We start from the raw sequence: 56,458 nt of genomic DNA, 5'->3' as shown, positions 1-56,458 counted from the left end.
GCTTCGGCAAACTGGCCCAGCTCCCTGATGTCGCCCAGGGCGGCCAGATGGCGTCTGGCGGGCATGAGGGCGAGCGTGTCCAGGGCTGCACGGACACTGGGGCCGGAGGCATTGTAGCTCTCATCCAGCAGGGTGATGCCGCCGGGCAACAGGCGCTGCTGGCCCCGTCCGGCTTCCGGCTGGAAATGGCGCAGGGCCTCGGCTCCGGCTTTCGGGTCCAGCCCCAGCGCAGCGATGGCCCCAAGAGCCAATGCGGCATTGCGGGCCAGATGGGGGCCGGGGGCCGCCAGCCTCACGTCGGTGTCGCCCCGTGGTGTGGTCAGATGGAACTGGCTGCCGTCTGCCGTGCAGGTGAGGTCTGTTATCCGGATGGTGGCGCTGGTTGTCACGCCTGCCTGCCAGAGCGAAACACCTGTCGGCAGGGCCTGTTTCAGGCGGGCAAGTCCCTGTGAGGCCTCCGGGCAGAGGGCCGTGCCGGATGACGGAAGGGCGGCAAAGAGGGCCGCCTTTTCGTCCGCAATGGCGTCGATGCTGCCCATATGCCCCAGATGGGCGCTGCCAATGGTGGTTATGAGGCCAATATCCGGGCGTATCTGGGCGGCGAGCGGGGCGATCTCGCCGGGGTGGTTCATGCCCACCTCGCTGATGCAGAAGGCGGCTTCTTCTGGCAGGCGGGCGAGTGTCAGAGGCACGCCCCAGTGGTTGTTGAAGGACGCCACGGAAGCATGGACCTGCCCGTAAGGTGCAAGAGCCGTGGCCAGCATGTTCTTGGTGGTTGTTTTTCCCACGCTGCCTGTAACGGCGATGACCCTGCCGCTGAACTGTGCCCGCCTGTAGCGGCCCAGAGCCTCCAGCCCTTGCATGGTGTCATCGACCTTCAACAGGCGGGGATCATCCGTCAGACCGGCCGTGCTGATGGCGGCCTCGTCATGGGCCATCACGCAGCTGGCTCCAGCCTCCAGGGCCTGCCTCAGATAGCGGTGTCCGTCTGAATTATGACCGATCAGGGCGATGAAGAGGTCACCGTGTTTCAGGGTGCGGGTATCGATGCAGACGCCGTGGACCTTCACGTCACCGGCAAGCTGTCCTCCCGTGGCGGCCTGAAGGTCCTTGCGGGTCCAGAGGATGGTTGTATCGGGCATCAGGCAAGCTCCCTGGCGAGTGCGGCCGTGATGGTACGGTCATCGAACGGATGTATTTCCCCCTTGATGATCTGGCCTGTTTCATGCCCTTTCCCGGCGATGAGCAGGACATCGCCTTTCTTCAGACCTTCCAGAGCGGTACGGATGGCCTGCCGACGGTCGCCAATTTCTTGTGCCTGCGGGGCTGTGGCGAGAATTTCGGCCCGGATGGTGGCCGGGTCCTCGCTGCGGGGGTTGTCATCCGTGATGATGACTTCATCGGCCAGATGGGCGGCGATCTGTCCCATGAGAGGGCGCTTGCCCCTGTCACGGTCCCCGCCCGCACCGAAGACCACGACCAGCCGCCCGCTGGTGTGGGGACGCAGGCTGAGCAGGACGTGCTCCAGCGCATCCGGCGTGTGAGCATAATCCACGTAGGCGCAGGCTCCATTTGGCAGGTGGGCGACCGGCTCACAACGGCCGGGCACGCCCTTCAGGTGCGGCAGGAGGGCAATGATGGATTCAGCTTCTTCATCCCGTTCCCAGCAGAGGGCGGCAGCCAGCAGGGCATTTTCTGCCTGAAAACGTCCCGGGAGTGGAAAGTGGAGTGCGGGCAGGGTACGGCCATGCAGCTGGAGTGTCAGGTCCATGCCCTGCGGGGTGGGTGTGGCCTCAAGAATTCGGATGGTCTCGCCTGTTGTGCCAATCGTGCGGAGGTCCAGTTTCCGGCGGGTGGCAATGTCACGGAGGGCCTCTCTGCTTTCGGCATCCATGTCGCTGTTGATGACGGCCCGGCCCCCTTCGGGCAGCAGCGTTTCAAAGAGATGCAGCTTGGCCTGCCGGTAGGCTTCCAGCGTGTGGTGATAGTCCAGATGGTCTCGGGTCAGGTTGGAAAAAGCGGCGGCCGTGATGGCAACGCCGTCCAGCCGGTGCTGCTGGAGGCCATGGGATGAGGCCTCCAGCGCTACATGGGTGATGCCATGCACCTGCAGGGCTGCCAGAGTGTTGGCAAGGGTGACGGCATCCGGTGTGGTCAGGGGGGGGAGTGATGGCAATGCCACGTCACTGATGAGCCCCAGAGTACCGAGGCTTGCAGCCTTCTGGTGACGCAGCTGGCAGAGTTGGCGGAAGAAATCTGCCGTGCTGCTTTTGCCGTTTGTTCCCGTGATGGCGGCAATATGGTCAGGCTGGGCCCCTGCCAGCAGTGCAGCAGACCGGGCCAGGAAACGGGCCGGGTCGGGCAGGGTGATGATGAGGGCCGTGTGGCCGTTTTCCGTCTGCTCTGGCAGATGATGCTGGCCTGGGGAAGCGGCGAGGACGATTGCGGCTGCCCCTTCTGCGATGGCCAGAGGAATGAAGGTCCGTCCGTCCTGTTTCGTGCCCTTCAGCGCCACGAAGAGGCAGCCGGGGCGAGCTTCCCGGCTATCGGCGGTGATGCTGGAAATGTCCGGGTCTCTGGTGAGGTCTCTGGCAAGACCATGATGGCGGAGCAGGGAGGACAGTTTCATGACGGAGACCTTTGAGAAGGGGCGGTGAGGGTTCAGTGGCTGTGATGGGCCCCGTGTTTGGTGGCCAGTCGGTTGACGGTGACAGCCCCGGGGTCATTGCCCGGGCCGAGTGGATGGCGGACACCGGGGGGGACGGGCGGAGAGAGAGACAGGGCGAGCTGGTCGTCAACCTGCTGGGCTTTGGTTGGCTCCAGCGGGAAGAGGCCCAGCATGGGGGCGGTGCGTGTCACGATTCTGGAAAATGTCGGAGCAGCAATCCAGCCAGCAGTCGTCCAGCCATGTGTTTCTGCCGTCCCTTGTGGGGCATCCAGCATGACATAAAGGGCATATTTGGGATCATTCATAGGGAACATGCCTGTAAAGGCCGTGATGTTGACATGTTTCAGATACCCCCCGTGGGCGCCGATCTTTTCTGCCGTCCCGGTCTTTCCACCAACGATGTAGCCGGGGCTTTCCGCTTTTTTCCCGATGCCCTTGGTAACGACGAGGCGCAGGATTCGGCGGAGCAGCTCTGAATTCTTGGTGGAGATCAGATGCGGCCCCTTCTGCTCTTCCGCCATGACGACATCATCATTGAGATGCTCACGGGCCAGCAGGGTGGGTGTGACAAGATACCCCCCGTTGCCGGTACAGGCGGTCCCGCGGACAATGGCCAGCGGCGATTCTGCCACGCCATGGCCAAAGCCGACCGTCATGACCGTGGTTTCGCCCCAATTCTTGAGGGACGGGACCAGCGGGCGTCCTGCCTCGGGCAGCTCAACGGGAACACGGTCCAGAAATCCCATGTTTTTCAGCCATTCATGCTGGCGATCCCGCCCGACATCCAGGGCGATATGGGCTGAGGCCGGGTTGGAGGAATAGGCCATGACAGAGGGCAGCGCCAGCCACGGGGCGAAGTGGTCCGTCTTGAGGTCGGAAATCTTGAAGCGGCCGACATGGATGGGAATGGTGGAGAACTGGTCCCAGGGGTGGGCCACGCCAAGCTCCAACGCCATGGCGGCTGTCTGAAGTTTGAAGGTGGACCCTGGTTCATACATGCCGGTAACGGCCCGGTTGAATCGGGCATCGTCTGCCGCATGGGCAAAATCGTTGGCGTCATAATCGGGGAGACTGACCATGGCCAGGATTTCCCCGGTATGGACGTCCATCAGGATGGCGGAAGCCCCTATGGCCCGGAAACGCAGCTTGGCGTCATTCAGCTCGTCCCGCACGGCAGCCTGCACGCGGGCATCGATGGAAAGACGGAGCGGTGCATGGTCTCCCAGAAGGCGCTGGTTGAAGAATTTCTCCACCCCGGCAATGCCATGATTGTCAATGTCAACGCTACCAAGGATCTGCGCTGCCACGTTCCCCAGAGGATAATGGCGCTGCTCGCCATTTTCGAAATAGATGCCGGGGATGCCAAGATTGTTGATGGCCAGCTCGTCTGTCGGGGCGATGTTGCGGGCGAGGTAGACGAACTGTTTTTTCTGTTTCAGGCGGCGGATGGTCTCTGCCATGTTGAGGTTGGGCAGGATCGTATGGAGGCTTCGGGCAACATCTTCAGGCTCGATGATTTCCATGGGATTGGCATAGACCTGCACGACAGGCAGCGACAGTGCCAGAGGCTGCCCATTCCGGTCCACGATGCTGGCCCGTCTGATGTTGGGTAGGACGAAACCATTGCCTGCCATGGCTTTGGGGTCCGGATGGGGGATGTCCGGTATGGTGCTGCCGACCTGGTTGGGCAGAGGGGCCATGGGGGCCAGAATGGTTGCAAACAGTGCCTTTATGGCCACGCCACCATAAAGGAACAGGAAACCCATGCCGAGATAGACCAGCCTGTTGCGGCTTTTTTCCAGCCAGCTCATGGGGTTTCGTCTGCGTTCGTCCCACCGGGCCCACAGACGTCTCAACAGGGACGGCTTTCCGGGTGGCCCGTCCTTATGGTCTGATCCAGGCTGGTTGGTCTTGCGGGACGGTCTGGAGGCCATGGGGCACGGGCTCGGCATAGGAAAGGAAGGAACACAGGCGGAAGCCGCCAAAGGGTCAGTCTGTCAGAGGAACAGGGGGCGGAAGAGGGGCAGGCTCGTCTGCCGGGGCCGAGACTGTGTGGATTCCGCTCATGTGGCCGTGCTTGGCAGACTGGTGGACAGGGTGCCAGGCCACATCCTCCGTGGGTTCGCTGCGGGAATGGTCGGGCACGGCATGGGCCTTCCTGCGGGTCTGGCCCGTCGCACTATCCGTCGGGGCATGGAGACGATGCCGGGGCATGGCGTCTCCATCCGACCCGCTCAGGAGTGCCAGGCTTCGCTCAAGCTGGCGGTCTGCTTCACCCGTGTCATCCTTGTGGATGCGAGGATGGGAGGGTCTGCGTTCTGCGTGGTCGGTACTGGCCACGACATCACGTACTGGCCGGGGCGTTGTGGCAGGCGCCGCCATGGCCTGATGTGCCGGGGCCGTGAGGGATGCCAGCTCTCTCTGGGCCTGTCCCCGCCCCGGGGCCATGGGGATGATGCGATGATCAATGGCGGGAAGACGCTTCCGCAGGTCTGCCAGCTGCACGAACTGCGTGGGGTCGACCTGGCTCATCTCCGGCAGAACCCGCTGCGCCAGGGCGCTGAGCCGGTCCGGCTGGTTCAGCAGAGCCCACTGGGTGCGCAGAATGGCTGTCTGCTGCTGGATGCGGCGGGTATCTTCAATGGTTTTCCTGATATCCTGGTTTAGTACGAGGGTTTCATGCTTCTTCGTGTAGAGGAAGAGGCCGGAACCAGCCGCCATGACGGCACAGAGCAGGGTGACAAAACGGATCATGCGGAAGCTCCATGAGCGGGAAGGCGTCGCAGGGCACGCAGGCGTGCGCTGCGGGAGCGGGGGTTGAGATTCAGTTCCTGATCGGACGGTGTACGGGGCCGTGTATGCAGGAGTTCAAAAGACGGGGCTTCTGTCTGCTGCATGGCAAGAGGGGTATGACGGGATGGACCAGCCATGCGGCCAGCCAGCCGGGCGAGGGCCCGTTTCGTCATGCGGTCCTCCAGCGAATGGAAGGTCACGATGCAGAAGATGCCGCCCGGTGCGAGGAGGCCCGGTGCGGTTTCCAGCGTACGTTCCAGTTCGCCCAGCTCATCATTCACGGCAATGCGGATCGCCTGGAAACTGCGGGTAGCAGGGTCGAAATTGGGACGTTCTTTCGGGACGGCTTTGCGGATGATGTCGGCCAGCTGCCCCGTCGTCTGGATCGGGCCGCTCTGGCGGGCCTCGATGATGGCCCGGGCGACACGGCGGGAGCGGCGTTCTTCTCCATAATGGTAGAGGATGTCGGCGAGAGCCTGCTCTTTCTCACCATTGACGATATCCGCCGCACTCAGGCCATCGGTGCTCATGCGCATGTCCAGCGGGCCATCATGACGGAAGGAAAATCCCCGCTCTTCCTGATCCAGCTGGAAGGAGGACACGCCGAGATCCAGCACGATCCCATTGAAGGGACCATGATGACCGGCCAGCTCTTTCATGGCGCTGAAGGTTCCCTGGTGGAGATGCAGCCGCCCCTCCGAGGCTGCCACGAGAGGCTGCCCGCGTTTTATGGCATCGGGGTCACGGTCAATCGCATGGACAGTGCAGGAGGCCGAGCGGAGCAGGGCCCGGCTGTAGCCACCCCCGCCGAAGGTGCCATCCAGATACACGCCTCCATCCTGCGGGGCCAGTGTGTCCAGCACTTCTGGCAGCATGACAGGGAAGTGTCCCTCCCGCTGCATGTCCTCAGCAATCTGATGGGCGTGGGTCACGGTGCGGTCTTCTCCCTGTTTTCGGAGCGTTTACGCTGGCCGAGTTCCCGTGTGCGGCTGCGAGCCTGCCTGCGGCGTTCTTCGGCAAGGCTGGGATTCCATATCTGGAACACACGCCCCAGCCCCATGAAGCTGACATCATCTTCCAGTCCGGCATGGTCTTTCAGGGAGCGGGGGAGGCTGACACGGCCTTCCCTGTCGCAGTCCAGCGGGTAGGCATCGGCATAGAGGCTGGTCGCCAGGTCATCATGGTCGGCCGAGAAGGGGTCATACTCATCAAGAGCGCCGGAAAAAGCGAAAAAGGCAGAGGCGGACCAGCATTCCAGGCAGTCATGAAGGTGGGATGGCCTGATGATCATCAGGGCCTCTCCGGGGCGGGCCTGTTCCCGCAGGGCATTCCGGAATGGTGAGGGAATGGAAATGCGTCCTTTGGCATCAACACGGCTGGCATGGGTACCGAGAAACATGGTCATGGTCTGCAATGTCCCTCCTTCCCTGCCTGCCATGGTGGACACATGTCCGCACCTTCATAGTGGGATTTCATGGGGTATCATGGGATTTTATGGGACGTCAAAGTTTTATTATAAAAAATGGCACAGGGATGCGGTTTTATTGTGTAGATATGGGCAGGGGTGTCTTTTTGTTAATAAAGTAAATAATTGGTATATTCTTCATTGCCATCATGGAAGCGGGGCAGGTGGGCAGAATGGCTGGAAGAGGATGGCAGTGAAGAGGCTTGGCCCTGTACGTCAGCCTTGTGTGTCGGAGCGTCATGAAGGCTCTGGTTGCAGTATCCAGATGCCGTTTTCTGGGGGGGCTTGCAGTAATGAAGGGGCCAGATGGTCTGTAAGCCGGGTTCTGTCCTGCCTCATACATGGTGAGGCGGGGCGATCATTCCTCTGGGATGTGTTTTGCAACACACCTCACGCAACCAACCCGAATGACAGGGCAGGACCCCTCAGCCACGGATGTGGCCCGTCATTCCTATTCGGTCTTGCTCCCGGTGGGGTTTACCATGACCGCCGCTGTTGCCAGCCGCGCGGTGCGCTCTTACCGCACCGTTTCACCCTTGTCCGCATTTTCCCACCATGACGGGGAGAAAACCGGCGGACGGTACTGTTTCTGTGGCACTGTCCCTGGGGTCACCCCCGCCGGCCGTTAGCCGGCACCGTCTTCCTGTGGAGCCCGGACTTTCCTCCATGTCCCGCAGGGGACACAGCGATCGCCCGACCATCTGGCTGGGGGCGTTATGCCGCTTGCCGTGTGGCGGGTCAAGCGGCGGTGGCAGGGAGGGCCGTTCAGGGGGTGAGGGGATGATACATGTCAGGTGAACCTGCGTCGGTCATGATGCTCTGGCCAGCACGGTCTACCCGGACATGGAAGAGAAGCTCTGCTGATGGCGTGTCGCCGGGGCAGCCATTCCCATGCCGTCCCAGGACGTCGATCGTGGGGGTGTTCACACTGCCATCACCATTGACGACCATGACAAGGCAGCGCCGGGGCAGAGGGGTCAGCCCCTTGCGGGTGATGATGGTCCGCAGATGTTCGACAAGGGCGGTATTATCGAACCAGCTCAGCTTGCTGAAGGTGAACTGGTCATAGAGGTTGTCCAGCACACCAGTCCTGACGAACAGGAACATGAGCAGGAAGGTCGGGACCAGCACGACAAGCCGTCGGATGATGTGCTGCTTCAGGGAGCGGGGTGGCCTCGGGCGGCGGCGGCCGAGACGGGGAGGGGTTGTTGGTTCGGTCATGATGGGTCTGCCCCGTGGTCATGGTGGAGACTGCGATGCCTGAACAGGCAAAACCGCCCTGCCGGCAGGGGCAGGGCGGTCTGTGAAGCCGTATGCGGATAGGCCGGTCCTGATCCGGGGAGGATCAGTCTGCCATGTCCTCGTGCCAGGCATCGCCCGTCGTGGCGATGAAGCGGCGTGCTTCTTCCGGCCCGTAGGACCCGGCGGCGTAATGGGCCATCGGAACCTTGTTGGCGGCCCATGTTTTCAGTGTCGGTTCGACCCATGCCCATGCGGCTTCCACTTCATCACGACGGATGAAGAGGGCCGGATAGCCACGGACGGCATCCAGCATGAGGCGCTCGTAGGAATCCGGAATGAGGGAGCCGTCGGCCGGAGCGAATTTGCCGGACATGGTGCCGTGCTGAAGCTCAAACCCGGCGGCAGAAGGGTTCTTGATGTTCAGGGCCAGCCCGAAACCTTCATCCGGCTGGAGGCGGATGACCAGGCGGTTGGTGGCGGCAGAGGTGCCAAACAGGGCGGAAGCAGACTTCCGGAACGTCACCACGACTTCGCTCACCTTTTTGGTCGAACGCTTGGCTGTGCGGATGTAGAAAGGAACATCTTTCCAGCGTGGTGTATCGACATAGGCCCGCATGACGGCGTAGGTCTCGGTGTGGCTGTCTTCGCCCAGCTCTTCCAGATAGCCCGGAACGGGTTTGCCGTTCATGTCCCCTTTGACGTACTGGGCACGGACCGTCTCGCTGGCCACCTTGTCCTCCGGGATGGGACGCAGGGCCTTCAGAACGTTCACCTTGGCATCACGGACAGTATCTGCCTCAAGGTCAGCCGGGGCTTCCATGGCGCAGAGGCTGAGGACCTGGAGCAGATGGTTCTGGATCATGTCCCGCAGGGCCCCGGATGTGTCGTAATAGGCAGCACGGCCTTCCACGCCCACGGTCTCGGCGGCGGTGATCTGGATGCTCTGGATGTGCTCGGCAGACCAGACGGCGCTGAAGAGCGGGTTGGCAAAGCGCAGGGCGATGATGTCCTGCACGGTTTCCTTGCCCAGATAATGGTCGATGCGGAAAATCTGCCCTTCTTCGAAGAAGCGGCTCACACCGTCATTGATGGCTCTGGCGGAGGCACTGTCTGTACCGATTGGTTTTTCCAGCACGACACGGGAGTGCGGGGTGATGAAACCGAAACGGTGGAGGTTTTCGCTGATGGCCTCGAAGAGCTGCGGGGCTGTGGAATAATAGAAGACACGGATGCGGTCGGCCGGTGACTGGTCCAGAACAGCCTTCAGCTCATCCCAGTTATGGTCGCTCTTCGTGCCGTCCAGCGTGACGTAATGAATTTTCTTGAGGAAACGCTCGATCAGCGCCTCATCCCTGTGCTGGGCGGGGAGGAAGGTTTCCAGAGCCTCACGGGCACGGGTGATGTAGTCCTCGCGGGACAGTGAGGAGCGGGCAGTCCCGATGATGCGGGCTTCTTCTGGAACATGTCCGATGCGGAGCTGGTTGTAGAGAGCTGGAAGCAGTTTGCGCATCGTCAGATCGCCCGTGGCGCCGAAGATGACGTAGTCAAACGGTGCGGTCTGCTGAGAGTGGGCCATGGTGAGGCGTACCTTTTCTGTCTGGAAACTCGGGTGAGGCATCAGTCTGCCTCCGGTCTTGTTTCTGACCTCCTTTTAGAGCCTGTCCGATGTCCCGTTCAAGCCATAACAGGATGGATGGAAGAGCGGCCGGGAGCGGGGGCGTGCTTCAGGTCATGCAGGCAGGGCGGCAGGTGGCAGGATGCTGCGGAAGGACGTGACGGCAGAGGATTGGGCCTTATGTAATGGCATGTTCACATTTGCGTTTTTCCGTCTTTGTGGCTTTTCTGGCAGTGAATATGGGCTGTCTGTCATTCATATGGGCGGGAAGGGGAAGTGCCTTTCCGCTGGATGGTATTGACCACGGCCATGAGGGAGCGATAAGCCGCCCAGAAGAACCGGCATCCGGGCAGATTTGAGGAGTATGGTGTATGGATATGGGAAATGGTGATGAAGGTGCCGTAACAGGCGGCATTGCGGTTGATCGTCTGCGGTCCATTATTGACCGTGTCGAACGTCTGGAAGAAGAGCGCAAGGCACTTGGGTCTGACATCCGCGATGTGTTCACGGAGGCAAAATCGGCCGGGTTTGATGTCAAGGTCATCAAACAGCTGATCAAGCTGCGCAAGCAGGAGCCTGCCGAGGTGGAGGAGCAGGAGACCCTGCTGGACATCTACCGCCGTGCGCTGGGCATGTAAGCAGATCACGTCTCTGACGTATGGAGAAAAGAGAGCCTTTCCCTTCTGGTTCCTGGGGCCAGAGGGGAAAGGCTTTTTTGCGTGTCTGATGGTCAGTCGGGGAGCGTCAGATGGGTTTTGCAGGCCTGCTGGAGGACGGTGATGAAGTGATGGATGAGCGGTGGCTGCTCCCCCGTCCGTATGCCGATGGCCAGCGTGGCATGAGGGGCGGGGCGGGCGATCCTGTGGAAGGTCACGCCGCCTGTATGGAGCTGGTGGAGCGACTGGGGAACGATGGAGACCCCCAGCCCGGCAGCCACAAGTGGGATGGTCCCGGCAATCTGGGGGGCCTGTTGCCCGAGGGATGGGGTAACACCGGCGTCCCGGTAGGCCGCCAGGATGGCATCAAAGAAGCCTGGCCCCAGCTCACGGGGGAAGATGATGAGTGGTTCCGTCGCCAGGCGGCTGAGATGTATTTCCGGCAGGCTGGTGAAGGGGTGGCCTTTGGGCAGGGCGATCAATGTTGGCTCATCCAGCAGGGGGATGACCTTCACGTTGGCCTGATCTGGCACGGGAGGGCGCAGGATCGTGATGTCCATGCGATAGGAGAGCAGGGCTTCGCAGAGGGCGGGAGTATTGCTTTCTTCCAGGGACAGGGTCACGCCCGGTGCAATTGTGCTGAACTGCCGGATGGCAAAGGGGATGCTGGGCAGCAGCGGTACGGCTCCGGCCAGCCCGATGCGGAGGTGGCCTTTCTTGCCCTGGGCCAGCCCGTGGGCATCTTCAATGAACTGGCGGCGCAGGTCGAGGATCAGCCGTGCATGGGGCAGGAGGGTCAGCCCGGCTTCTGTCAGGTTTACCCCACGAGGCTGGCGGCGAAAGAGTGACACGCCCAGAGAGCTCTCCAGGCGACGGATCTGCTGGCTGAGTGGTGGCTGTTCCATGCCCAGTTTTTCAGCCGCTTTGGTGATGTTGCCGGTTTCGGCGATGGTGACGAAATAGCGGAAATGTCGGATATCCATGACCCATATATAAAATGTATGGAGACAATGGGAACTATATATTTGTCTGAATTCATCTCCTGCCCTACAGAAAGGACCATTCACAACACAGGGGGCAATATGACTCGACCTTCAGGTGTAAAACCAAACCGTCTTTTCCAGACATCCACGATGGCAGCTCTGCTGGACGCTGTTTACGATGGTGAAATGACGTTGGGTGAGCTGGTCCAGCATGGTGATTTCGGCCTGGGGACGTTTGATGCCCTGGATGGCGAAATGATTGTGACGGAAGGTGAGGTCCGCCAGTTCCGCTCCGAGGGGATTGCCTCCGGTACGACAGCGGACATGAAAACGCCTTTCGCCTGTGTGACCTATTTCGAGCCGGAAAAGACGGTCACCATCGACCGGCCGATGGGTAAAGAGGAGTTCGAGGAGCTTGTCGACGGGCTGATCGACAATCCCAATCTTTTCGGGGCTGTCCGTTTTACGGGTGAGTTCGAGAAGGTCGATACCCGGACCGTTTTCTGCCAGCACAAGCCCTATCCGGGGATGCTGGAAGTGGTGGCCAAGCAGCCTACCTTCAGCATGGGAGAGATTAGCGGGGTGATGCTGGGTTTCCGTACGCCGCCCTACATGCAGGGGATCAATGTGGCAGGGTATCACCTCCATGTTCTCAGCGATGACCGCAAGCATGGCGGCCATGTGACGAATTATCGTGTGAAATCCGGCAAGCTGGAAGTTGCCCGCATGTCCGATCTGGAGATTTCTCTGCCGAAGACGGAAGAATTTGCCAAGGCAGACCTTCAGCCCGCTGGCCTGCATGAGGCCATCCGCACGGCAGAGGGTGGCTGAGGGGCCGGTCGCTCTCTTCGGTCACATTATGATTACACGGCCCGTCTGGTATTTTCAGGGCGGGCATGATCAGGAAAAAACATCATGACACAGAAAAAATCTCACAAGGCAGCACAGACAGCCGCCGATCTGATCGTCCGCAATCTTGAGGCTCATGGCGTTGATCACATTGTTGGCATCCCGGGTGCCAAGATCGACCGTCTTTTCGAGGCGCTGGAAGACTCTCCCATTCGTACGATCGTTGCCCGGCATGAGCAGAATGCCGTCTTCATGGCCGGAGGTATCGGCCGCATCACGGGGCGGGCTGGTGTGGCCATTGCCACATCAGGCCCGGGTGTGTCCAATCTGGCAACGGGTCTGGCCACGGCAACGTCCGAAGGTGACCCGGTACTGACGATCGGTGGAGCTGTCGGTCGTGCCGACCTGCTGAAGCTGACCCATCAGAGCATGGATACGGTCAGCATGCTGCGCCCGGTGACGAAGTACAGCGCCGAGATCGGTGCTCCAGCGGCCACGTCGGAGGTCATCGGCAATGCGTTCCGTGCGGCTGAGAGCCCCCGTCAGGGTGGCGTGTTCGTCAGCGTACCGATGGATGTCCTGAATTCCGAGATCACGGAAGATTATCCGGTGATGGGCAACCGTAATGCCGTCAAGGCCGGTCCTGCACCGGAAGACGTCATCAAGGAGGCTGCCGCTGCCCTGAAGAAGGCCAAGAAGCCGGTCGTCCTGCTGGGCATGAAGGCCAGCAAGCCGGAGAATGCAGAGGCCATCCGTGCTTTCGTCAAGCAGACGAACCTTCCGGTTGTTGGTACCTATCAGGCTGCTGGCGCTGTTTCCAAGGATCTGGTCTCCCGTTTCGGTGGCCGTGTCGGTCTCTTCCACAACCAGTATGGTGATTACCTGCTGGATGAGGCTGATCTGGTCGTGGCCATCGGTTACAACCCGATCGAATATGATCCGTGCCTGTGGAACAAGAAATCAGCCCGCCCGATCATCAATATCGATGTTGTTCCGGCCCAGCTGGACAATGCTTTCAATCCCGAGATCGAGCTGATCGGCTCCATCGCCCTGAGCGTGCAGCACCTGACCAGGGAGACAGGCGCCCTGACATCCGGCGCTGCGCTGGACAAGATTCTGGAGGTTTATCGTGCCTCCCAGAAATCTGCCTTTGCCAAGGCCAAGAGCACCCAGCAGGGGATGCTCCATCCGCTTGAGATCATCAAGGTGATGGAAGATTTCGTGGCGCAGGACATCACGATCTGTCTGGACATGGGGTCCTTCCACATCTGGCATGCCCGTTTCCTTGAGGTCTTCCGTGCCCGCCAGATGCTGATCAGCAATGGCCAGCAGACGATGGGCGTGGCTCTTCCATGGGCCATGTCTGCCAGCATCGTGAATCCGGCCCAGAAGGTCATTTCCGTCTCCGGTGACGGCAGTTTCATGATGTCCTCCATGGACCTTGAGACCGCCGTTCGCCTGAAGAGCAACCTGATCCACATCATCTGGGTGGACCAGCACTTCAACATGGTCCGTATTCAGGAAGAGAAGAAGTACGGGCGTGATGCTGCCGTGGCCTTCGGCCCGATCGACTTTGCTGCTTTTGCCCGTTCTTTTGGCGCCAAGGGCATCAACGTCAATAGTGTGGACAGCCTGAAGGCTGCCCTGCGTGAAGGAATGGAAACGCAGGGACCGGTGGTCATCGCCGTGCCGGTTGATTATGCCGACAACCCGGCCCTGATGAACCCTCTGCCGGAGCTGAGCAAATAAGATAGCTCGCACTTCTGCTGAAGCAGAAGGGTGGATGAGGAGAGGGGCGTCATGGACGCCCCTTTTTTCTGAGGGTTATTCAATTAATTGATAATAAGTATCATTTTAAAAAATTGTATTTCTTCTATTTAAATGAGATTTTTTGCAGTAGAGATTGTCAGTCACGTTTTGTTTTATTGTTGAGTAGGTGATATTTTTTTATAAGCGCCCATTATGAAGATAGGTTTATTTATTCCCTGTTACATGGATGCCTTCTATCCCCAGACGGGTATTGCCACGCTGGAATTGCTGGAAAAGCTGGGGCAGGAAGTTGAGTATCCCATGGACCAGACCTGTTGTGGTCAGCCCATGGCGAATTCCGGGTGCAACCGTGATGCCAAAGAGACGGAAGCTCTCTTTATCCGCAATTTCTCGAAATATGATGTGATTGTCTCCCCCTCAGGGAGTTGCGTGCATCATATCCGGGACAATTTTGATGCCATTGAGCAGACGGATGAGGTCCGGCATGTGCGCAAGAACACATATGAGCTTGTCGAGTTCATTCATGATGTTCTGAAGGTGCGTGAATTCCCGTGGGCGGAGTTCCCTCACAAGGTCGGGCTGCATAACAGCTGCGCCACATTGCGGTCCCTGCGGACGGCCAGCATGTCCGAGCTGGGCGAGCCTTTTTTCTCCAAACCCAAGACCCTTCTTTCCGCCGTGAAGGGCATTTCCTTTGCTGCACCACGACGCCCGGATGAATGTTGTGGCTTCGGTGGCACCTATTCCGTGACGGAAGAGGCCGTCTCTGCCCGCATGGGGTTGGACAAGGTGACGGATCATCATGATGCCGGTGCGGAGTATATCGTCTCTGCCGACACGTCCTGCATGATGCACCAGCAGGGCTGCGCCGAGCGTAATGGCGTGCCCATCCGCTTCATCCATATTGCTGAAATTCTGAATGGAGCGAGGGCATGAGCAACAGACCGGTCCCTCACGCCAAACTGGCGGCGGAGTTTCTGGAGGATGAGCCGCATCGTCACTTTCATGATGAACGCTTGTGGGACATGCGCCAGAAGCGTGACGAGCAGATGCACATCATGCCGGAATGGCAGGAGCTGCGCGAGCAGGCATCCCGGCTGAAGGAACATACGCTGGCCCATCTGCCCCAGTATCTGGAGCAGTTTGAGGAGAATGCCCGCCGCAATGGCATCCATGTCCACTGGGCCAGGGATGGTGCGGAACATAACCGCATCGTGGAGAAGATTCTCAAGGATCACGGCCACTCATCCATCATCAAGAGCAAGTCGATGATTACCGATGAGTGCGAGATGCGGGAGTATCTGGAGCCAAAGGGCGTCAGCGTGACGGAGACGGACCTTGGCGAACGCATCCAGCAGCTGGACAACCAGCTGCCCAGCCATGTGGTCGTTCCGGCTGTCCAGAAGCTGACAACGGATGTGGCGAAGACCTTCGCCAAATATTACAATACCGACCCGAACATTGATGACCCGCACGCTCTGGCGGAGGCGCAGCGCAATGCGGCCCGTCCGGTCCTGCTGAGTGGCGATACGGGCATGACGGGAGGCAACTTTCTTGTGGCGGAGACGGGCAGCTTTGTCGTCTGCACCAATGAGGGGAATGCGGACCTCAGTGCCAATCTGCCCAACCTGCATATTGCCACGCTGGGGATTGAACGTCTGGTCCCCCGCATGGCGGACCTTGGCGTGTTCATCCGCCTTCTGTCCCGCAGTGCGCTCGGCTCACCGATCACCCAGTACACGACCCATTTCCGCAGGCCGAAGAAGGGCGGGGAGATGCATGTCATCCTCGTGGATAATGGCCGGTCCGAACGGCTGGGGATGGATGATTTCTGGACCTCTCTGAAGTGCATCCGCTGTGGGGCCTGCATGAATACCTGCCCGGTCTATCGCCGGTCTGGTGGGCAGTCTTACGGGTCCGTCTATTCCGGGCCGATCGGGGCGATCATTGACCCGACCTTCAACGCCAGAAAATTCAGCACGCTGCCCTTTGCCTCCACGATGAATGGAAGCTGTACCAATGTCTGTCCGGTCAAGATCGACATCCACGAGCAGCTCTATAAATGGCGGCGTGTTCTGGCAGAACGGCATGAAATTCCGTTCGTCAAACGGGAGATCATGAAGATGGCGGGGCGGCTGCTGGCCCAGCCGGCCATGTACCGTCTGGCCATCAGCGGGACGGAAGTGGCCCTGAAGACCATGCCCCGTTTCGTGCTGTACAATTATCTGAATCCGTGGGGCAAACATCGGGAGCTGCCTCATCCGGTGAAGGAGACATTCCACAGCTGGTACAAGAAAAACCGTCTGAACAGGACCAAGGCACAGCATGAGGAGACACAGGCATGAGTGATGAGACGATGAGTGCCCGTGATGTCATCATGCAGCGTCTGAAGGAAAAGAAGTCTCCGCAGGAAGGGGCCTATCCGTTGCCGCCTGTCGTGACATTGGGGGATCAGGATGCCAGCCCGGAACGGTTCGAGGCCAGTCTGGCCCTGATGGGCGGCAGGATGCTCTCCTTGCAGGATGGGGAAGGGGTCGAGCAGGCCATCAGGCGTGCGTTCCCGGGGATGCGCAATCTCTGCACTGCCGTACCGGAGGTGGAAGGGACGCTGCGGATTGAAGACCTGGAAACGCACGAACAGGCCGACACGGTGGATGTGATGGTCGTGCGGGCTGCTTTTGGTGTGGCGGAAACTGGTGGCGTCTTCCTGAGTGAGGTGGAGCTGAAAGACCATCTGGCCGATGTCCACCTGGCGCAGCATCTGATCGTCCTGCTCTCGAAGGATGAGCTGGTGGGCAACATGCACAATGCCTATCAGCAACGTTCCGAGTTTCGGACGGCAGGGTATGGCGTGCTGATGAGTGGCCCTTCCGCCACGGCGGACATTCAAGGCGTCCTGATCCGTGGGGCGCAGGGTGTGAGGAGCCTGTCTGTCATCTGGGCCTGACGGCTTCCGGGAACAGGATACAGAAAAGGCCGTGCGATACTATGTCGCACGGCCCTTTTTATTGGGGGGACTTAGAGAGACCTTCGTTGCGGGAGGCCGTTACACGGTCCTGAAGATGGCGCAGCAGTTCCGGCAGGCCGTCCCGGCTGACGCCTGAAAGTAGGTGAACTTCTGCACCAGAAGCAGCTTCTAGAGCAGCCTTTCGCTCCTCGATTTCTTCCGGCAGCAGGGCGTCACATTTGTTCAGGACGAGAACCTCCGGCTTGGCTGCCAGCCCCTCATCATAGGCCTTCAGTTCCTTACGGATGAGCTTCCAGTTTTGGACGCAGTTTTCATCCGTCCCATCAACCAGATGGATCAGGACGGCACAGCGTTCCACATGGCCGAGGAAGCGGTCACCCAGACCCGTTCCTTCGCTGGCACCTTCAATGAGGCCGGGAATGTCGGCAATGACGAATTCTTCCACGGCATTGAGGCGCACGACGCCAAGCTGTGGATGCAGGGTCGTGAAGGGATAGTCCGCAATCTTGGGGCGGGCACGGGAGGCCACCGAGAGCAGGGTGGACTTGCCCGCATTGGGCAGGCCGACAAGCCCGACATCGGCAATCAGCTTCAGCCGGAGCCAGACCCAGCGTTCCTCCCCGGGGAAGCCCTTGTCGGCCCGGCGTGGGGCACGGTTGGTGCTGCTCTTGTAATGGGCGTTGCCCAGGCCACCATCGCCACCCTGACAGAGCAGGACGGTCTTGTTTTCCTCATCAAGGTCCGCCAGCAGGGTCTCACGGTCTTCATCGAAGATCTGCGTGCCGATGGGAACATCAATGATGACATCATCCGCTCCCGCCCCGGTCCTGTTGGAGCCAGCCCCGTTACCACCCTTGCGGGCACGGAAGTGCTGCGTATAGCGGAAGTCGATCAGCGTGTTGAGGCTCGGCACGGCACGGAAATAGATGTGGCCACCCCGGCCACCGTCACCGCCATCCGGCCCACCGAATTCGATGTATTTTTCCCGGCGGAAGGCGACAACGCCATCTCCTCCATCACCGGAGCGGACATAGATTTTGGCTTGGTCAAGAAACTTCATGGGAAGGCCGCCACAGCAAGGGGGAGGGGAAAGGGACAGGAAGAAAAAAGGCCGGCACCACTGATGGAGCCGACCCTTCTTCATGCTCTGTGCCCGTCAGGGCAGGCAGAGTGCGTTATTCGGCAGCTTCTGCCAGGGCAACGGAAACGTGTACCTTGCCACCAGCACGACGCTGGAAGCGCACGCGGCCATCAACCAGTGAGAAGAGGGTGTGGTCACGCCCCATGCCAACGTTCTCACCCGGGTGCACCTTGGTGCCACGCTGACGGATGATGATGTTGCCGGCGATGACGCTCTGGCCACCGAACTTCTTCACACCAAGACGGCGGCCCGCACTGTCGCGTCCGTTACGGCTGGAACCACCTGCTTTTTTTTGTGCCATGACTGTGTCTCCTTAGGAACGGGCGAAATTACGCAGCGTTGATTGCGGTAATGCGCAGAACGGTGACCGGCTGACGATGGCCGTTCTTGCGGCGGCTGTTCTGACGGCGGCGCTTCTTGAAGATGATGACGGTCGGCAGACGGTCCTGTGCGACGACCTCGGCGGTCACGCTGGCACCCTCGACCAGAGGGGCACCGATCTTCGTGCCAGCCTCACCACCGACCATCAGAACGTCGGAGAAGGTGACTGTGCTGCCAGCCTCGGCATCCAGCTTCTCAACCTTCAGGATGGCGTCCTTGGCGACGCGGTACTGTTTCCCGCCCGTGCGGATGACTGCAAACATGCAAAACTCTCTTTATGTTACCGAAGCCTCTGGCCGTATTCCTTCCTTTCTGCAAAAGGAGGATGGCCTGCTCGCTTTTTGTCATTGGTTCAGACGGTGCCCCGCCAGCAGCGGAAAACCGTAGGAACAGAGGGGTTCTGTACTGCTTTTCTCCTGCACCGTCAATAAAAAAGCAGGATTTGTGGCGGGCAGGCGGGATGGAAGAGGGCTGCCTCTTGCCAATCCTGTAAAATCCCGCCATAACACCGGCCATCAGCTGGTGATGGTGGGCGCTGCCCCTGTTCCATCCCAGTTCCCCGGAGAGGTGCCAGAGTGGTCGATTGGGGCGGTCTCGAAAACCGTTGAGCGTGCAAGCGTTCCGAGGGTTCGAATCCCTCTCTCTCCGCCATGATGATCGTTCTCTTTGCATGTAAACTTTCGGTGCCGGGTGTTGTTCACCGGCAGGCTGGCCTGTGGCCTGATAGCCCGTTAGTTTGATACCCCGTAAGATATGGACTGCCTCCTTCAGACTGGTTTACGGAGGTCATGGTCCCAAACCGGGGCCTTTGGGAGGGAGCAACATGCAGATATCCGTACTGGTGATCGGTACCGTCGCCATGGCTATCGTGGCGTTTCTGGCGGCCGGGTTGGGGTATCTGCTGGCCATGAGGCGGGCTGGGTTGAAGATATCTGATCTTGCCATGCAGGTCCGGCAGATGGAGGTGGCTTTCCAGCAGGCCAGTGACCGGAATGACAGGGACGGAGCGGAGCTTGCCCAGCTCAGGAGCAGGCTTCATGACACGGAGCTTGCGGAGAATACAGCCCGCACGCAGCTGCGCAATGCCCATGAGACGGTCCAGCGGCTGGATGCGGCCCTGACGGAACGGGGCGCACAGTATGAGGCCCTCCTCCAGAAATATGGCATGCTGGAAAAAGAGCATGTGGAAATCAGGACGACGCTGGAGCGGAAAGAGGAACATTTCCGGGAGCAGATGCAGCAGCTTGGCGAAGCCAGGCAGTCGCTGGGGAAAGAGTTCGAAAATCTGGCCAACAGGATATTCGAGGAAAAAGGTAAAACCTTTGCCGATGCCAGTCAGGTCAGTCTGTCGTCCATGCTGAAGCCGTTCCGGGAGCAGATCGAAGGGTTTCAGAAGCGGGTCAACGAGGTGCATGATGCGTCTCTCCAGGGGAACAGCACCCTCAATGCGGAGATCAGGAAGGTTCTGGAGATCGGCCTGAAGATGAGTCAGGAGGCCACCAACCTGACATCAGCCCTGAAGGGGGATTCCCAGCAGCGTGGTGCCTGGGGGGAGGCGCAGCTTCGCCGGACCCTGGAGATGAGCGGTCTTGTGGAAGAAGCCCATTATGAGGTCCAGAGTTCCTTCCGGGATGCGGAGGGGCGGCAGAAACAGACGGACTATCTGATCCGGCTGCCCGAAGGCAAACACATCATCATCGACAGCAAGGTGTCACTGAATGCCTATGACCGGGCCGTGGCGGCGGAGAGCCAGACGGAGCATGAGGCCGCTCTCAGGGAGCATGTGAAATCCGTCCGCCGGCACATGGATGATCTGGCCTCCAAGGATTACACGAACCTGATTGGAATGCGCAGTCCCGGTTTTGTCCTCATGTTCATGCCGATCGAGCCGGCCTACATCAGTGCCCTGAAGGCGGACCGGGACCTGTTTGACTATGGGTACAGGAAGGGCATCGTGCTGGTGTCCCACACGACACTCATTCCCATCCTGCGGACGGTCGCCAATCTGTGGATGATCGAACGGAGCAACCGGGAAGCCCGTGAGATCAGCGAGAGGGCGGGGGACATCTACAATTCGGTATGCCTTGTGGCCGAAAGGCTGAATAAGCTGGGCGGAAGCCTGAACACGGCAAGCAACCATTACAACAGTGCCGTCAGGGCCTTGGCCGGGCAGCAGGGGCTGTATGGCCGGGTGGACCGTTTCAGGCAGCTTTCAGCCAAGGTCAGCAAGGACCTGCCCCGGCTGGAGGCCCAGCACATGGATTTTGAAACGGAACGTCTCGGTCTGATCGTGGAACCGGTGGAAGACGGCACCGGGCAGCCGGTACCGGCGACCGGTGCCTGAGCACGCCGCCCTTACTGGAAGAGGGACAGGATGTTCTGGGACTGCCCGTTGGCGATGGACAGGGACTTGATGCCAAGGGACTGTTTGGTCTGGAGAGATGTCAGTTTGGCAGACTCGGCAGACATGTCAGCATCCGTCAGCGCACCGGATGCCGCCGTGAGGGAATCGGACGATTTCTGGCCGTAGGCACTCATGGATTCGATGAGCTGCTGGTTGGCGCCAAGGTCGGATGTGACGTTGGTCATCGCCTGGATGGCGTTCTGCGTGATCTGGATCATTCTGGGAAGACGCTGGGCCGTGGCCGCCGCATTAAAACCATCGCTGATGCGGGCACCGTCAGGAGTGGCCGTCAGGAAGTTGTTCACGGTGGGGTCTTCCCCAGGCATTGCGCTGCCAGGTGTCATGCCGAACAGTTCCGTCATGATGTGGCCGATCCCGTAACCGGTCGTGAGGCCGATCATGTAACCGTAGCTGTTCAGTGTCTGCGTGTCTCCCTGGAGGCTGGTGACAAAGGTCAGGCTGTTGGAGGTAATGCCCATTCCGTCCCCCGTGCCGCTCAGCGTGCCGCCGGAAAGAAGATTGACGCCTTTCACCGTGGCGTTTCGGGCGATGGTGTCGATGCTCTTCATGTAACCTGTCAGCTCTTTGTTGAGCTGGCCGAGAGATGATTCATTGCCGATGTTGTTGCCAACGGTTGTCACGGCATTCTGGACATTCTGAAGAACCTTGATGATGCTGTTGGCCGCAGAGTTGGTAGCGCTGAGAACCTGGGAGGCATAGCTTAGCCCGTCATTGACAGCACTTTGTCCTGCAATGTCCCCGCCAATCTGGGAGGCAATGCCGAAAGCGGCTGGATTGTCGGAGGCATTCGCCACTTTCTTGCCAGTGGAAACAGCGTTTTCCGTGTGGGCCAGATCCGTCTGTGTCGTGTTCAGTGTTTCCAGGGCAGCCAAGGAAGACTGGTTGGTGTTGATGGAAAGACTCATGGCCCTTTCTCCCAGTTCATTAAGCGGAACCAACGGACATCTGCTGGCGGATGCAAGGAAACACGAAAATTTTACAAGCTTCTTAAATTTTGAATGAAAAATGGTTCTTCACTTGTTTTATGAAAGTCACATTAGAGCGCCATTAAGATTCATCATGTCGAGAGCTGATTGTTTATAATAGAGAAATATGAGTAATGTTTTAATTATATGAGATGGATTTCGTGGCGACATGTCGTGAAAATGGCATATGTGCATTTCAACTTCATGAGCCAAGGACCGTCAGGATGACATGGGTTTCTTCCGGTCCGGTATTGTGAAACCAGTGCTCCATGTCCACGAGAATAATGGCCATCCAGCTGGTGGCAGGTGAAAATGGCGCGGGCAGGCGGTGGATTCAGAGGACAGTTCTGTAAGTATCTGTTTCTGTCATTCTGTCTTTCATGGGGTTGTTCTGTTTTTTCATCGTGTCCATCGCACGAGTGTCTGCTTCTGTTCCCCCAGCCCTTCAATGCCAAGCCGCATTTCGTCACCTTCCTGCAACCACAGGGGCGGCTTGTGTCCCATCCCGACACCGGGCGGTGTTCCGGTGGCAATGATGTCGCCGGGCAGGAGCGTCATGTACCGGCTGAGATAGGCGATGATCTCACGGACAGAGAAGATCATGGTGGCTGTCGAGCCGTCCTGACGGCGGGTTCCGTTCACGTCCAGCCAGAGGCGCAGGTTCTGCGGATCAGCGATCTCATCAGCCGTGACAAGGAAGGGGCCGACAGGCCCGAAATTGTCGCTGCCCTTGCCCTTGTCCCATTGTGAGGACTGCATCTGGAAACTGCGTTCTGACACATCATTGACGATGCAGTAGCCTGCCACATGCTCCAGAGCCTTCGCTTCCGTCACATGGCGGGCTGTGCTGCCGATGACGATGCCCAGCTCGACCTCCCAGTCCACTTGTGAAGCATGGGGCGGGATGGGGATGTCGTCATGGGCACCGCAGAGGGCGGAAGGAGCTTTCAGAAAGACGATCGGTTCCTGCGGGATGGGGAGACCGGCCTCTTCGGCATGATCGGCATAGTTCAGGCCAATGCAGACGCATTTGGAGACATGGCTGATGGGTACGCCGAACCGGGGAGAGCCTTCCACGGCTGGCAGGGTCGCTGCATCAATGGCTGCCACCTGAGCAAGGGATTGTGGGGAGAGGCGCTCCGGCGTCAGGTCACTCCAGAGTCCCGAAAGGTCACGCAGTGTACCGGAACTGTCGATCAGTCCGGGCTTTTCAGAGCCGGGGCGGCCATAGCGGCAGAGTTTTGTCATGACGGGGTTTTTCCTGAGGGGTGCGGGGTGGTCATCCGCTCCAGTTTCTCAACGATTTTTCCGCATCGTTGCGTGAAGGCTTCCCGGCTGTAATGCTGTTCGATGTAACGTTTTGCAGCTTTGCCGTAGTCGTTCAGCAGGGCCGGGTTCTGAAAAATTTCTGCCAGCGTGTCGCAGAAGGTTTCAGGAATCCTGTCAGGTTGCAGCAGGAATCCTGTCTGACCGGGCTGGACGCTGTTGCGCATTTCCCCGACCGGTGTCGCCATGACAGGCAGGCTCATGTTCATGGCCTCATGGGCAGCCAGACACATGCCCTCATAACGTGAGGGCTGTGCGTAAAGCTGGAGCGTGCGGAGAAAGGCCGGAACATCCGTCTGGAAACCTTTCAGGGAGACGTGGTTTTCCAGCCCGTGCTGCCGGATGAGGGTTTCAAGCTCCGCCCGCTGGGGGCCATCGCCTGCAAAGGACAGGTGCACGAGGTCTGCCCACTGGGGATGACGTGCGCGGAACAGGGCCAGACCTTCGATGAGCAGGGGATAGTTTTTCACTTCATGCAGTCGCCCCGTGCTGCCGATGTGCAGAGGTGTCCCGCCATTCCAGTCCGGGGCCGGGTGGTTTTCGGGGGCGGCCACATAAAGAGGCCAGGACGTGATTTTCTCCGGCGGAATGTTCATTTTTTCCCGAAGGAAACGGGCCACATAAGCGGAATCTGCAACCCATAGCCGGGTAATGCGACGGCCTGCCGTGGTGGTGAAACGGATGCTGGCACTGTTCTTCCAGCTGACAACGGGAATATTGAGGAGTGCTCCGGCCAGCTGGCCCAGCAGTGTGGCCCGGCTTAGGGAGGTCCAGATGATGTCGGGCCGGTTCCGGCGGAGCAGGCGCAGGAGACGGATCAGCGTGAGGAAGAAACTGCGGCGCCGGCTGTCCAGAAGATGGTAGGGGATTCCGGCCTGTTCCAGATGGGGAGCTGCCCCCATGTCTCGAGGCTCGCAGGCGGTGACATCCACCTGATGGCCGAACTGTTCGAGGGTTTTTACGATATCCGGGATGGCAAATTCAGCCCCACCCGTTTCCAGGCTTGTGACAACATAATGGATCTTCATGGAGACGGCAGAACCTCGGACAAGGGCAGGGAGGCAGAAGTCTGGCTGCCCACAGGCAGGAGATCAAGCCCTTTGCGGGTGGCCTGCGTATGAATCCTCATCATGGGGCAGGGGGATGGGGCCTTCACCACGGAAGGGCTTGCTGGCATCCAGAAAATTCTCGTTTGTCCGCAAGGTGTGTTCGATCACCACAAGATGGGCCAGGGCACGGGTTATTTCCAGCCGGATGATGGCCTCATGGTCCTGTGTGTCCAGCTCACGCAGGCGGCGTATGGCGGCCCGGGTCAGGCGGGCTGCCCGGTCATGCCGGCGGGATGAGTGTTCAATGTAATAGAGAACCAGCGTGATGGGGCGGCGGGCGCTTTCCGGCAGATACTCACGGTTGAGCAACCCTCGCAGGCGGATGATGTTCAGCCCGAGTGTCAGGGTAGCCAGCGTACCCTGAATACCGGCCTCCACAAGGGGGGACAGGGTGGTGGCGTGGCTGAGAAGGCGAGAGAAGCGGTCCGTACTGTGGCCAATCCATGCGCTGATCTGCGGTGTGCTGCTCAGGCTGGCAAGATTGCGCAGTTCCCGCAGTGTGGCACGGCGCAGCCGGAATTCTTCGGCCTTGCGGTTGAAAGGCAGGATGCTGCGGAAGATCAGCACGGCCGTTACACCTGCAAGGATGATGGCGAGGTTGGTGTTGTAGAATTTCGTCTCGTCAATGACATGATGATTCTGGATGCCCAGCATCAGGGGCATCAGCAGGTTGAAGGCCGAGGCTGCCGGGGCTGTGGCGGGGTTGGCCCGGGCTAACCCTCCGATCATCATCACGCAGGACAGGATGAGCACCAGAGGTTCATATGTCGTGACCATGGGAATGAAGATGAAGCAGAGCAGCCAGGCCACGCACCAGCCTACCGCAAGCCCTTTGAGGAATTTGATTGTTCCCAGTACGGGGTCTTCCTTTGTGGCGAAAAGGCCGCAGATCAGGGCCGTGATGCTGATGAGTGTGTTGCCATTGGACCATGCCGTGATTTCATAAATGAAGGATGTGACCAGAATGGTCAGCGCCGCACGGAACCCGTTATTGAAGGCAAGTCGCCCGTCCCGGTGCGTATGGCGCTGGAACTGGAAATGGTCACCACGCACACTGTGTGTGCTGGCGTGATATTCCGTGATGGCTTCTTCCAGATCACCGATCAGATCCCCAAGGGATGAGAATAGAATACGTTCATCCAGTGCGGAATCAGTAATGATGGTGGTCTTGTCCCGTAGAGGGGTTAGTGGGCCAGAGGTGGAGATGATCTTTTGCCGGTGTGGGGTTGCATAACGGCGGCAGATGTCCCGGAGGTGCTGGAGCTCGGCGAGAAGTTCCGAGATTTCGGCTTCCTGGGGCAGGCGGCTGGAGAAGTCCTTCAGAAAATGCCGGAACGCCCGTGCCACCGTGTCAAAATCCTGATGGTTGGAGGAGAGCAGCTCCAACCGTGTGGCCATACCGAAACTGCGGGAGAGCAGGGCGGATACGGCGGCCAGGGCGGCACGGGCATGGTCGCCTTCATGACCATGCGCACCCATTTCCAGTTCCGCAAATTCGATCTGGTCGTTGATGGAGAGGATGGTGCCGAACAGCTTGCGGGCTTCTGTCAGGGCGCCGGTGTCCCTCTGGAGAATATGGTGGAGGGTGTCGGCCACCAGTGTTAGGGCCGATTCCAGTTTCTGCCGTATCTTGAGATGGGCTACACGGTCCTGGTTGAAGGCGAAGAGAAGCCCGATGAAGGCCTCACACAGCACGCCGAGGATGATGTAACTGGCACGGGATACGGCAAACATGAAGATGCTGCCCGTATGCGGGACGACATCCATGCAGATGATGGCGCAGGTGTAGCCGGAGAGAACCAGCGCATAGGAGCGGAAGTTGCTGACAAAGGTGGCCAGCCCGCTGCAGAGGCCAATCCACAGGGCAATGATCGGGAAAAACAGCCAGGGAGCCTGCGGATATATGCCGACGAAGATCAGGGCCGCCACACCGCCAGCCAATGTTCCTATGATGCGCCAACGGGCTTTGGAGAGGCTTTCTCCTCGTGTCAGCTGCGCTACGGACCAGACCGTCATGGGGGCCCAGATGGGACTGTCCAGCTCCAGCCAGAGAGCGATCCCCAGAGACAGACAGGCTGCAATGGTAGTCCGCAGGGCGAAGAGAAATCCATCCAGAGACGGGGTGAAGATCCAGTAGAAAAAGGACGGGGTCCTGAAGTTCAGAAAACGGGTGATCATTGCGCATCCAGTGGCTTTCAGGACGGGAGATTACTGCCCTTTACGCATGGATGCGAGGGGTCACACTTATAATTGAACAAAAATATCGGAATGATTTCAGAGGGAATATTTTTTTCATTATCATGGAATATTTCTCTTTTTTGTTTAAAGGAAAAATAGTAAAACTTTTCTGAAAATTCTGCTGAAGACTTGTAGCTGCAAAGGTTATTCAATGACGGACAATACTCAGGCTGAAGGAACTCAGACGGCCCCGAATGAAGAGCGCAGAAAGCTGCTGGAGCTGACGACTGATATTGTCGTCGCAAAGTTGACTGGTTCTGATGTCTCTGCTGACAGCCTGCCGGGACTGATCCGCCAGGTTTATGAGGCACTTGCCGGGCAGGGGGGAGAAAGCGGTGACGTGGCGGAGCAGACCCGGCAGCAGCCGGCCGTGCCCGTGCGCAAGTCCGTCTACCCTGATTATATCGTCTGTCTGGAAGACGGAAAGAAGCTGAAGATGCTGAAGCGGCACCTGAAGAGCACGTATGACATGACGCCGGACCAGTATCGGGAGAAGTGGGGTCTGCCTGCGGATTACCCGATGGTGGCGCCAGCCTATGCTGCACGGCGGTCCGAGCTGGCCAGAACGATTGGGCTCGGGCGTAATATTGGTGTCTCAGCCGAGAATAAACGGGATAATGGCAGTAAAAACTGAAACCGTTTATTAACATCAATCTGAAAAAAGCCGGGCGTAAACCCGGCTTTTTTCATAGTAGAGCATTTTTTCTTGACGTTTCTGGCGTCCTATTGTCACTCTTCGGAAGAATGATCAGTGACGGAGAGTTTGGATGACACGCTCGGAATTTGTCGCTTTACTGACCTCCCGCCTGGAGGGTGTTTCCAGAGATAAGGTTGATCAGGCTGTTGATGGGATATTTTCCCGTATCGCTTCTGGCCTTGCAGCAGGGAACAGGGCCGAACTGCGTGGCATAGGCAGTTTTGGAACACGCCAGCACACTGCCCACCAGGGACGGAACCCGAGAACGGGTCAGTCCGTGGCTGTTAGGGCGAAGCGTGTTCCTTTTTTCCGGGCTGGAAAAGACCTACGCGAGAGGGTCAATCAGCCGAAGAAATGAACGGCTCTGCGCTATGTGAGGGGGTTTCTTTCCCCGTACGGGCCGTATTGAGTTCTTCCAGCAGGAAGTCCCGGAAGACTGAAATCCTTTTGGAGCTTCTCAGCTCTTCCGGATAGACAAAGAACGCCTCTGCTAGCGGGCCGTGCACATCTGGGAGGATACGGACAAGGTTAGGATGGGCGGAAGCTGTGTAGAAGGGCAGGGTTCCGATGCCGTTGCCCTGCGCAATGGCCATGCCGACCGCCGCAATGTTGTTGACGGCAAGGCGGACCTTGGGGTGGAGGATGATTTTATCCTTCACGAGCCGTTCAATCAGCCAGTTTACATGGGGCAGGGGAAGGTGCCAGCCAGCAAAGCCGATCAGATTGTGGTCGGCTAGGTCCTTCAGCGTGGTGGGGGTGCCGTGCTCTTCCAGATACTCCCGGCTGGCATAGATGGGCATGTGAAAACTGGCCAGGTGACGTTGGATGAGGTCGGGCTGGGTGGGAGGATGGAGACGGATGGCGACATCAGCTTCCCGCATGCTCAGGTCAAGATCGGAATCCTCAAGCAGGAGCGTGACTTCCACATGGGGATGACGTTCCATGAAATGATGGAGACGGGGTGTCAGCCAAGAGAGGCCAAAGCCTGATGTGGTCGTGACCTTGATCTTCCCGGCCGCTTTCTCCCTGTTTTCACTCAGGAAAGCCTGGGTCAGGGCCAGTTTGGAGAAGACCTCCCGGGCCGTGCGGTGGAGCACCTCGCCCTGCTCGGTCAGGATAAGCCCACGGGCGTGGCGATGGAAGAGAGGTACGCCCAGTACGTCTTCCAGTGCAGAAATCTGCCGGGAGACAGCAGACTGGCTCAGGTTGAGACGATCACCGGCATGAGTGAAGGAGCCGGCTTCCGCCACGGTATGAAAGATACGGAGTTTGTCCCAGTCCATTTTCTGATTCCCGTACGCCCCTTCGCAATAATCATGGCCAGCTCTGCTCATAACGCCCCGCATCGTAACCTTAACCGTCTATCTATTTCATGAAAAATTCCCGAAAAGAAACGATCGGTCAAGGGCAGAATGCCTCTAAAGTTGGTTATATTTTCGTTAAATGAAGATGAAAGGCCATGAAAAGGATAGAGTTTAGTCCATTTTAGCTAGTGTTGACTGATAGAGGGCAGAGCATCTTTCAGCAAGGCGAAAATGAGAGATGGTCTGCCCCTGTGCAGGTCTGTCAGGCACCATATTTTTTTTCGGCAAGGTAACGTTCCGCTTCCAGAGCGGCCATGCAGCCCGTACCGGCAGCCGTGACAGCCTGACGGTACGTCTTGTCCTGAATGTCGCCGGCTGCGAAGATGCCGGGGATGGACGTTGAGGCAGTTCCCGGCTGGGTTGTGATGTAGCCTTCTTCATCACAGAGGACTTCATGCCGGAAGGGGCCTGTGCTGGGGCTGTGGCCGATGGCCACAAACACGCCATCCACGGCGAGACGCTCCGTTTTCGTGTTATCCTGCGTGTCTGTCAGCTCAAGGGCCGTCACGACGGCGGGTGAACCTTCACCGATGATTTCGCGGACAGCCCGGTTCCAGTGAACTTTGATCTTGGGATTGTCATGCAGGCGCTTCTGGAGGATGCGTTCGGCTTTCAGGCTGTCACGCCGGTGGATGAGATGCACGGTAGAGGCGTGGTGGGTCAGATAGAGGGCTTCTTCCACGGCCGTATTGCCCCCGCCTATGACGGCAACGTCCTTGCCGCGGTAGAAGAAGCCGTCGCAGGTTGCACAGGCAGACACGCCAGCACCCTGATATTTCTTTTCAGAATCGAGACCAAGCCACTTGGCCTGGGCGCCCGTGGCAATGACGACTGTACGTGCCAGGAACAGGTCGCCAGAATCCCCTTTCAGGTGGAAATAGCCTTCTGCATCAGGGCCCTGCTTGAGGGAGGCTTCCGTGATGAGGTCATAGAGCAGCTTCGTCCCGACATGTTCAGCCTGTTCCCGCATCTGTTCCATGAGCCATGGCCCCTGGACAGGCTGTGCAAAACCGGGAAAATTTTCGATTTCATCCGTGATGGTCAGCTGGCCACCGGGCTGCATGCCGGTAACCAGAAGAGGCTGCATGCCAGCCCGGGCGGCATAGATGGCTGCTGTATAGCCTGCCGGTCCGGCCCCGACGATCAGCATGTCGGTATGATGTGTCTCTGCCATTGAAAGCTCCGTGGTAAAGGGATCATCTTCCCGGCTACGGGGATGAGAGGAATGGTTTCGAAGGGGCGGGGTGATCTTAGGTCCGCTACGGGCTGGAGGATAACAGATATAGTATATGAAAGATTTCGGTAAAAATAATTATCTTGCGGAGAAACGAAATATTATTTCTCTTTTCCATGGGAAGAGTTTTCACATAAGAAAGATCAGTCTATACAGGCGGGGATAACCCCCTGCGGATGAGCCCGTTCCCCATCCGGGCCGCATGGGGGTTCTGTGAGCAGAGTTGCTGGAAACCATATGAGCATTGCAGACCTTGATGAGATTGACCGCAGTATCCTGGCGGAGCTCCAGCAGGATGGCCGTGTTACCAATGTGGAGCTGGCCCGACGGGTGGGAATTTCTGCGCCGCCCTGTCTGCGTCGTGTCAGGCGGCTGGAGGAGATGGGGCTCATCCAAGGCTATCATGCGACGCTGGCTCCGGCGATGCTGGGTTGGTCCATCACATTTTTTGTTCTGGTCGGGCTGGACAGCCAGAAAGGTGCCGTGCTGGCAGAGTTCGAGGCCCTGGTCGCAGAATGGCCGGAAACGCAGGAATGCCACATGATCCGGGGAGGGGAGGATTTCCTCCTCCGTCTCATGGCCCGGGATGCGGAACATCAGAATCGTCTGACACGGGACCTGATCGAGGTAACGCACGTCGTACGGGTACAGACTTTCCAGGTCATCAGGACAAGCTGTGAGAGAGCCGGCGTTCCGCTCTAGGAGCGGATCATGCTGAAACCTGTCCGCTTTTTCAGGTGCTGGATGCCATTGCATATCCTGTTCTGCTGTGCGGCTCTGGGGCTCATGGTGCGGCTTTTTCTGGCTGCTGAAGTACCTCTCATACCTGATGAGGCCTATTACTGGCTCTGGTCCCGCCATATGCAGGCAGGGTATCTGGACCATCCCTTTATGGTGGCGTTGTGGATTCGGCTGGGAACCCTCTTGTGGGGGGATACGCCGTTTGGCGTACGGTTCTGTGGTCTGGTCGGTTTTGTCTGTGCCAACATATGGCTTTTTCTGGCCGCCCGTCGTTTTTTCCCTTCTCGTGACAGGGTGGGGGGTCGGGCGATTCTGCTGTTGAATGTGACCCTGATGGCGTCTGTGGGGCTTGTTCCGGCCACGCCAGATGTCCCTCTGTTTGTTTTCCTTTGTCTGATGTTATGGGCTTTGTCTGGAGCCTTGCAGTCCCATGGGGCGGCAGCCTGTGGCTGGTGGGTGCTGTGCGGTATTGGTCTTGGTCTGGCAGCCGATTCCAAATACACGGCTCTTCTGCCGGGGCTCGGTCTGGCGGGGTTTGTTCTGTTTGGCGGCCGGGGGGCTTGGCGTATGGCCGGCCCCTGGTTGGGGGGAGGGGCAGCAGCCCTCATGGTGCTGCCAACCCTGGTCTGGAATGAAAGGCATGGCTGGGCGGGTCTGCTGAAACAGGGCGGACGGGCTTCGTACTGGCATCCTGAACGGGCCGGGCAGTTTCTGGGGGAACTGCTGGCGGGGCAGCTGGCCCTGTTGACCCCTTGGGTTGCTGTCCTGTGTTTCATGGGGCTATGGCGTGCCCGCCATGGGCAGCATGTGCTGTTGTGGCTGTCCGCTCCTGCGCTGCTGCTGTTTCTGGTGAATGTGACGGGAGAGCGTGTCCAGCCCAATTGGGTCTGGGTGCTGTATCCAGCCCTTATCCTGGCCGGGGCCGCTTATGCGGGTCGGCTCAGGGGAGCCTGTATGACGGGGGGCATCTGCACGGTTCTGGTCTATGCTCAGTGTCTGACGGGATGGTTGCCACTGCCCCCGCATATGGATCCCATCGCAAGGTTGGGGGCAGGTTGGAGTGATCTGGCAGCAGCGGTCGCAGAAGAGGCCGAAAAGGCAGGGATTTCATGTCTGGCAACGGACGATTATGCCCTGGCCTCAATTCTGGCGTTTCAGAAACCGCAAGGTCTTGCGGTGCTGGGAAAGGATTCCCGATGGGGCTATGTGGCAGGGCTTCCTCATGAGACGGTCAGGACGGTCCTGTATCTGAAGGATGGCCGGTATGGACCGGTGCCCGCAGGCGGCTGGGCCGTATGGCGGAAGGACAGGAAGCGGCCTGTAAGGGTTTATCTGCTGGAAAAACGGCACGACCTTTCCGGCTGGATCGTGCAGCGGCCTTGATGGGCGGCATGAAGGCAGACATGAAAAAAGCCATCCGAACATGGATGGCTTTCTCATTCGTACAAATACGAACAGGCTGACTTCAGAAGCCCTCGCGCTCCAGGCGCTTGCGCTCCATCTTGCGGGCGCGACGCACGGCCTCGGCAACCTCGCGGGCGCGGCGCTCGGATGGCTTTTCAAAGTGGCGACGGAGCTTCATCTCACGGAAGACGCCTTCGCGCTGCATTTTCTTCTTGAGGGCTTTCAGCGCCTGGTCAACATTATTATCACGAACGAGAACCTGCACGGTGTCGTCATCTCCTTTGGGGTTCTGATCCTTCCCGAGCGGTGTCTGTAGCATCACCCATTGAAGGACGCGGATCCGATTACAGTGTGAAGTGGCCTATCATACTCCAAAACGACAGACAATAGTTTCTGATGGGCATAAAGGGTGGAGGCCCTCTTTATCTGTGGATTATTTCGCCTGTCTGATGGTTCCTCATGGCTGGTGGGCGTATGGTGCATGTGGATGAGTGTGTGGTGAACAGGAGGAGGACGGGATGGGGGTACAGAATGACAGGCGTACCATGGTGGATGCGCACCTGTATCTGCGTGAAAATTCCATCAGGCAGTCCTTTGAGGGGCTCCTGGCCCTCTGGCGGTCCCTGTCCGCTGCTTGTGAAGGAGGGCTCGACTCTCACGGTCTGGGGCCTGCCCATTACCGGATCATGTTTTTTCTGGGCAGCCATGGCGGATTGCTGCCCAGTGAGCTGTGCAGGCGGCTTGGCATTACCAAACAGTCGCTGGGCCGGGCTCTTGGCGAGCTGAAAGCGAAAAAACTGGTCGAGCAGAAACAGGATGAAGGGGACCGGAGGAAGCGGCCCGTTTTTCTGACAGATGAGGGCAGACAGCTTGAGGCAGAACTTTTTGCTGCCATTCGCACTGTCCTGACACGGGCATACAGGCAGGTTGACGGAGCCGCTGTTGATGGGTTCCGCAGGGTCTTGCATGTTGCCGAATATGGCGGGCCGCTCTCGGAGGGGGGATAAGAAAAGGGGAGGAGCCGGACAAAGACTCTTCCCCTTCATGGAAAGGATTTTTCAGCCCGTTAGCCCGTCACCAGGCTGCTGGATGGATGGATCAGGGCATCGAGTTGCCGACGCCCCCATTGCCGGTGCCCTGGCCACTCATCGGGCCGGCACCCATGCCACCATTTCCCAGTCCGCCGAAGGTGCTGCCCATGCTGCTCATCGGGTTGTAGCGGCCCACATTGCCCAGCAGCTCCCGCAGAACAGAAATATGCGTGCCCGGTGTCGGTGTAGCTCCGCCTGCCATGGAGACACGGATGGCATCATGCCTGTCCAGCACGTTCATCTTGCGGAGAACGCCAGCATTGTCGAAATTCAGGACCAGGACCTGCTGCTTGTCCACAACCGGATGAGCCAGCGGCACGAGGTCCTTCGTCATGGAAATGTAGATCCATGTATTGTCATTGAAGGTTGCATGGGCTGTCGGAGAGCCCAGTATGCTCAGGGCATCATTCTGGGTGCTGGAGTTGAGGACCAGCTGGTCATAATCCAGTTTCTCGATCAGCGCCCCGCGCGGGATGGGCGGCGGGCTGATGGCCTCACAGCCGCTGAGCATCAGCACCCCACCGGCCAGAAGGCCTGTCCAGCAACGGCGTCGCAGCGCCATGAAGCGGGCCAGACGGGGGAAGGGGGAGCTCTTGTCCGGGGTGGAGGCAGTAGAGAAGCTGGTCATGAAGGGCAAACTGTCCTGATGATATGCGGGCAAGCCATACGTGCTCTTTCCGGTGCCTCAGAGAGGGCAGCATGTCAATCTTTTTCGTGGATTGTCGGGCTGTGGCTGTCCGGCAGCAGTTTAGGCTTGACTTCATGGCGTCAGCCCCTTCTGAAAGAGGCACCCTGGTAAATTATCGTGAGGTCATGATGTCATCTGGAGGCAGAGCAGACGCCGGAACACAGCCAGAAGAAAGGATTGCGCCAGAGTTCTCGCGCCGCATTCCACTGGCAAAGACGGGCCGCCCTCTTGAAGAGCATGTGGAGGCCAATGCTGAGGAGAGGGAAGGTCTGCGGAAGCGCTTTGGTCTTCTGTCTTTGAAGGAGCTGTCCTGCACTTTTGCGCTGAGGCGGGGGGCGGAGAATATCGTACTGGCGGAAGGTCATATCCGGGCGGAGGTGGAGCAGGCCTGCATCATCACGGGTGAACCGGTGAAAGAGGTGATCGACGAGCCGTTCAGTTTACGTTTCGTCCCGGTTTCCGAGATGCCTGATGAAGAGGATATCGATATTGAGGCTCTGCTTCAGGAAGATGCCGATGATGTTCCTTATGATGGCCGCATGATTGATCTGGGCGAGGCTGCGGCAGAACAGCTGGCCCTCTGCCTGACTCCTTATCCGCGGCGGGCAGGAGCAGGGCTGGAGCAGTTCGTGGAGGTCACACCGTCTGATGATGAGCTGGATGCACGGCCCGGCGCAGCCCGGGAAAATCCTTTTGACGTGCTGAAAAAACTCAGGAAGGAGCCGTGAAGGAGTGGTAATCTTTCCGCCTTTCTGGTAAAGGCAGGGAGTAAGGAGCGATGCCGTAGTGGCATTGATGCTTGCAGAGAGATGCTCTCTCTGCTAGAGCCCCACGCCTGAGCACCGTGGCTTATGGCGGTGGTGAAGACCTAATGAGATTTCTCTGGCTTGAGGCCGCGCCGTGCGGTAGCAGAAGCCGGATACGCAACCCAGTGAGAGGCAGATACCCATGGCCGTCCCTAAGAGAAAGACTACGCCGTCCCGTCGTGGCATGCGTCGCAGCCATCAGGCTCTTCGTGTTGAGGCGCATGCTGAATGCGCCAACTGTGGCGAGATGAAGCGCCCCCATCATGTGTGCAGCCATTGTGGCCATTATGATGGCCGTGAGGTTGTCAGTGCAGAGGGCCGTGCGCTGAAGACAGCCGTCCGCGCCTGATTGCCCGTATCCTGAGGGATACTGCCGCCCCGGGCTTCCGGTCCGGGGTTGCATTTTCGTGCATCCTGCCTGAGCAGGAAAAACAAGGAATTTCTGGGGGCTGCACTCATGACGGAGGCGTCTGGCGTCAGAGCTGAGGGTGGAGTCGAAAAGCAGGCTGCACAATCCCCGGCTCCTTTTACTCTGGCCGTTGATGCCATGGGGGGAGATAACGCCCCCGAGATCGTTCTTGCGGGACTGGAGATGACGGCCATCCGTCACCCGGACATCCGGATTCTTCTCATAGGTGATGAGAAGGTCCTGAACGCATCACTCGTAAATTATCCCAAACTTTCTGGAATCTGCACCGTGCGCCATGCGCCGGAAAGCATTCCCATGGAGATGAAACCCACTGCGGCGCTTCGCGTGCGGGGATCCTCCATGCGGGTCGCCATGGAGGCTGTTGCCTCTGGTGAGGCTCGTGGCGTCGTGTCCGCCGGGAACAGTGGTGCGATGCTTGCATTGGCAAAGATCATCGTAAAAGCCCTGCCCGGTATTTCTCGCCCGGCCATGGCGGCTGTCCAGCCATCCGCCCGTGGTGATGTCGTCATGCTCGATCTGGGTGCGAATATCGTATGCGATGCCCGCAATCTGGTCGAATTCGCCATCATGGGGGAGGCCTTCGCACAGGCGGCCCTGTCCCTCAAGGCGCCCAGCATCGGGCTGCTCAATGTTGGTTCGGAAGAGCTGAAGGGCGACGAACGCCTGAAGCAGGCTGCCGAGCGCCTTCGGGACAGTGTGTTGTCTGACCGTTTCCATGGTTTTGTGGAGGGGCATGACATTACCGCCGGTGTGACCGATGTTGTCGTGACGGATGGTTTTACGGGCAATGTGGCACTGAAGACTGGTGAAGGGGCGCTGAAGCTGGCTTTCGGGTTGCTCAGGAGCGTGTTCATGAGCAGCTGGCTGACCCGGATCGGTTATCTTCTGGTCCGCCCCGGTCTGCGCCGCATGAAGGAATGGATCGATCCCAGCCGCTATAATGGCGCCGTTTTTGTGGGGCTGAATGGCATCGTGGTGAAGTCACATGGTGGGGCAGATGCCGAGGGTTTCGCCTCTGCGGTGGATGTTGCCGTGGATGCGGTGGAAAACAGGCTGAATGACAAGATCCGCCATCGTCTGGATCAGCTCGGCATGTTGGGGCAGTCTGGAGAAAGCAGAGAGCAGGAGTGACGTCTTCCATGGCGCAGGATAAACAGGTCCGGGGAGCGGCAGCGGGTGCCCGTCTGACAGGTGTCGGCAGTGCCCTTCCGCAGCGTGCTTTCAGCAATGAGGAGCTGGCTGCCGAATTCAGACTTGATACGTCGGATGAGTGGATCAGGACCAGGACCGGAATCCGTCAGCGGCATATTGTGTCTGGCGATGAATCCGCCGTATCCCTTGCGCATCTGGCAGCCCAGCGGGCGCTGGAACATGCTGGCAGAACAGCAGATGATGTGGATGCCGTCATCGTGGCAACATCAACGCCGGATCAGGTATTCCCTTCCGTTGCCGTACGTGTTCAGGCGGCTCTGGGCATGGAACGTGGTTTCGGGTTTGACGTCAGCGCAGCCTGCTCTGGTTTCGTGTATGCGTTGACAGTGGCTGATTCCATGATCCGCTCCGGTCAGGTCAGGCGTGCCATGGTGATCGGTGTGGAGGTATTTTCCCGTCTTCTGGACTGGGAAGACCGTTCCACCTGTGTGCTGTTCGGGGATGGCGCTGGTGCGGTCCTGCTCGAGGCAGGCGCAGGTGAGGGAGAGGGTATCCTGTCCACGCATCTTCACGCAGATGGCCGCTTGGGTGATCTGCTCTATGTTGATGGTGCCGTTGGCTGTGCGTCTGGCAAGGTGGCGTTGAAAATGCATGGGCGGGAGGTGTTCCGTCATGCTGTCGTCAACCTTGCTGCTGCTGTTGATGAAGCGCTGGAGACAAACGGTCTCAAGGGCACGGACATCCAGTGGCTGGTGCCGCATCAGGCGAATCTGCGGATCATTGATGGCATGGCCAAGAAGCTTGCCCTGCCGTCGGATCGCGTCGTGGTGACGGTAGACAGGCACGCCAACACGTCGGCGGCATCAATCCCTCTTGCTCTGGATGAAGCGGTCCGGGATGGGCGGATCAGGCAGGGCGATCTGGTCCTCATGGAGGCCCTTGGTGGTGGCCTTACATGGGGGTCTGCTCTGGTGAGAATGTAAGGCCTTTCCAGGCGGAATCAGCGCTTCTGAAACTCCCCTGATTTATATGCAGGGGAGTTCGTTTTTTCAGTGTGCTAATCAGATGGCTCGTGATACCTTTTCCCATTATGGAGACAATTGCACGCGCTGATCTGATAGAGCTCCTCCAGGAGGAGCATGGCTTTTCCCGGCAGCAGGCTACCCTGTTTCTGGAGAAGATGTTTGAGTTGTTCATCCAGACTCTTGAGCAGGGCAAGTCGCTGAAGATCAGCGGCTTCGGTACGTTCGCTGTACGGGATAAAGCAACCCGTCTGGGGCGGAATCCCCTGACAGGGAAAGAGGCCATCATCTCGGCCCGGCGTGTGCCGTTCTTCCGGCCATCCCGTCTTCTGCGGGACAGCGTCAATGGCAGACCATCAGCTCAGGATGCCCATCAATGATGTCCACTGATTCATCTCAGCCTCAGCATGGGGGCTTGAGGACAGCCATCAGCGTTGCAGGGGAGCTGGGGCTGCCTCTGTACCGTCTGCATTCATGGGAAAGTCTTTATCCTGTTTTCAGGGTAAAGCAGGGTGAAGACGGGCAGAGTTATTACGATGAGCAGGCTGTCACGGTCGTGCGCAATATCGCCCGGCTCCTTTATCAGGATGGTGCCAGAAGCCATGAGGTTGTTCCATTGCTGAAGCGTGAGGGGATCATCAGTGATGGCACGCCGCTTTCCGTCTCGGGCGGGGCGGAGACAGCTGGTCACGGCGAAACCTCTTCACCTGACCAGCTGAAGGAGTTGCAGAAGGAAAACAGAACGCTCAGCGATCGTCTTGAGGAGTTTGGTCAGATTGCGCTCTCCCTCAAGACACTGGAAGATGAGAATGCTTCCCTGAAGGAAGCGCTGGAGCAGTCCCGGTCTGCCCCGCAGCCTCAGAAGGACGCAAAGGGTGGTTATGTTGCAGAGCTGGAAGAAGAGAATCTGGCTTTGCAGGAAACGGTTGAGCGTCTGACGGCGGAGACGGCCACGTATCAGCAGGCGGTTGCCGACGGGAAGGAGCAGCGGCTCCAGCTGGAGACGCTGCGATCAGAGCTTGCCGGGTTGCGGGCGGAGCGTGACAGGGCGTCGGCCCTGCATGAGGAGCTTGAGGCCGTACGGGCGGACATCAGGCGTCTTGAAACCGAGAACGGGGCGCTGCGTGCGGCTGGGCAGAAGCAGCGTGAAACGGAAGCCACTCAGGGACGTGTTCTGGAAGAGCGTAACGCCGAGTTGCAGAAAACTGTTGATCGCCTGATGGCTGAAGCCAGAGAGCATCAGAAAGAGGCAGAATCCCGGAAGGAACGTTTGAGCCAGCTGGAAGGGCTGCGGGTCAAGCTGGCCGACATGCAGGTCGAACATGGGCGGATACAGACCCTGAGCAGGGAGCTGGAAGAAGCCCGTGCTGAGGCAGAACGGTGCCGGGGGCTGGAAGCTGAAATCGAGACACTGCACAGGGCTGCCATGGAGCAGCAGACAGCGGGTCAGGCCAGACAGCAGGAACTGGAAAAGCAGGCTGTGTCTCTGCGGGAAACTGTTGATCGGCTGAAAGCTGACGCCAGAAAACAGGTGCTGGCAGAAGAAGCCAGGCGGAATGAGGTGCAGGCTCTTCAGGGGCAGTTGAAAACCCTGCAGGCAGAGCATGAGCAGGTGCAGACCTTGCAGTCGGAAGGCGCTGCCCAGCAGAAACAGCTTGCCAGTCGTCTGGAGGCTGTAGGGGCAGAGCGGCAGGAGCTTGTGCGGAAGCTGGAACAGTCTGTTCTGATCATGCAGTCCCTTGAGGATGAAAATGTCCGTCTCAAGCGTTCCCTGAAAGAGAGTGAGGAAAAATTGGCAGCACAGGCTGTCATCGTTGGCAGGGTGGAGCATCTTGAAGCGGAAAATGGCGAGCTGAAGCAGGCGCAGGCCGGGTTTGCCGGTGAGCGTGAACGCCATGCCGAGGCAGTGGAACGTATCCGTACCCTTGAGGGGGAAGGCGTTGTCCTGCAACAGAAGCTGACAGCCCAGGATATGGAAAACCGTCTCCAGGTCCGGCGGAAGGATGAGCTGGACAGGCTGCTGCATGATCTTCTCGGCGAGCTGGCCGAGATGAAAAAAAACCTTACCCTCTGAAAAAATATTAAAAAAAAGCCCCGGGCCATTGCAGGAATGGGCCGGGGCTGCTAGAGCTTCCTCACCGCAGGACGACGGGCAGTAGCGCAGTCTGGTAGCGCATCAGTCTGGGGGACTGGGGGTCGTGGGTTCGAATCCCGCCTGCCCGACCATCTCCTGCGGTTCACTCCCTCACAATATGTCCCGTACGCTGGCCAGAAACCTTGTTGCTGGTCCAGAGTGTCCAGAGCAGGTGCAGGGCTGCCATGATGGCTGGTCCGATGAACAGGCCCATCAGCTGCCATGTTTCCGCACCGCCCAGAATACCCATCAACACCCAGAGGAATGGGACTTTCGTGCTGCCGCCTATCAGGACAGGGCGAATGAAGTGGTCTGCCACGAACAGCACGACGGCACCAATCAGCCAGACGATGGCGGCAGCCAGCATGCTACCCTTGAAGGCGATCAGCAGGCATACGCCTGTCACGGCGATCCAGCCGAGCAGAGGGACCATGGCCGCAATGGCTGTCGCCAGCCCGAAGATGAGCGGCTGTGGGGCCCCGGCAACCACGTAGCACACGCCCATGATGGCCCCTTCACCCAGCCCGACCAGAACTAGGCCGGAAACCGTGCCATGAATGGAAGCAACAATCTGTCGTGCAAGGCTTTCTCCCTGCGCTCCGAAGAGACGCTGCGAGCCGATCATGCATTTCCGGATGATGCTGTCGCCATCCTTCAGCAGGAAGAAAAGTGTCAGCATGGAGAAGCCGAACAGGATTCCCCGGTGCAGGACTTCCGAACCGAACTGTTTGCCCACGGCCATGCCATGTCCCAGATTCAGGGAATGGAACAAATCGTTCAGGGCATCAGGATTGCTGAGATGCTCGGTCCAGAGGGCGGTGGCCGGTCCGGAAGCCACTGGCAGGCGGTCCAGCCAGGCGGGGGCCGGCAGCCCCTGATGGCGGATCGTATCAAGCCACAGGAAAGCCGAATGGATTTCGTCAGCCGTCTTGATGCTGATGAAGGAAACAGGGACGAGGAAGATCAGCGCCAGTACACCGGTAAAGAGCAGGGGAAGCCATATCGTGTGGCCGAACCGCCTTGTCGAGCGTTTGTATAGTGGCCAGAGGGCAATGGCGAAGATGCCGCCCCAGAGGAGGGCTGGCAGCATGTGTCTGAGTGTCCAGAGGGCTGCCAGCACGAAAAACAGTGCCAGAAAACCACGGGCCCGTTTCTGTAGGGTCTTGGAGGGCGGAGAGAGCCGCAGCGGTTGGGTGGTTCTGTGGTGTGGATGGGTCATGGTGCGTGGTGTCTCGGTCAGCGTGCCAGAATGGAATGAAGCAGCCACATCAGTGGGCTGGTCTGGAAAGGGTGGTCATGTGGGGTCACCCGTGTAAAGTTTCTGCCAGAATCAGACTATCCTGCTTATCGAACATCCCAAGTCGAAGGAAAAGGTCCAGAAGGACAAGATTAACGTTAAATTTGAAATCGTCTGTGTCCCGGACCAGCTGGAAGACGTTTTCGACAGGCATGAGATGGAAGGATTCCACTTCACCATCATTGGCCTGGGGAACGAAATCTTCCGGGAGCATGAGATCGTAACAGTAAAGCCGGTCGCGTCGCAGCCCCTCCGGACGTGTCATGGCGTAATGGAGCGTGCTGGCGTGGCGGGCGTGGCGGGCAAGGGCGGTGGGGATGGAGGCTTCTTCTCCGGCTTCCTTGACGAGTGTTTCCTCTGGGGTGAGGCCGCTGCTCATCCCGCCGGCAACCAGATGGTCGAGTTTGCCTGGGTCCAGCCGTTTCTGTGGGCTGCGGCGGGCAACCCAGAGGTGCAGCCCCGTTTTTTTCTGGACAAGGCCATTCATGTGGACACCAGAAGCTTCCACACCAAAAACCGGGATCAGAGCCCGGTCAATCTGCCCGATGATTGTTCCATCAGGTGAGCGGACATCAAACCATTCATGGAAGGGCACATAGCGTTCCTGCTCGGCCAGCATGTGGCTTATCTGGGACAGCCCTTGTCCATCGGGCAGGGTGATGTGCCCGTCCTCTATTTCCAGCAGGCCCATCTCGGCAGGAGCGGCCAGCCAGCCAAGGCAGGCAGGGTCGACCAGACCGATGGACAGGCCGTCATGCAGCAGGGGGATGCGCCCCGCCGGGAGGGTGACATTGCGGCACCGCTCAATATGGCGGAGAAAGGGAGAGGCAGCGGAGGACAGCATGGGTTCTCTCTGATGTTCATTCATGATGGCACGGAGGACGGACAGCAGCGGAGAGCCTGCCTGTCTCTGGGGCATCATTCAATTGGCAAAGGCTGGCAGGATGGGAAGGACCGTGTAAAAGCTCTCCCGGCAACAATGCCAGACATGGCAGCAGATCATCTATCAGGTTTTTATGACATCAACAAAGATCGGACACCTGCCTTTGCGGGCTTTCTGGCGGCTGGTTCGCCCGGCTTCCCTGAGGAGCTGGTTTCTGCGCTTCTTCTGTTCCTGTGTTCTGCTGGTCGTAGAGAGTGTGACGGCCGTTGCCACACCCTGGCTGTTCAGCGACATGGTGGCCCGGCTTTCGGGGAAGGAAGCGGTCATGGCGGCGGTCATGGCCCTGCTGGCGTCCTATACGGTCCTGCGCATGGCAGGTGCTCTGGCCGGGCCGTTGCGCAGCCTGCTCATGGTGCCGGTGAGGACGGCCCTGCGGGAGCGGATCAGCCTGCTGGGGCTGGAGCATGTCCATCAGCTGGGGGCCCGGTTCCATCAGCAGCGGCAGACAGGTGCGCTGACCCGTATCATCGATCGTGGCGCTGATGCTGCCAGCATGATCGTTGACATGACTTTCTCCAACGTCATGCCGAACCTTCTGGGGCTGGCCCTGACTTTTCTGGTCGTCTTGCGCGTTTTTGATGGCTGGTACCTAGTGCTGCTGTGTGCCACGCTGATCCTCTATTCCGCTGTTTCTTTCCTGTTTACCCGCTGGCGGATGCAGGCCAGACGGGAGCGCAATCAGGCGAACAACCATGCACATCGGCATCTGGTGGACAGTCTGCTCAATGCGGACATTGTCCGCATGTTCGGCAATGCCGCCCATGAATGCAGACGGCAGGAGGGGGCCTGGCAGGCGCTGCGCACGGCCGAGGCCCGTTTGCAGGGGCTTGTTGGAGGTTCCCAGGCCATTCGCAACAGTCTGATTGCCCTCGCCACGGCTGTATTGCTGGGGATGGCCATACGGGATATTCATGCGCATCGACTCGGTGTTGCACAATTCGTGTTGATGGGCACGTATCTCCGGAGTGTTTATGCCTCGGTCGGGGCGTTGAATTATGTCGGTGCAGGCTGGCGCAATGCCCGTGTCGACATGGAAGCCTATCTGGAGCTGATGGGGCTGGTACCAGAGATACAGTCTCCGCCAGCGCCTGTCCCCCTGCCTGCCGGACAGGCACATGGCGTGACGCTGGACATGCAGCATGTTTCTTTCGGATATGACCCGGAGCGGCTGATCCTGCGTCATGTCAGTTTCACGCTGGCGGCAGGGAAAATGCTCGCCATTGTCGGGCGGAGCGGGTCCGGAAAGTCCACAGTGGCGAAGCTCGTCAGCCGGCTGTATGACCCGCTGGAAGGAACCGTGCGAATGGAAGGTGTGCCACTTCCGGCACTGTCGCTTGATGCCCTGAGGGGGCAGATCGGCGTGGTGGCGCAGGAGACCTCACTCTTCAATGCCACGATTGCCGAGAATATTGCTTACGGGCGGGCAGGGGCCAGCATGGCGGAGGTCAGGCAGGCAGCCGAGGCGGCCCAGCTTGGTCCTTTTGTGGACAGTCTGCCGGACGGGTTCGATACACTGGTCGGTGAGCGGGGGGTGCGGCTGTCGGGCGGGGAGAGGCAGAGAATGGCGATTGCCCGTGTCATCCTGCGCAATCCCCGTCTGCTTGTGCTGGATGAAGCCACCAGTGCCCTGGACAGTCGGACGGAAGAGGCCATCCAGAAAGAGCTGGAGAGCCTTTCCTCTGGCAGGACAACGCTCGTGATCGCCCATCGTCTCTCCACGATACAGAGGGCAGACCATATCCTTGTGATGGAGAACGGAGAGGTGGTGGAAGAGGGAACCCATCGCCAGCTGTTGGAAAAAGGTGGCATTTATGCAGGAATGTGGAGATTGCAGGCAAGAAGGGGTTTCGTTGAAAGTCATTCGGATGTAGAGGGGTAGCGGGCTGCTTCTGTCGGTATGAAAGGCAGGAAAGACTTGACGTATCAGCGTCAGTAAGTCATAAGCCCGCCTTATTTACGGAACATGCAGGTCTGCCTTGCGGCCCTGCGTATCACAGTATCGAGGAAGTTCTATGTCTCGCCGTTGCCATGTCACGGGCAAAGGGGTACTGACGGGCAATAACGTCAGCCACGCCAACAACAAGTCCCGTCGCCGTTTCCTGCCGAATCTTCAGGAAGCCACGCTCCTGTCCGATATTCTCGAGGCTCCGGTGCGTATGCGCCTTTCCGCCAAGGGGATCCGTACGGTCGAGCATAATGGCGGGCTTGATTCCTTCCTGCTGGGCACACCGAACCGGAAACTGACGCCAGAAGCTCTGGTCATCAAGCGTCGCATCCTGCGTGTGCAGGAGCGCAAGGCTGCCCAGTCAGCTGCCTGATCAGGCAGCTGAAGCCCGTTCTCTCCGCAGGACGGGCGGCTGTTCCGGGGTGGCTCTGCCGGGGTAGTCTGTTTTTCTGGTATTCATACAGGGCCTGATGAGGGTGCCCCGGCGCAGGCGGTGGCACCTTTCCTTGCATTTTGGAGGTTTCCCGTGACCGACGACAGCGTTCAGGGCGCGAAGTCCGCTCTCTCAAAGATTCGCAACATCGGTATTACCGCTCACATTGATGCCGGTAAGACGACAACAACAGAGCGTATGCTCTATTACACCGGTATGTCCCACCGTATCGGTGAAGTGCATGACGGGAACACCACAACCGACTACATGGAGCAGGAGCGTGAGCGCGGCATCACCATCACGTCTGCTGCCGTGACCTGCGAGTGGGACGGCCACCGCATCAACATCATCGACACCCCTGGCCATATCGACTTCAACATCGAGGTGAACCGTTCCCTCCGTGTGCTCGATGGCGCCATCTTCGTGATTGAAGGTGTGGCTGGCGTGCAGCCGCAGTCCGAGACCAACTGGCGTCTGGCTGACCGCTACAACGTGCCCCGCATCATCTTCATCAACAAGCTGGACCGTACCGGTGCCGACTTCGACTACGCCTTCAGCACACTGAAGGAGAAGCTGGACATCGTGGCCATCCCGCTTCAGCTGCCGATCGGCTCTGAAGAGAACATGGTCGGTGTGGTGGACCTGGTGGAAATGCGTGCCATCGTCTGGGAAGGCGGTGAGCTGGGCGCCAAGTTCCACTATGAAGAGATTCCGGCCGACATGAAGGAGCGTGCCGAGGAAGCCCGCCAGAACCTGCTCGATACCGCCCTGAGCGTCGATACCGCCGCCATGGAAGAGTATTTCGAGAAGGGTGAGGTGGATGTCGCAACCCTGAAACGCTGCATCAAGAAGGGCACCATCGCTGGTGAGTTCCGTCCTGTGCTGTGCGGTACGGCCTTCAAGAACAAGGGTGTGCAGCCGCTTCTGGATGCCGTGGTTGATTATCTGCCAGCACCGGACGAAGTCGAGGGCATCCGTATTGCTCCGCCGGAAGACAAGGAAGTTGACGAGAGCTTCCTGCCGATCATCCCGGTGGACCCGGAAGGTAAATTTGCTGGTCTGGCCTTCAAGATCATCTCCGACAAGTACGGTACACTAACCTTCGTCCGTGTCTATCGTGGCGTGCTGAACACGGGTGACACCGTATTGAATACCACCAAGGGCACGAAGGAACGCGTTGGCCGCATGTTCCAGATGCACGCTGACAAGCGTCAGGAAGTGAAGTCTGTTGGTGCTGGTGACATTGCTGCCTTCGTTGGTCTGAAAGATACCGTGACAGGTGACACGCTGGCCGATGCAGCTGATCCGGTCATTCTGGAGCGCATGCAGTTCCCGGTTCCGGTGATCGACATTTCTGTCGAGCCGAAGACCAAGGACGCCGTCGAGAAGATGACGCTGGCTCTCCAGAAGCTGACAGCCGAAGATCCGTCCCTGCATCTGCGGACAGACCAGGAAACGGGTCAGACCATTCTTTCCGGTATGGGTGAGCTGCATCTGGACATCATCGTGGACCGTCTGCGCCGTGAATATGGCGTTGATGCCAACATCGGTGCCCCGCAGGTTGCTTACCGTGAGACGATTACCCAGTCCCACACCGAGACCTACACCCACAAGAAGCAGTCTGGTGGTTCCGGTCAGTTCGCTGAGGTGAAGATCACCTTCGAGCCGCTGACGGAGAAGGGTGCCGAGGAGATTCTGTTCGAGAACAAGATCGTCGGTGGTGCCGTGCCGAAGGAATATATCCCGGCTGTCGAAAAGGGCGTGCGCATGCAGTCCACGACGGGTGTGCTGGCTGGCTTCGATACGGTGGGCTTCAAGTTCACTCTGGAAGACGGTAAGTACCACGACGTTGACTCTTCGGCTCTGGCCTTCGAAATCGCTGCCAAGGCCTGCTTCCGTGAAGGTATGAAGAAGGCCGGTCCGGTCATTCTGGAGCCGATCATGGATGTGGAGATCACCACGCCGAACGATCACGTCGGTGACGTGGTGGGTGACCTCAACCGTCGTCGTGGTATCATCCAGAACCAGGAGACCTCGGGTTCCACGGTTCTGATCCGCTCCCAGGTGCCGCTGAAGGAAATGTTCGGGTACATTTCCCATCTGCGTTCTGCCACGAAGGGCCGTGCGTCCTTCACCATGCAGTTCCACCACTACGAGCCGGTGCCTCGTAACGTGCAGGATGAGATCATCGCAGAGCGTAGCTGATACGTTCCCTGCTGACTGTTCTGTGAGGGAGGCCCTCCGCCAGCGTGCTGGCGGGGGGTTTTCTTTTTGCGTCTGCTTGACAGGTATTATGGGATCGTGTTTTTGAGAGGGAACGGTGATGGATTGCCACCGGGTTCCTTGTGGGCCGAACCGCCACCCGGTTGCCGGGGAAGGCTGATGATTCCTGCCAACAGAATCCCTCGCAGTGATCGGTGAGGGTGCGTTAGGGGGAATTTGTCATGTTGTTTTTCCAGAAAAGCGTTTCTTTTTTGTCCCGTCTGTTTCAGTGGTTCTGTGTACTGGTACCGCTGGCAGTTGTGGTGGGCAGTTTTTGCGCTCTTTTCCTTTGGATGCTGGAATGGGTGACGCAATACCGGTTTGACCATCCTGACATTCTCTATGGATTGCCTGTCGCCGGTGTGGCCGTGGCCCTGTCCTATTACTGGTGGGGCGGTCGTGCAGGAGGCGGTAATAATCTCATCCTTGATGAAATCCACAAACCTTCGGAAGGGGTACCGCTGCGCCTGGCCCCGCTTGTGTTCATCGGGACAGTGGTCAGTCACCTTTTTGGGGCATCCGTGGGGCGTGAAGGCACTGCCGTGCAGATGGGTGGAAGTCTGGCCAGCAGTTTTGCCCGACTGTTCCGGCTGGACAGCCGCAACACGAGCATTCTGCTGACAGCTGGTGTAGCCTCCGGCCTTGGCGCCGTGTATGGCACGCCCATCACGGGGGCGATCTTTGGTCTGGAGGTCCTGACCCTTGGTACGTTGGAGTATTCTGCTCTGCTGCCTGTGGCTGTCACGTCCATCATTGCGGACTGGACATGCCATCAATGGGGGATACATCATGCGGTCTATCCCGTTACATTCAGGGGATTGGCAGCTCCAGGGCAGACGCCTTTCCATGTTGATGCCCTGCTGTGGGTAAAGGTTGCTGTGGCGGCTGTGGCTTTCGGGTTTGCCAGCCGTGCCTTTGCAGAGGGTGTGTACAGGCTTGGTCCGGTCATCAAGAAAATCTGTCCGACACCCTGGTTGCAGCCAGCCATTGGCGGTCTCGTGACCATTCTGCTGGTCTGGCTGCTGGGAACACGGGATTATTTGGGCCTTGGTGTCGTGGCACCGGAGGCGGGCGGAGCGTCCATCGTCAACTTTTTCAGCACGACCCATTATGAGTGGAGCTGGCTGCTGAAGCTGGTTTTCACAGTCCTGGCTCTTGCCACAGGCTACAAGGGAGGAGAGGTTACGCCTCTATTCTTTGTAGGAGCTGGACTGGGAAATGCCCTTGCACCGGTGCTCGGTGTGCCTGGTGATCTTCTGGCCGGTGTGGGGATGGTGGCCGTGTTCGGTGGAGCCGTCAATACGCCTCTGGCCTGTACGGTCATGGGGGTGGAGCTGTTTGGTGGGACGAACATTGTCTATTACGCCACGGGCTGTTTCATCGCCTATCTCTGCTCAGGGCATACGGGGATTTACCTGTCCCAGAAAGTGGGGGTGCCCAAAATATGGCGACCTGATTTTGTCCCTGGTATAGCGCTGCGCCGTACGAGGGAAGGTATCTGGACAGAAGACTGAACGTCTCCAGAATGGATGGAGAGGAACGTGGGAAGAGTGTGGATCGTCTCCGTTTTGCAAGTCTGTGAGGATAGAAAAAGGGCCTCTTTCCACTGGGAAGGAGGCCCTTTTTCATGGTCGTGTTTCGCCTGATGGAGGAATGTCAGCCGAAGCAGTGATTGGCGTGCATGATGGCCACGCCGACCTCCCGGAGCAGGTCGAAGGCGTTTTGCAGTGGCTGGAATATCTCCCGATGCTCACGGGCAAAGCCCTGTGCCACAGCAGCGCCACCCGGTTCACCGAAATCGAGATCGGCAATGCTGGGGGCCGTGATGGGGAAGAGGTCATCCAGCAGGCGGAGAGCCCGTGGCACATCAAGACACAGGATGAGTGTCGTGATGGCTTCCCGTGTCAGAGTACCACGGGGACCGAAATAGGGGATGTGTGTTCCCAGGGTCCAGATGCGGTCCATCAGAGCAAAGCGGATGACGTGCAGGAGCTTTTCATCCACATCCATGCGAGGGGCTTCAGGCCATGCAGAGCGCAGGGCGATATCTTCCCTCTGGATGCGCCGGAACAGGGCCGGGACGCTCTTCCAGAATTCCAGCTCCTCAAGGTCACGGGCAATGTTGAGGAAATGGACCCGATCATCAGCATTGTCGCAGTCAGCAGCCCGGTTCAGCCATGTACCGGGGTCCAGCTGATGGATGGTGGCCCGGAGGACATCAAGGTCTGAATGGTTCAGAGCCTGGGAGGCAAAATCCATAAGCTGGCGGAAGCGGGGCGAGCTGTGACGCAACCGTTCAAACTGCTCTGTATGGCGGCGGGCAGCACTGCCGAGACCATGCAGGACATTGGCCCACCAGCCCAGCTGCTGGAGAATGGCATTGTTGGGGATGGCCCGGATCTGGCTTGGATGGGTTATGCGTGTTACCCGTGCTGTATCGGACTGACGTGCAGAGGGGCGGGAGCCGGTCTTGTCCACCAGCGCAGGGCCGAAGGCGCTGAGGAGGGCGGTATAGCCCGGGTCGTTCACCAGGTCACCCATCTTCAGGGCGATGGTGGAGAAGAAGTCCATGGCGAAATCGGGTTTGCTGAAAAGTGGATCATTCAGCTTGTCAGCCGCAATGGGCTCGCCCTGGGCTGCCACGAATTCAGCCAGCGTTGCAATGGTGGAGGCCGCCAGCCTGTCCGTACCGAAGGCGAGGTAGCCGTCCCCTCCCTGAAACGCAGCTTCAACCCGGCTTGCAATGCCCGCCTTGTGCAGCGCCTGCCTTGTGTTGGCCGGAGAGAAATATTCCAGACGCTCTTTCAGGCTGAAAGGATGGGCACCGCGGCCAATGCTTTCACCATGGGTATCGAACATGGTCAGGGCGATGTCTTCCAGCCCATGTTCTTTCATCAGCTCCAGTGTCCGCAGGCGCAGGCGTTCCACCATGGGGCCGGCCGCCAGCTGGCCGACATAACGCCCGGAATCCGAATAACCGAACTGGAGGGACAGGCGCCCATTGGCCCGGAGATAGGCCCGCCAGTGTGGTGAGCGGAAGGCTTCCTCCAGAATCTCGGCACCGTTCTCCAGAGCCGTTTCCGTTTCGAAGAGTGGGGAAATCTCGATCTGGTCATCACGGATGCCAAAGAGCCGGGCCAGCCACAGCGTGGCCAGCAGGGTGTAGCCGCTTTCCGTCTCGGCAATCAGGAAGCGGATGGGGGAGCCGGAATCCACATGTTTGAGGATCTGCGCCATCGTCATCATCAGGCGTGAGGCGGCACTGGGCTCTACCAGCAGGGCCCCGAAATCGATGGCCAGCGGCTTGAGGTCATCCATGGCGGCATCAATATGGGAGAGAAGCGCCCGACGATGGAAAGGCAGGGTCGGATCATCTGTCAGGCCCAGCCTTGTACGGGCCACGTTGTAAATCTGGGCTGCATTGAGGCGGGTATGGATGTGGGACAGTCCAAGCCCGTGATTGAGGAACCCCGTGCGCATGACATCCAGCCGATGGGCTTTTTCACCATCCAGCCGGGCTGCCTCCTCACGGAAGAGAGGGCGTAGCTCATCAGCATTGAGCAGGGCCGTTTCCCGCAGGTCGATGAGGACATGGGCGAAGCGGGCGATGTCTTCCGGTTTCATGGTCTGGCCGGGGACAGAGCGGGGGCAGATGTCACGCTGCTTTTGCGTGGCGGCAAGGGCTTCGGCCACACGCCGGCTCAGTACACCTTCTTTCAGCCCGATCTGTTCCAGTCCTTCAAGCAGACGTTCCAGCTGGGCAATCTTGAGGCCAAGACGGATGCGGATGGTGTCCCACCAGCCAATGTCATTGCGGCCATCCGTATCAAACCCGACCCAGCTGGCCAGCCGGACAGGGGCAGGGGTCATCTCGTTGGCTTCAGGCCAGCGGCGACGGGCTGTCTGGAGGATCTCCATGGTAAGGCTGTCCAGCGCATCCCGCCCACGGGTGATGGCAGCCAAGGCAAGAGACTGTTCTTCATCCAGTGTTGGAGGCGCACTGCGGCGATGCGTCGGCAGGGTGGGAACAGGGCAGGACGGATCCTCCGCCCGACGGGCCAGAAGTTCGTACACATCATTGGCCAGAGCGAAGGTGGGATGAGCGGTGAAGACAGCAGCAAAACCGGTGACGGAGAGGTCATCCGGTGTCCGTGCCTGTGCGACAAGCTGCTCGGCGACCTTGCGCAGCCGGGGCTCCGGCGGGCATTCGGCTCCGTCATGCTCCAGCCCTACATACCGGCGCAGGGCGTCGGCCCGGGTCATGAAGTTGCGGTCCCGTAACAGACGTACGGTCTGACCGATTGCTTCCAGACCATTTTCCGTACCTGCCTTTTTCGCAAGGGAAATGATCAGGTTGGAAAAATCATGCGGAGAGTATGTCAGCGCAGTGGTGCAGGATTCAATCAGTTCAGCAGGCGATGCGTCAGTCTGGGAGGCGCAATCTGGCATGGGGAACAGTCTCGCTTGTCTTGGTCTCATATGGGCCGGGAACGGTGTGGCTCCATCGCCGGCGTGATCGTTCCTGTATAGGCTCAATTGTGATAAAGCGCCAAGTCTTGTTAATAAGAAGTGCTTTCTGTTCGGCCTGCCTGAAGTTGGCAGGAGGGCGGCAACCAACGGTCATGCAGGAGGGCAGTCCATCGTCATGTTTCTTCCGGTGAGGAAAAACGGGGTCTCTCTCTGGGCAGGCCTGTTGCTGGTGGGGACGTCCGTGCTGGCTGTCATCAGCCGTCTGAGTGTCTGGCAGAAGCTGTTTGGCCCCTCACTCTGGCTGGAAATGCTGCGGGCTGGCAGCCAGGCGGGTGTCGTGGGGGGGCTTGCAGACTGGTTTGCCGTTACGGCCCTGTTCCGGCATCCTCTTGGGCTTCCCATACCGCATACGGCCATCCTGCCACAGAGAAAGGCCCAGCTGGGGGATGCGCTGGGCCGTTTCATGGCTGAGCATTTCCTGACAGAAGAAGAAATGCTGCGCCTGCTGGAAGGTGCTGATCTGCCAGCGGCCTTGGCCCGTCTTCTTCAGAAAAAGGAGACGGAAGAGGTTCTGCTGCGTCACCTTCGTGGTCTGGCCCCGGCGGTGCTGGAGCGCATCGGGGATGGACGGGGAGGCTCTTTTCTGGTCACCCTCTTTCCGACCCTAATGAAAAGGGATGACGTTACGGCACTTGTCATCCGTGCCCTGAGAGCCATGGTGGATGAGGATATCCATCAGGAAGTCTTTTCTTTCTTTCTGGCGCAGTTCAAGGAGTTGGTCAGCACGAAGGAGGATGACCTGCACCGGTTTGTGGAGAGGCGGGTGCGTGAGCAGGGGGGGCGGCTGGTTGGCTGGGCCATCGGGGCCTCGGTGGCCACGCAGGTGCTGACAGCCCTGAAGGCGGAGCTGGGCCGGGTGGACCCCATGGATTCCGATATCCGGCATGGGTTTACACGCTGGGTAAAACGGAAAATCCAGGATCTGGACGATGACCCGGAGAGCGCCCGTCAGCTCATGGGCAGCATCACGTCTTTTTTCGCACACGAGAGTGTGAAGGAATGGGGTGGCGGTTTGTGGCGGCGGCTCTGCCTGATGGTGGAGGAAGATAGTCGGCGGGATGATGGGTTGAGTACGCAGGCACTGCGGACTGCCTACCAGCAGCTGACGGGGACGCTCCTGCAAAGGACAGACCTGGCCAGCCAGCTGGACAGGGCGGTCCGGCAGGCTATCGTGAAATCCCTGCCGCAGATGCGGAAGAATGTAGCGGGGATGATTGCCCGTGTTATCGGACGCTGGGATGCCAAGAGCCTGTCAGTCCGGCTGGAGGCTGGTATCGGGAAAGATCTGGCCTATATTCGTGTCAATGGCACTGTCGTCGGCTTTGTGATAGGTGCCGTGCTGGAGGGGCTGCTTGTCTGTCTTGTTCCGTGATTGGGTATTTTTTAACAAAATATGAAAAACGCTTTATCCTGGCGGCACATAAGGCTTGACCATCGGGAAAATATGGGTCACTCCCTTGAATGGGGACCTATTGGGTCTTAAATAGAGAATCATTGATATAGGATGTAGGTTTTTCATTGTGCTGAGACTGTCCAAACTGGCTGATTATGCGACCGTTGTTCTCGTGCGTCTTGGTGTGCGTGGTGATCTGGCCACGGCAGCGTCTTTGGCGCAGGAGACGGGGGTGCCAGAGCCAACAGTTGCCAAACTGTTGAAAGGGCTGGCAGCAGGTGGGCTGGTTGTCTCTTTCCGTGGTGCCCGGGGCGGCTATCGCTTGGCCGAGGAGCTGGCCGACATCTCCGTGGCCCGGGTCATCAGCGTGGTGGATGGTCCCATCTGCGTGACAGCCTGCTGTGATGGCAAGGAATGTGCACATGGTGAGACCTGCGGTCTGTCCGGGCAGTGGGATATGGTCAATGCAGCGGTCCGGCAGGCCCTGGAGACCATCACTCTGGCCGATATGGCCAACCCCGATCTGAAATTCGATCCGTCCTCTGCCACATCGGTGGAAGTGACAATGCATAGGCCTGAGGAACAGGGAGAATGTCATGCCGGCTGTGTCAGAAACCCGTGAAGCGGTCGAGAAACTGGCAAAGTCCAATTACGAATGGGGCTTTGAGACCAATGTGGAGATGGACCTCGCCCCGAAGGGGCTGAATGAGGACATCGTCCGGCTGATTTCTGCCCGCAAGAAAGAGCCGCAGTGGATGCTGGACTGGCGGCTGAAGGCCTTCCGTGCCTGGCAGGACATGAGCGAACCGGACTGGGCGAAGATCAAGCATCCGCCGATCGACTATCAGGACGCCCATTACTTCGCCCAGCCGAAGAAGAAATCAGGCCCGAAGAGCCTTGATGAGGTCGATCCCGAACTGCTCAGGACATATGAGAAGCTCGGCATCCCCCTGCATGAGCAGGAAATGCTGGCCGGCGTGGAAGGGGCAGGGCAGAAGACACCCGTTGCTGTTGATGCGGTGTTTGACAGCGTGTCCGTGGCCACGACCTTCCGCAAGACCCTGGCCGAGGCCGGGGTGATTTTCTGCCCGATTTCCGAAGCCATCATCGAGCATCCCGAGCTGGTGAAGAAATACCTGGGCACGGTCGTGCCAGTGGCGGACAATTTCTTCTCGGCCCTGAACTCGGCCGTCTTTACCGATGGTTCCTTCGTGTACGTGCCCAAGGGGGTGCGTTGCCCGATGGAGCTGTCCACCTATTTCCGCATCAATGCCCGCAATACGGGGCAGTTTGAGCGGACGCTGATCATTGCCGAGGACCAGGCCACTGTTTCCTATCTGGAAGGCTGCACGGCCCCGCAGCGTGATGAGAACCAGCTTCATGCCGCCGTGGTCGAGCTGGTGGCGATGGAAGATGCCTTCATCAAATATTCCACGGTGCAGAACTGGTACCCGGGGGATGAGAACGGCAAGGGCGGCATCTACAACTTCGTGACCAAGCGGGGCATCTGCAAAGGTGATCGTGCCCGCATCTCATGGACACAGGTCGAAACCGGTTCTGCCATCACGTGGAAGTATCCGTCCTGCATTCTGGCGGGGAAGGGTTCTGTTGGTGAGTTCTATTCCGTTGCGGTGACGAACGGACATCAGCAGGCCGATACGGGTACGAAGATGATCCATCTCGCCCCGGATACACGGTCCACCATCGTGGCGAAGACCATATCCGCCGGACAGTCGGACAGCACCTATCGTGGGCTTGTCCGGATGCAGCCCAAGGCTCGCAACGGTCGGAACTTCACGCAGTGTGACAGCCTGCTGATCGGTGACCAGTGCGGTGCCCATACGGTGCCTTACATCGAGAGCCGCAACATGAGTGCGCGCATCGAGCATGAGGCGACGACATCCAAGATTTCTGAGGACCAGCTCTTCTACTGCCGGTCCCGTGGTTTTTCAGAAGAAGAAGCTGTTGGCCTGATCGTGAACGGTTTCTGCCGGGAAGTCCTCAAGGAACTTCCGATGGAATTTGCTGTGGAAGCACAGAAGCTGCTTCAGATCAGCCTGGAAGGGAGCGTTGGTTGAGCTATGAGTGATTTTCTGAAGATTGAGGGGCTGAAGGCCCAGATCGATGCTGACGGCACCCCCAAGGAAATTCTGAAGGGTCTGGACCTCACGATCCCCAAGGGAGAGGTTCACGCCATCATGGGGCCGAACGGCTCTGGCAAGTCCACGCTCTCCTATGTTCTGGCGGGGCGTGAGGATTACGAGGTGACAGGTGGTTCCGCCCATTTCAAGGGGCAGGACCTGCTGGAGCTGGAGCCGGAAGAACGTGCGGCACTGGGTGTGTTTCTGGCCTTCCAGTCCCCGGTGGAACTGCCCGGTGTCAACAACGCCAACTTCCTGCGGACGGCAGTAAACGCCGTGCGCAAGGCCCGTGGTGAGGAGGAGCTGGATGCCGTGTCCTTCCTCAAGCTGGCACGGGAGGAAACCAGCCGCCTTTCCATGTCCGGCGAGATGCTCAAGCGGGCCGTGAATGTCGGCTTCTCCGGTGGTGAGAAGAAGCGCAACGAGGTGCTCCAGATGCGCCTGCTCAAGCCTTCTCTGGCCATTCTGGACGAGACGGACAGCGGGCTGGACATCGATGCGCTGCGTATTGTGGCGGAGGGTGTGAACTCCCTGCGTGGGCCGGACTTCTCATCACTGGTGATTACCCATCACCAGCGTCTGCTGGAATATATCGTGCCGGACCGTGTGCATGTCATGGCGCACGGACGCATCATCCATAGTGGCGGCCCGGAAGTGGCAACACTGCTGGAAAAACAGGGCTACAAACAGTTTCTTGAGGCGGCAGCGTGAGTGAGAACAGTGCAGCAGCCTGGCAGGCCCTGACGGGGCGTGCCGGAGAGCGTGCAGCCCTGCTGGGAGCGGAAGGGCTGCCAACACGTCGGGTGGAGGCATGGCATTACACGCCACTCCAGTCCCTGAACGGGATTGCCTGGCAGGAGGCTCCAGCCCTTGAAGCCGCCACCGTGAAGCAGCGTGTGGAAGGCCTGAACCTGCCAGAGCATGATGGCCTGCTGGTCTTTGCCAATGGCCGTTTCTGCAAGGAGCTGTCCCACCTGCCAGACTGCATGGACGTGCAGGAATATGGTGACGGTTCTGCCGTGCAGCCGCTGCTGGCGGGGCGTTTCTCTGCCGGTCTGAATGCGGCCCTCCGTCAGCCGGGGGCACGGCTTCATGTTCCGGCCGGGACGGATGCCGGGCTGATCGTCATGGTCAGCCTGACGGAAGGGGATGGCGTGTCCACCCATCTTCATCACAGTGTCACGCTGGATGAGGGGGCGCAGCTGACCCTGCTGGATGTCCAGCTTGGCACGGGGCAGTATCTGACCAATCCGCAGGTGGATGTCCATTGTGCGGACAAGGCGCATCTCAGCCACATCACGCAGCAGGCTGAAAGCCATGAGGCCGCCCGTCTGGCCATTGTCGGGGCCTGTGTGGGTGAGCGTGGCAATTATGACAGCTTCACGCTCAATCAGGGGGGCGTGCTGGCCCGTCAGGAAGTCGTCACCCAGCTGTCTGGCCCGTTCAGCAACACGAACGTCAATGCGATCCAGCTTGTCGATGGTGCCCGGCTGAATGACCTGTCTTCCATGATCCATCATGCGTCACCGGACTGCACGTCCCGCCAGACGGTGCGGAGCGTGCTGTCGGAAAACGGACAGGGTGTCTTCCAGGGGAAGATTCTGGTGGACCGGATCGCCCAGAAGACTGATGGCTACCAGATGAACCAGGCCCTGCTCCTGTCCGAAAAGGCACAGATGAACAGCAAGCCGGAGCTTGAGATTTACGCTGATGACGTCAAGTGCAGCCACGGTGCGACCGTCGGTGCGCTGGATGAAGACCAGCTTTTCTATCTCCGCTCCCGTGGGGTCCAGGAGGAGCAGGCCCGTGACATGCTGGTTCAGGCCTTCCTTCTGGAAACGGTGGAACTGGTGGAGCATGAAAGCCTGCGGGACTATCTGCTGAAAGCGTTGCCCGGCCATGTCTGATAACGTGCGTGCCCGCTTCCCCATCCTGTCCGAAACGGCTCATGGCCGTCCGCTGGTCTTTCTGGACAGCGCAGCCTCTGCCCAGAAGCCGGACTGTGTCATCGAGGCGATGAGCGAAGCGGCACGGCACTGTTACGCCAATATCCATCGTGGTCTGTATGACATGAGCGAGCGGACCACGCAGGCTTATGAAGCCGTGCGTGATGATGTGGCCCGGTTCCTCAATGCGGCGGACCGGCGGGAGATCGTG

At 59.0% G+C, this 56,458-nt stretch carries 51 protein-coding genes, 2 tRNA genes, 1 other RNA gene and 1 riboswitch (2 of these 55 running past the window's edge); of the genes, 30 read left to right on the top strand and 24 right to left on the bottom strand.

The features are described from left to right. The 9 genes from murF to zwf all read right to left on the bottom strand — a co-directional run. On the bottom strand, window positions 1-1,142 hold the 5' portion of the coding sequence (gene murF, locus CPA54_RS04085; RefSeq protein WP_248630536.1) for a UDP-N-acetylmuramoyl-tripeptide--D-alanyl-D-alanine ligase. 274 nt of this gene lie to the left of the window's left edge; 1,142 of the gene's 1,416 nt are visible here — the first part of the coding sequence; the start codon lies at window positions 1,140-1,142; its stop codon lies off the left edge, out of view. Further along, a complete protein-coding gene (locus CPA54_RS04080) occupies window positions 1,142-2,629 on the bottom strand; it encodes a UDP-N-acetylmuramoyl-L-alanyl-D-glutamate--2,6-diaminopimelate ligase (RefSeq protein WP_043559846.1) in 1,488 nt (495 codons plus the stop codon). Before CPA54_RS04080 ends, murF begins: the two co-directional genes overlap by 1 nt. 32 nt (window positions 2,630-2,661) lie before the next feature. Then, window positions 2,662-4,602: a penicillin-binding protein 2 gene (locus CPA54_RS04075; RefSeq protein ID WP_086431535.1), complete on the bottom strand. Its 1,941-nt coding sequence runs from the start codon at window positions 4,600-4,602 to the stop codon at window positions 2,662-2,664. Window positions 4,603-4,657: 55 nt separating this feature from the next. Further along, complete coding sequence (locus CPA54_RS04070) at window positions 4,658-5,422, bottom strand: hypothetical protein (RefSeq protein WP_249085560.1); 765 nt, start codon at window positions 5,420-5,422, stop codon at window positions 4,658-4,660. Then, entirely contained in the window at window positions 5,419-6,363 is a 945-nt protein-coding gene (gene rsmH, locus CPA54_RS04065) for a 16S rRNA (cytosine(1402)-N(4))-methyltransferase RsmH (RefSeq protein ID WP_043561073.1), read from the bottom strand. Before rsmH ends, CPA54_RS04070 begins: the two co-directional genes overlap by 4 nt. A 26-nt stretch (window positions 6,364-6,389) precedes the next feature. Beyond that, on the bottom strand, window positions 6,390-6,866 hold the full coding sequence (gene mraZ / locus CPA54_RS04060; RefSeq protein ID WP_043561075.1) for a division/cell wall cluster transcriptional repressor MraZ: 477 nt from the start codon (window positions 6,864-6,866) through the stop codon (window positions 6,390-6,392). Window positions 6,867-7,224: 358 nt separating this feature from the next. Beyond that, window positions 7,225-7,631, bottom strand: an RNA gene (rnpB, locus tag CPA54_RS04055) — RNase P RNA component class A. Window positions 7,632-7,691: 60 nt separating this feature from the next. Continuing rightward, window positions 7,692-8,147, bottom strand: coding sequence for a hypothetical protein (locus tag CPA54_RS04050; protein WP_043559850.1), 456 nt, complete (start codon window positions 8,145-8,147; stop codon window positions 7,692-7,694). A gap of 124 nt (window positions 8,148-8,271) precedes the next feature. Continuing rightward, window positions 8,272-9,744 carry a glucose-6-phosphate dehydrogenase gene (zwf, locus tag CPA54_RS04045; RefSeq protein WP_043561077.1) on the bottom strand — a complete coding sequence of 491 codons (1,473 nt, stop codon included), beginning with the start codon at window positions 9,742-9,744 and terminating at the stop codon, window positions 8,272-8,274. Window positions 9,745-10,154: 410 nt separating this feature from the next. Here zwf and CPA54_RS04040 point away from each other — a divergent pair, with 410 nt between their 5' ends. Beyond that, window positions 10,155-10,421 (top strand): DUF2312 domain-containing protein, encoded by a 267-nt coding sequence (locus CPA54_RS04040; protein ID WP_043559853.1) that lies wholly within the window; start codon window positions 10,155-10,157, stop codon window positions 10,419-10,421. 92 nt (window positions 10,422-10,513) lie between these two features. On the opposite strand, the gene CPA54_RS04035 is transcribed toward CPA54_RS04040, so the two are convergent. After that, on the bottom strand, window positions 10,514-11,422 hold the full coding sequence (locus CPA54_RS04035; RefSeq protein ID WP_249085559.1) for a LysR family transcriptional regulator: 909 nt from the start codon (window positions 11,420-11,422) through the stop codon (window positions 10,514-10,516). 99 nt (window positions 11,423-11,521) lie between these two features. Here CPA54_RS04035 and budA point away from each other — a divergent pair, with 99 nt between their 5' ends. From budA to CPA54_RS04010, 5 genes are all read left to right on the top strand, one after another. Further along, entirely contained in the window at window positions 11,522-12,253 is a 732-nt protein-coding gene (gene budA, locus CPA54_RS04030; protein WP_043559857.1) for an acetolactate decarboxylase, read from the top strand. Between the two features lie 84 nt (window positions 12,254-12,337). After that, window positions 12,338-14,020, top strand: a complete 1,683-nt coding sequence (alsS, locus tag CPA54_RS04025; protein ID WP_081563245.1) for an acetolactate synthase AlsS — start codon at window positions 12,338-12,340, stop codon at window positions 14,018-14,020. 213 nt (window positions 14,021-14,233) lie between these two features. Further along, entirely contained in the window at window positions 14,234-14,977 is a 744-nt protein-coding gene (locus CPA54_RS04020) for a (Fe-S)-binding protein (protein WP_043559860.1), read from the top strand. Beyond that, window positions 14,974-16,386, top strand: a complete 1,413-nt coding sequence (locus CPA54_RS04015) for a lactate utilization protein B (protein ID WP_043559863.1) — start codon at window positions 14,974-14,976, stop codon at window positions 16,384-16,386. Before CPA54_RS04020 ends, CPA54_RS04015 begins: the two co-directional genes overlap by 4 nt. Window positions 16,387-16,397: 11 nt before the next feature. Next, window positions 16,398-16,988, top strand: a complete 591-nt coding sequence (locus CPA54_RS04010; RefSeq protein ID WP_154981654.1) for an LUD domain-containing protein — start codon at window positions 16,398-16,400, stop codon at window positions 16,986-16,988. A 58-nt stretch (window positions 16,989-17,046) separates the two neighbouring features. Here the strand turns inward: CPA54_RS04010 and obgE are convergent, their stop codons facing one another. From obgE to rplU, 3 genes are all read right to left on the bottom strand, one after another. After that, a complete protein-coding gene (gene obgE, locus CPA54_RS04005; protein WP_249085558.1) occupies window positions 17,047-18,069 on the bottom strand; it encodes a GTPase ObgE in 1,023 nt (340 codons plus the stop codon). 115 nt (window positions 18,070-18,184) lie between these two features. Then, window positions 18,185-18,451: a 50S ribosomal protein L27 gene (gene rpmA, locus CPA54_RS04000; RefSeq protein ID WP_043559867.1), complete on the bottom strand. Its 267-nt coding sequence runs from the start codon at window positions 18,449-18,451 to the stop codon at window positions 18,185-18,187. Between the two features lie 28 nt (window positions 18,452-18,479). Then, a complete protein-coding gene (gene rplU / locus CPA54_RS03995; RefSeq protein WP_043559869.1) occupies window positions 18,480-18,794 on the bottom strand; it encodes a 50S ribosomal protein L21 in 315 nt (104 codons plus the stop codon). Window positions 18,795-19,092: 298 nt separating this feature from the next. Between rplU and CPA54_RS03990 the strand changes: the two genes are divergently transcribed. Together CPA54_RS03990 and rmuC are read left to right on the top strand one after the other, a co-directional pair. Continuing rightward, window positions 19,093-19,182, top strand: a tRNA-Ser gene (locus CPA54_RS03990). Between the two features lie 172 nt (window positions 19,183-19,354). After that, on the top strand, window positions 19,355-20,875 hold the full coding sequence (gene rmuC, locus CPA54_RS03985; protein ID WP_249085557.1) for a DNA recombination protein RmuC: 1,521 nt from the start codon (window positions 19,355-19,357) through the stop codon (window positions 20,873-20,875). An 11-nt stretch (window positions 20,876-20,886) separates the two neighbouring features. Here rmuC and CPA54_RS03980 read toward each other — a convergent pair whose 3' ends face one another. From CPA54_RS03980 to CPA54_RS03965, 4 genes are all read right to left on the bottom strand, one after another. Beyond that, complete coding sequence (locus CPA54_RS03980; protein ID WP_249085556.1) at window positions 20,887-21,861, bottom strand: flagellin; 975 nt, start codon at window positions 21,859-21,861, stop codon at window positions 20,887-20,889. A 459-nt stretch (window positions 21,862-22,320) separates the two neighbouring features. Continuing rightward, window positions 22,321-23,169 carry a fumarylacetoacetate hydrolase family protein gene (locus tag CPA54_RS03975; protein ID WP_249085555.1) on the bottom strand — a complete coding sequence of 283 codons (849 nt, stop codon included), beginning with the start codon at window positions 23,167-23,169 and terminating at the stop codon, window positions 22,321-22,323. After that, a complete protein-coding gene (locus CPA54_RS03970; RefSeq protein WP_249085554.1) occupies window positions 23,166-24,275 on the bottom strand; it encodes a glycosyltransferase family 4 protein in 1,110 nt (369 codons plus the stop codon). The genes CPA54_RS03975 and CPA54_RS03970 overlap by 4 nt, the downstream gene beginning before the upstream one ends. Before the next feature lie 63 nt (window positions 24,276-24,338). Next, window positions 24,339-26,534: an FUSC family protein gene (locus tag CPA54_RS03965; protein ID WP_081847696.1), complete on the bottom strand. Its 2,196-nt coding sequence runs from the start codon at window positions 26,532-26,534 to the stop codon at window positions 24,339-24,341. Between the two features lie 211 nt (window positions 26,535-26,745). On the opposite strand from CPA54_RS03965, the gene CPA54_RS03960 reads away from it, so the two are divergent. After that, window positions 26,746-27,228 carry a MucR family transcriptional regulator gene (locus CPA54_RS03960; protein ID WP_081563239.1) on the top strand — a complete coding sequence of 161 codons (483 nt, stop codon included), beginning with the start codon at window positions 26,746-26,748 and terminating at the stop codon, window positions 27,226-27,228. A gap of 133 nt (window positions 27,229-27,361) precedes the next feature. Further along, on the top strand, window positions 27,362-27,649 hold the full coding sequence (locus CPA54_RS03955) for an HU family DNA-binding protein (RefSeq protein ID WP_103765590.1): 288 nt from the start codon (window positions 27,362-27,364) through the stop codon (window positions 27,647-27,649). On the opposite strand, the gene CPA54_RS03950 is transcribed toward CPA54_RS03955, so the two are convergent. Together CPA54_RS03950 and trxB are read right to left on the bottom strand one after the other, a co-directional pair. Then, window positions 27,630-28,574, bottom strand: a complete 945-nt coding sequence (locus CPA54_RS03950) for a LysR family transcriptional regulator (protein ID WP_052349033.1) — start codon at window positions 28,572-28,574, stop codon at window positions 27,630-27,632. The genes CPA54_RS03955 and CPA54_RS03950 overlap by 20 nt on opposite strands. 283 nt (window positions 28,575-28,857) lie before the next feature. Further along, the gene (gene trxB, locus CPA54_RS03945; protein WP_043559878.1) at window positions 28,858-29,829 is read right to left on the bottom strand and encodes a thioredoxin-disulfide reductase; all 972 of its coding nucleotides are present in this window, start codon (window positions 29,827-29,829) and stop codon (window positions 28,858-28,860) included. A gap of 297 nt (window positions 29,830-30,126) precedes the next feature. On the opposite strand from trxB, the gene CPA54_RS03940 reads away from it, so the two are divergent. Both CPA54_RS03940 and CPA54_RS03935 read left to right on the top strand, forming a co-directional pair. Next, window positions 30,127-30,591 (top strand): Lrp/AsnC family transcriptional regulator, encoded by a 465-nt coding sequence (locus tag CPA54_RS03940; RefSeq protein ID WP_043559880.1) that lies wholly within the window; start codon window positions 30,127-30,129, stop codon window positions 30,589-30,591. 42 nt (window positions 30,592-30,633) lie between these two features. After that, entirely contained in the window at window positions 30,634-32,013 is a 1,380-nt protein-coding gene (locus tag CPA54_RS03935) for a glycosyltransferase family 39 protein (RefSeq protein ID WP_249085553.1), read from the top strand. A gap of 82 nt (window positions 32,014-32,095) precedes the next feature. On the opposite strand, the gene rpsU is transcribed toward CPA54_RS03935, so the two are convergent. Then, on the bottom strand, window positions 32,096-32,299 hold the full coding sequence (gene rpsU, locus CPA54_RS03930; protein WP_026294133.1) for a 30S ribosomal protein S21: 204 nt from the start codon (window positions 32,297-32,299) through the stop codon (window positions 32,096-32,098). Between the two features lie 253 nt (window positions 32,300-32,552). Between rpsU and CPA54_RS03925 the strand changes: the two genes are divergently transcribed. Then, window positions 32,553-33,041, top strand: a complete 489-nt coding sequence (locus tag CPA54_RS03925) for a MarR family winged helix-turn-helix transcriptional regulator (RefSeq protein WP_052349035.1) — start codon at window positions 32,553-32,555, stop codon at window positions 33,039-33,041. A 91-nt stretch (window positions 33,042-33,132) separates the two neighbouring features. Here the strand turns inward: CPA54_RS03925 and CPA54_RS03920 are convergent, their stop codons facing one another. Further along, window positions 33,133-33,753: an outer membrane protein assembly factor BamE gene (locus CPA54_RS03920; protein WP_373364574.1), complete on the bottom strand. Its 621-nt coding sequence runs from the start codon at window positions 33,751-33,753 to the stop codon at window positions 33,133-33,135. 185 nt (window positions 33,754-33,938) lie between these two features. Between CPA54_RS03920 and CPA54_RS03915 the strand changes: the two genes are divergently transcribed. The 7 genes from CPA54_RS03915 to CPA54_RS03885 all read left to right on the top strand — a co-directional run bounded on the left by CPA54_RS03915 (window position 33,939) and on the right by CPA54_RS03885 (window position 39,449). After that, window positions 33,939-34,541, top strand: a complete 603-nt coding sequence (locus CPA54_RS03915) for a DUF177 domain-containing protein (protein WP_166651601.1) — start codon at window positions 33,939-33,941, stop codon at window positions 34,539-34,541. A 220-nt stretch (window positions 34,542-34,761) separates the two neighbouring features. Next, entirely contained in the window at window positions 34,762-34,968 is a 207-nt protein-coding gene (rpmF, locus tag CPA54_RS03910; RefSeq protein ID WP_043559883.1) for a 50S ribosomal protein L32, read from the top strand. A gap of 108 nt (window positions 34,969-35,076) precedes the next feature. Then, on the top strand, window positions 35,077-36,180 hold the full coding sequence (gene plsX, locus CPA54_RS03905) for a phosphate acyltransferase PlsX (protein ID WP_043561104.1): 1,104 nt from the start codon (window positions 35,077-35,079) through the stop codon (window positions 36,178-36,180). 8 nt (window positions 36,181-36,188) lie between these two features. After that, window positions 36,189-37,184 carry a beta-ketoacyl-ACP synthase III gene (locus CPA54_RS03900; RefSeq protein ID WP_086431530.1) on the top strand — a complete coding sequence of 332 codons (996 nt, stop codon included), beginning with the start codon at window positions 36,189-36,191 and terminating at the stop codon, window positions 37,182-37,184. A gap of 107 nt (window positions 37,185-37,291) precedes the next feature. Continuing rightward, a complete protein-coding gene (locus CPA54_RS03895) occupies window positions 37,292-37,603 on the top strand; it encodes an integration host factor subunit alpha (protein WP_043561110.1) in 312 nt (103 codons plus the stop codon). Further along, a complete protein-coding gene (locus tag CPA54_RS03890; RefSeq protein ID WP_249085552.1) occupies window positions 37,600-39,297 on the top strand; it encodes a MerR family transcriptional regulator in 1,698 nt (565 codons plus the stop codon). Before CPA54_RS03895 ends, CPA54_RS03890 begins: the two co-directional genes overlap by 4 nt. A 75-nt stretch (window positions 39,298-39,372) precedes the next feature. Next, window positions 39,373-39,449: transfer RNA gene (locus tag CPA54_RS03885), tRNA-Pro, on the top strand. A gap of 11 nt (window positions 39,450-39,460) precedes the next feature. Here the strand turns inward: CPA54_RS03885 and CPA54_RS03880 are convergent. Then, window positions 39,461-40,576, bottom strand: a complete 1,116-nt coding sequence (locus CPA54_RS03880) for an AI-2E family transporter (RefSeq protein ID WP_043561113.1) — start codon at window positions 40,574-40,576, stop codon at window positions 39,461-39,463. An 85-nt stretch (window positions 40,577-40,661) separates the two neighbouring features. Beyond that, window positions 40,662-41,576: an NUDIX domain-containing protein gene (locus tag CPA54_RS03875; RefSeq protein ID WP_249085551.1), complete on the bottom strand. Its 915-nt coding sequence runs from the start codon at window positions 41,574-41,576 to the stop codon at window positions 40,662-40,664. Between the two features lie 94 nt (window positions 41,577-41,670). Between CPA54_RS03875 and CPA54_RS03870 the strand changes: the two genes are divergently transcribed. The 4 genes from CPA54_RS03870 (at window position 41,671) to CPA54_RS03855 (ending at window position 47,751) form a co-directional block, all read left to right on the top strand. Further along, entirely contained in the window at window positions 41,671-43,476 is a 1,806-nt protein-coding gene (locus CPA54_RS03870; protein ID WP_249085550.1) for an ABC transporter ATP-binding protein/permease, read from the top strand. Window positions 43,477-43,609: 133 nt separating this feature from the next. Beyond that, window positions 43,610-43,915 (top strand): 50S ribosomal protein L28, encoded by a 306-nt coding sequence (gene rpmB / locus CPA54_RS03865; RefSeq protein ID WP_043559888.1) that lies wholly within the window; start codon window positions 43,610-43,612, stop codon window positions 43,913-43,915. 153 nt (window positions 43,916-44,068) lie between these two features. Continuing rightward, window positions 44,069-46,180, top strand: a complete 2,112-nt coding sequence (gene fusA, locus CPA54_RS03860; protein WP_043559890.1) for an elongation factor G — start codon at window positions 44,069-44,071, stop codon at window positions 46,178-46,180. A gap of 105 nt (window positions 46,181-46,285) precedes the next feature. Beyond that, window positions 46,286-46,374, top strand: a riboswitch (Fluoride riboswitch). Between the two features lie 45 nt (window positions 46,375-46,419). Continuing rightward, the gene (locus CPA54_RS03855) at window positions 46,420-47,751 is read left to right on the top strand and encodes a voltage-gated chloride channel family protein (RefSeq protein ID WP_408902138.1); all 1,332 of its coding nucleotides are present in this window, start codon (window positions 46,420-46,422) and stop codon (window positions 47,749-47,751) included. A gap of 142 nt (window positions 47,752-47,893) precedes the next feature. On the opposite strand, the gene CPA54_RS03850 is transcribed toward CPA54_RS03855, so the two are convergent. Beyond that, window positions 47,894-50,686: a phosphoenolpyruvate carboxylase gene (locus tag CPA54_RS03850; RefSeq protein WP_249085548.1), complete on the bottom strand. Its 2,793-nt coding sequence runs from the start codon at window positions 50,684-50,686 to the stop codon at window positions 47,894-47,896. A gap of 196 nt (window positions 50,687-50,882) precedes the next feature. On the opposite strand from CPA54_RS03850, the gene CPA54_RS03845 reads away from it, so the two are divergent. The 6 genes from CPA54_RS03845 to CPA54_RS03820 all read left to right on the top strand — a co-directional run. Beyond that, window positions 50,883-52,139: a DUF445 domain-containing protein gene (locus CPA54_RS03845; RefSeq protein WP_249085547.1), complete on the top strand. Its 1,257-nt coding sequence runs from the start codon at window positions 50,883-50,885 to the stop codon at window positions 52,137-52,139. 148 nt (window positions 52,140-52,287) lie between these two features. Next, entirely contained in the window at window positions 52,288-52,782 is a 495-nt protein-coding gene (locus CPA54_RS03840; RefSeq protein WP_249085546.1) for an SUF system Fe-S cluster assembly regulator, read from the top strand. After that, the gene (gene sufB / locus CPA54_RS03835; RefSeq protein WP_086441718.1) at window positions 52,757-54,238 is read left to right on the top strand and encodes a Fe-S cluster assembly protein SufB; all 1,482 of its coding nucleotides are present in this window, start codon (window positions 52,757-52,759) and stop codon (window positions 54,236-54,238) included. Before CPA54_RS03840 ends, sufB begins: the two co-directional genes overlap by 26 nt. Before the next feature lie 3 nt (window positions 54,239-54,241). Then, window positions 54,242-55,012, top strand: a complete 771-nt coding sequence (gene sufC, locus CPA54_RS03830) for a Fe-S cluster assembly ATPase SufC (RefSeq protein ID WP_043559896.1) — start codon at window positions 54,242-54,244, stop codon at window positions 55,010-55,012. Further along, complete coding sequence (sufD, locus tag CPA54_RS03825) at window positions 55,009-56,208, top strand: Fe-S cluster assembly protein SufD (RefSeq protein WP_249085545.1); 1,200 nt, start codon at window positions 55,009-55,011, stop codon at window positions 56,206-56,208. The genes sufC and sufD overlap by 4 nt, the downstream gene beginning before the upstream one ends. Further along, a protein-coding gene (locus CPA54_RS03820; RefSeq protein ID WP_043559898.1) for an aminotransferase class V-fold PLP-dependent enzyme crosses the window boundary here: on the top strand, window positions 56,201-56,458 show its start. 954 nt of this gene lie beyond the right edge of the window; 258 of the gene's 1,212 nt are visible here — the first part of the coding sequence; its start codon is at window positions 56,201-56,203; its stop codon lies off the right edge, out of view. Before sufD ends, CPA54_RS03820 begins: the two co-directional genes overlap by 8 nt.

It is taken from the genome of Parasaccharibacter sp. TMW2.1890 (assembly GCF_023337645.1).
Taxonomy (GTDB): domain Bacteria; phylum Pseudomonadota; class Alphaproteobacteria; order Acetobacterales; family Acetobacteraceae; genus Bombella; species Bombella apis.
This window is presented reverse-complemented; position numbering and strand designations above follow the sequence as displayed.

What these genes read in the sequence shown, in the direction of transcription:
- CPA54_RS04080 (WP_043559846.1), bottom strand. Translation starts at nt 2,629, where the DNA reads ATGAAACTGTCCTCCCTGCTCCGCCATCATGGTCTTGCCAGAGACCTC.
- CPA54_RS04075 (WP_086431535.1), bottom strand. Translation starts at nt 4,602, where the DNA reads ATGGCCTCCAGACCGTCCCGCAAGACCAACCAGCCTGGATCAGACCAT.
- CPA54_RS04070 (WP_249085560.1), bottom strand. Translation starts at nt 5,422, where the DNA reads ATGATCCGTTTTGTCACCCTGCTCTGTGCCGTCATGGCGGCTGGTTCC.
- rsmH (WP_043561073.1), bottom strand. Translation starts at nt 6,363, where the DNA reads ATGCAGCGGGAGGGACACTTCCCTGTCATGCTGCCAGAAGTGCTGGAC.
- mraZ (WP_043561075.1), bottom strand. Translation starts at nt 6,866, where the DNA reads ATGACCATGTTTCTCGGTACCCATGCCAGCCGTGTTGATGCCAAAGGA.
- CPA54_RS04050 (WP_043559850.1), bottom strand. Translation starts at nt 8,147, where the DNA reads ATGACCGAACCAACAACCCCTCCCCGTCTCGGCCGCCGCCGCCCGAGG.
- zwf (WP_043561077.1), bottom strand. Translation starts at nt 9,744, where the DNA reads ATGGCCCACTCTCAGCAGACCGCACCGTTTGACTACGTCATCTTCGGC.
- CPA54_RS04040 (WP_043559853.1), top strand. Translation starts at nt 10,155, where the DNA reads ATGGATATGGGAAATGGTGATGAAGGTGCCGTAACAGGCGGCATTGCG.
- CPA54_RS04035 (WP_249085559.1), bottom strand. Translation starts at nt 11,422, where the DNA reads ATGGATATCCGACATTTCCGCTATTTCGTCACCATCGCCGAAACCGGC.
- budA (WP_043559857.1), top strand. Translation starts at nt 11,522, where the DNA reads ATGACTCGACCTTCAGGTGTAAAACCAAACCGTCTTTTCCAGACATCC.
- alsS (WP_081563245.1), top strand. Translation starts at nt 12,338, where the DNA reads ATGACACAGAAAAAATCTCACAAGGCAGCACAGACAGCCGCCGATCTG.
- CPA54_RS04020 (WP_043559860.1), top strand. Translation starts at nt 14,234, where the DNA reads ATGAAGATAGGTTTATTTATTCCCTGTTACATGGATGCCTTCTATCCC.
- CPA54_RS04015 (WP_043559863.1), top strand. Translation starts at nt 14,974, where the DNA reads ATGAGCAACAGACCGGTCCCTCACGCCAAACTGGCGGCGGAGTTTCTG.
- CPA54_RS04010 (WP_154981654.1), top strand. Translation starts at nt 16,398, where the DNA reads ATGAGTGCCCGTGATGTCATCATGCAGCGTCTGAAGGAAAAGAAGTCT.
- obgE (WP_249085558.1), bottom strand. Translation starts at nt 18,069, where the DNA reads ATGAAGTTTCTTGACCAAGCCAAAATCTATGTCCGCTCCGGTGATGGA.
- rpmA (WP_043559867.1), bottom strand. Translation starts at nt 18,451, where the DNA reads ATGGCACAAAAAAAAGCAGGTGGTTCCAGCCGTAACGGACGCGACAGT.
- rplU (WP_043559869.1), bottom strand. Translation starts at nt 18,794, where the DNA reads ATGTTTGCAGTCATCCGCACGGGCGGGAAACAGTACCGCGTCGCCAAG.
- rmuC (WP_249085557.1), top strand. Translation starts at nt 19,355, where the DNA reads ATGCAGATATCCGTACTGGTGATCGGTACCGTCGCCATGGCTATCGTG.
- CPA54_RS03980 (WP_249085556.1), bottom strand. Translation starts at nt 21,861, where the DNA reads ATGAGTCTTTCCATCAACACCAACCAGTCTTCCTTGGCTGCCCTGGAA.
- CPA54_RS03975 (WP_249085555.1), bottom strand. Translation starts at nt 23,169, where the DNA reads ATGACAAAACTCTGCCGCTATGGCCGCCCCGGCTCTGAAAAGCCCGGA.
- CPA54_RS03970 (WP_249085554.1), bottom strand. Translation starts at nt 24,275, where the DNA reads ATGAAGATCCATTATGTTGTCACAAGCCTGGAAACGGGTGGGGCTGAA.
- CPA54_RS03965 (WP_081847696.1), bottom strand. Translation starts at nt 26,534, where the DNA reads ATGATCACCCGTTTTCTGAACTTCAGGACCCCGTCCTTTTTCTACTGG.
- CPA54_RS03960 (WP_081563239.1), top strand. Translation starts at nt 26,746, where the DNA reads ATGACGGACAATACTCAGGCTGAAGGAACTCAGACGGCCCCGAATGAA.
- CPA54_RS03955 (WP_103765590.1), top strand. Translation starts at nt 27,362, where the DNA reads ATGACACGCTCGGAATTTGTCGCTTTACTGACCTCCCGCCTGGAGGGT.
- CPA54_RS03950 (WP_052349033.1), bottom strand. Translation starts at nt 28,574, where the DNA reads ATGGACTGGGACAAACTCCGTATCTTTCATACCGTGGCGGAAGCCGGC.
- trxB (WP_043559878.1), bottom strand. Translation starts at nt 29,829, where the DNA reads ATGGCAGAGACACATCATACCGACATGCTGATCGTCGGGGCCGGACCG.
- CPA54_RS03940 (WP_043559880.1), top strand. Translation starts at nt 30,127, where the DNA reads ATGAGCATTGCAGACCTTGATGAGATTGACCGCAGTATCCTGGCGGAG.
- CPA54_RS03935 (WP_249085553.1), top strand. Translation starts at nt 30,634, where the DNA reads ATGCCATTGCATATCCTGTTCTGCTGTGCGGCTCTGGGGCTCATGGTG.
- CPA54_RS03925 (WP_052349035.1), top strand. Translation starts at nt 32,553, where the DNA reads ATGGGGGTACAGAATGACAGGCGTACCATGGTGGATGCGCACCTGTAT.
- CPA54_RS03920 (WP_373364574.1), bottom strand. Translation starts at nt 33,753, where the DNA reads ATGACCAGCTTCTCTACTGCCTCCACCCCGGACAAGAGCTCCCCCTTC.
- CPA54_RS03915 (WP_166651601.1), top strand. Translation starts at nt 33,939, where the DNA reads ATGATGTCATCTGGAGGCAGAGCAGACGCCGGAACACAGCCAGAAGAA.
- rpmF (WP_043559883.1), top strand. Translation starts at nt 34,762, where the DNA reads ATGGCCGTCCCTAAGAGAAAGACTACGCCGTCCCGTCGTGGCATGCGT.
- plsX (WP_043561104.1), top strand. Translation starts at nt 35,077, where the DNA reads ATGACGGAGGCGTCTGGCGTCAGAGCTGAGGGTGGAGTCGAAAAGCAG.
- CPA54_RS03900 (WP_086431530.1), top strand. Translation starts at nt 36,189, where the DNA reads ATGGCGCAGGATAAACAGGTCCGGGGAGCGGCAGCGGGTGCCCGTCTG.
- CPA54_RS03895 (WP_043561110.1), top strand. Translation starts at nt 37,292, where the DNA reads ATGGAGACAATTGCACGCGCTGATCTGATAGAGCTCCTCCAGGAGGAG.
- CPA54_RS03890 (WP_249085552.1), top strand. Translation starts at nt 37,600, where the DNA reads ATGATGTCCACTGATTCATCTCAGCCTCAGCATGGGGGCTTGAGGACA.
- CPA54_RS03880 (WP_043561113.1), bottom strand. Translation starts at nt 40,576, where the DNA reads ATGACCCATCCACACCACAGAACCACCCAACCGCTGCGGCTCTCTCCG.
- CPA54_RS03875 (WP_249085551.1), bottom strand. Translation starts at nt 41,576, where the DNA reads ATGATGCCCCAGAGACAGGCAGGCTCTCCGCTGCTGTCCGTCCTCCGT.
- CPA54_RS03870 (WP_249085550.1), top strand. Translation starts at nt 41,671, where the DNA reads ATGACATCAACAAAGATCGGACACCTGCCTTTGCGGGCTTTCTGGCGG.
- rpmB (WP_043559888.1), top strand. Translation starts at nt 43,610, where the DNA reads ATGTCTCGCCGTTGCCATGTCACGGGCAAAGGGGTACTGACGGGCAAT.
- CPA54_RS03855 (WP_408902138.1), top strand. Translation starts at nt 46,420, where the DNA reads ATGTTGTTTTTCCAGAAAAGCGTTTCTTTTTTGTCCCGTCTGTTTCAG.
- CPA54_RS03850 (WP_249085548.1), bottom strand. Translation starts at nt 50,686, where the DNA reads ATGCCAGATTGCGCCTCCCAGACTGACGCATCGCCTGCTGAACTGATT.
- CPA54_RS03845 (WP_249085547.1), top strand. Translation starts at nt 50,883, where the DNA reads ATGTTTCTTCCGGTGAGGAAAAACGGGGTCTCTCTCTGGGCAGGCCTG.
- sufB (WP_086441718.1), top strand. Translation starts at nt 52,757, where the DNA reads ATGCCGGCTGTGTCAGAAACCCGTGAAGCGGTCGAGAAACTGGCAAAG.
- sufC (WP_043559896.1), top strand. Translation starts at nt 54,242, where the DNA reads ATGAGTGATTTTCTGAAGATTGAGGGGCTGAAGGCCCAGATCGATGCT.